The sequence below is a fragment of the Eisenbergiella tayi genome (genome assembly GCF_001881565.1).
GTDB classification, from domain to species: domain Bacteria; phylum Bacillota; class Clostridia; order Lachnospirales; family Lachnospiraceae; genus Eisenbergiella; species Eisenbergiella tayi.
This window is the reverse complement of sequence record NZ_MPDJ01000001.1, coordinates 984,500-1,042,170: the sequence shown is the minus strand read 5'-3', so window position 1 is coordinate 1,042,170 and position 57,671 is coordinate 984,500. Positions and strand designations below refer to the sequence as shown.

52 protein-coding genes and 1 tRNA gene (2 of these 53 running past the window's edge) are annotated in these 57,671 nt (G+C 48.1%); 48 read left to right on the top strand and 5 right to left on the bottom strand.

Annotated features, from left to right (window positions below):
- From BLA28_RS04295 to BLA28_RS04250, 10 genes are all read left to right on the top strand, one after another.
- Positions 1-116, top strand: partial view of a tRNA threonylcarbamoyladenosine dehydratase gene (locus BLA28_RS04295; RefSeq protein WP_069156120.1) — the end only. It extends 610 nt beyond the left edge of the window; 116 of the gene's 726 nt are visible here — the last part of the coding sequence; the start codon falls outside the window, past its left edge; it ends in the stop codon at positions 114-116.
- 89 nt (positions 117-205) lie between these two features.
- The gene (locus BLA28_RS04290; RefSeq protein WP_069156119.1) at positions 206-1,618 is read left to right on the top strand and encodes an MBOAT family O-acyltransferase; all 1,413 of its coding nucleotides are present in this window, start codon (positions 206-208) and stop codon (positions 1,616-1,618) included.
- Positions 1,619-1,701: 83 nt separating this feature from the next.
- A complete protein-coding gene (locus BLA28_RS04285) occupies positions 1,702-2,802 on the top strand; it encodes an alginate O-acetyltransferase AlgX-related protein (protein WP_069156118.1) in 1,101 nt (366 codons plus the stop codon).
- A 25-nt stretch (positions 2,803-2,827) separates the two neighbouring features.
- Positions 2,828-4,459, top strand: coding sequence for a putative polysaccharide biosynthesis protein (locus BLA28_RS04280; protein ID WP_069156117.1), 1,632 nt, complete (start codon positions 2,828-2,830; stop codon positions 4,457-4,459).
- A gap of 169 nt (positions 4,460-4,628) precedes the next feature.
- On the top strand, positions 4,629-5,822 hold the full coding sequence (locus BLA28_RS04275; protein WP_081365576.1) for a DUF3048 domain-containing protein: 1,194 nt from the start codon (positions 4,629-4,631) through the stop codon (positions 5,820-5,822).
- 60 nt (positions 5,823-5,882) lie between these two features.
- A complete protein-coding gene (locus BLA28_RS04270; protein WP_069151705.1) occupies positions 5,883-6,665 on the top strand; it encodes an adenosylcobinamide-GDP ribazoletransferase in 783 nt (260 codons plus the stop codon).
- A gap of 604 nt (positions 6,666-7,269) precedes the next feature.
- Positions 7,270-8,466, top strand: a complete 1,197-nt coding sequence (locus tag BLA28_RS04265; protein WP_069156116.1) for a pyridoxal phosphate-dependent aminotransferase — start codon at positions 7,270-7,272, stop codon at positions 8,464-8,466.
- Positions 8,450-9,346 carry a patatin-like phospholipase family protein gene (locus BLA28_RS04260; RefSeq protein WP_242878328.1) on the top strand — a complete coding sequence of 299 codons (897 nt, stop codon included), beginning with the start codon at positions 8,450-8,452 and terminating at the stop codon, positions 9,344-9,346. Before BLA28_RS04265 ends, BLA28_RS04260 begins: the two co-directional genes overlap by 17 nt.
- Positions 9,347-9,375: 29 nt before the next feature.
- A complete protein-coding gene (locus BLA28_RS04255; protein ID WP_171902325.1) occupies positions 9,376-10,209 on the top strand; it encodes an undecaprenyl-diphosphate phosphatase in 834 nt (277 codons plus the stop codon).
- 29 nt (positions 10,210-10,238) lie between these two features.
- On the top strand, positions 10,239-10,640 hold the full coding sequence (locus tag BLA28_RS04250) for a hypothetical protein (RefSeq protein ID WP_009251489.1): 402 nt from the start codon (positions 10,239-10,241) through the stop codon (positions 10,638-10,640).
- 76 nt (positions 10,641-10,716) lie between these two features.
- Here the strand turns inward: BLA28_RS04250 and BLA28_RS04245 are convergent, their stop codons facing one another.
- The 3 genes from BLA28_RS04245 to BLA28_RS04235 all read right to left on the bottom strand — a co-directional run bounded on the left by BLA28_RS04245 (position 10,717) and on the right by BLA28_RS04235 (position 12,331).
- Complete coding sequence (locus BLA28_RS04245; RefSeq protein ID WP_081329834.1) at positions 10,717-11,388, bottom strand: flavin reductase family protein; 672 nt, start codon at positions 11,386-11,388, stop codon at positions 10,717-10,719.
- Positions 11,389-11,474: 86 nt separating this feature from the next.
- A complete protein-coding gene (locus BLA28_RS04240; protein ID WP_069156115.1) occupies positions 11,475-11,888 on the bottom strand; it encodes a hypothetical protein in 414 nt (137 codons plus the stop codon).
- Positions 11,885-12,331, bottom strand: a complete 447-nt coding sequence (locus BLA28_RS04235) for a LytTR family DNA-binding domain-containing protein (protein ID WP_069156114.1) — start codon at positions 12,329-12,331, stop codon at positions 11,885-11,887. The genes BLA28_RS04240 and BLA28_RS04235 overlap by 4 nt, the downstream gene beginning before the upstream one ends.
- 466 nt (positions 12,332-12,797) lie before the next feature.
- On the opposite strand from BLA28_RS04235, the gene BLA28_RS04230 reads away from it, so the two are divergent.
- From BLA28_RS04230 to dnaJ, 8 genes are all read left to right on the top strand, one after another.
- Positions 12,798-14,489, top strand: coding sequence for a Na/Pi cotransporter family protein (locus BLA28_RS04230; RefSeq protein ID WP_044964187.1), 1,692 nt, complete (start codon positions 12,798-12,800; stop codon positions 14,487-14,489).
- 338 nt (positions 14,490-14,827) lie between these two features.
- On the top strand, positions 14,828-15,544 hold the full coding sequence (locus BLA28_RS04225) for a response regulator transcription factor (RefSeq protein WP_009251484.1): 717 nt from the start codon (positions 14,828-14,830) through the stop codon (positions 15,542-15,544).
- Between the two features lie 2 nt (positions 15,545-15,546).
- Complete coding sequence (locus tag BLA28_RS04220; protein ID WP_009251483.1) at positions 15,547-16,959, top strand: sensor histidine kinase; 1,413 nt, start codon at positions 15,547-15,549, stop codon at positions 16,957-16,959.
- A gap of 103 nt (positions 16,960-17,062) precedes the next feature.
- Positions 17,063-17,641, top strand: a complete 579-nt coding sequence (locus BLA28_RS04215) for a DUF6465 family protein (protein WP_141702870.1) — start codon at positions 17,063-17,065, stop codon at positions 17,639-17,641.
- A 328-nt stretch (positions 17,642-17,969) separates the two neighbouring features.
- Positions 17,970-19,004 carry a heat-inducible transcriptional repressor HrcA gene (gene hrcA / locus BLA28_RS04210; protein ID WP_069156113.1) on the top strand — a complete coding sequence of 345 codons (1,035 nt, stop codon included), beginning with the start codon at positions 17,970-17,972 and terminating at the stop codon, positions 19,002-19,004.
- Between the two features lie 36 nt (positions 19,005-19,040).
- Positions 19,041-19,763, top strand: coding sequence for a nucleotide exchange factor GrpE (grpE, locus tag BLA28_RS04205; protein ID WP_044964192.1), 723 nt, complete (start codon positions 19,041-19,043; stop codon positions 19,761-19,763).
- A 59-nt stretch (positions 19,764-19,822) separates the two neighbouring features.
- Positions 19,823-21,697, top strand: coding sequence for a molecular chaperone DnaK (gene dnaK / locus BLA28_RS04200; RefSeq protein WP_009251479.1), 1,875 nt, complete (start codon positions 19,823-19,825; stop codon positions 21,695-21,697).
- Positions 21,698-21,797: 100 nt separating this feature from the next.
- Positions 21,798-22,970: a molecular chaperone DnaJ gene (gene dnaJ / locus BLA28_RS04195; RefSeq protein ID WP_009251478.1), complete on the top strand. Its 1,173-nt coding sequence runs from the start codon at positions 21,798-21,800 to the stop codon at positions 22,968-22,970.
- Positions 22,971-23,114: 144 nt separating this feature from the next.
- On the opposite strand, the gene BLA28_RS04190 is transcribed toward dnaJ, so the two are convergent.
- A complete protein-coding gene (locus BLA28_RS04190; protein ID WP_069156112.1) occupies positions 23,115-24,284 on the bottom strand; it encodes an MFS transporter in 1,170 nt (389 codons plus the stop codon).
- Positions 24,285-24,547: 263 nt separating this feature from the next.
- Between BLA28_RS04190 and BLA28_RS04185 the strand changes: the two genes are divergently transcribed.
- From BLA28_RS04185 to thiI, 5 genes are all read left to right on the top strand, one after another.
- Positions 24,548-25,195: an NUDIX domain-containing protein gene (locus tag BLA28_RS04185; protein ID WP_069156111.1), complete on the top strand. Its 648-nt coding sequence runs from the start codon at positions 24,548-24,550 to the stop codon at positions 25,193-25,195.
- A gap of 164 nt (positions 25,196-25,359) precedes the next feature.
- On the top strand, positions 25,360-26,349 hold the full coding sequence (prmA, locus tag BLA28_RS04180; protein ID WP_069156110.1) for a 50S ribosomal protein L11 methyltransferase: 990 nt from the start codon (positions 25,360-25,362) through the stop codon (positions 26,347-26,349).
- Positions 26,350-26,368: 19 nt separating this feature from the next.
- Positions 26,369-27,148 carry a 16S rRNA (uracil(1498)-N(3))-methyltransferase gene (locus BLA28_RS04175; protein WP_044964198.1) on the top strand — a complete coding sequence of 260 codons (780 nt, stop codon included), beginning with the start codon at positions 26,369-26,371 and terminating at the stop codon, positions 27,146-27,148.
- A 77-nt stretch (positions 27,149-27,225) separates the two neighbouring features.
- Positions 27,226-28,386 carry a cysteine desulfurase family protein gene (locus tag BLA28_RS04170; protein WP_009251473.1) on the top strand — a complete coding sequence of 387 codons (1,161 nt, stop codon included), beginning with the start codon at positions 27,226-27,228 and terminating at the stop codon, positions 28,384-28,386.
- A 91-nt stretch (positions 28,387-28,477) separates the two neighbouring features.
- The gene (gene thiI, locus BLA28_RS04165; protein WP_069156109.1) at positions 28,478-29,671 is read left to right on the top strand and encodes a tRNA uracil 4-sulfurtransferase ThiI; all 1,194 of its coding nucleotides are present in this window, start codon (positions 28,478-28,480) and stop codon (positions 29,669-29,671) included.
- A 362-nt stretch (positions 29,672-30,033) separates the two neighbouring features.
- Here the strand turns inward: thiI and BLA28_RS04160 are convergent, their stop codons facing one another.
- Entirely contained in the window at positions 30,034-30,264 is a 231-nt protein-coding gene (locus tag BLA28_RS04160) for an HPr family phosphocarrier protein (protein WP_009251471.1), read from the bottom strand.
- 136 nt (positions 30,265-30,400) lie between these two features.
- Between BLA28_RS04160 and mtaB the strand changes: the two genes are divergently transcribed.
- The 25 genes from mtaB to uvrB form a co-directional block, all read left to right on the top strand.
- Positions 30,401-31,837 (top strand): tRNA (N(6)-L-threonylcarbamoyladenosine(37)-C(2))-methylthiotransferase MtaB, encoded by a 1,437-nt coding sequence (gene mtaB, locus BLA28_RS04155; protein ID WP_069156600.1) that lies wholly within the window; start codon positions 30,401-30,403, stop codon positions 31,835-31,837.
- A gap of 124 nt (positions 31,838-31,961) precedes the next feature.
- Positions 31,962-32,237: an IreB family regulatory phosphoprotein gene (locus BLA28_RS04150; protein ID WP_009251469.1), complete on the top strand. Its 276-nt coding sequence runs from the start codon at positions 31,962-31,964 to the stop codon at positions 32,235-32,237.
- Between the two features lie 73 nt (positions 32,238-32,310).
- Positions 32,311-32,805, top strand: a complete 495-nt coding sequence (ruvX, locus tag BLA28_RS04145) for a Holliday junction resolvase RuvX (RefSeq protein ID WP_009251468.1) — start codon at positions 32,311-32,313, stop codon at positions 32,803-32,805.
- 48 nt (positions 32,806-32,853) lie between these two features.
- Positions 32,854-33,114: a DUF1292 domain-containing protein gene (locus tag BLA28_RS04140; RefSeq protein WP_009251467.1), complete on the top strand. Its 261-nt coding sequence runs from the start codon at positions 32,854-32,856 to the stop codon at positions 33,112-33,114.
- Positions 33,115-33,196: 82 nt separating this feature from the next.
- Positions 33,197-33,673, top strand: coding sequence for a Fur family transcriptional regulator (locus tag BLA28_RS04135; protein WP_009251466.1), 477 nt, complete (start codon positions 33,197-33,199; stop codon positions 33,671-33,673).
- Positions 33,648-35,327 carry a ribonuclease J gene (locus BLA28_RS04130; RefSeq protein WP_009251465.1) on the top strand — a complete coding sequence of 560 codons (1,680 nt, stop codon included), beginning with the start codon at positions 33,648-33,650 and terminating at the stop codon, positions 35,325-35,327. Before BLA28_RS04135 ends, BLA28_RS04130 begins: the two co-directional genes overlap by 26 nt.
- A gap of 19 nt (positions 35,328-35,346) precedes the next feature.
- Complete coding sequence (locus BLA28_RS04125) at positions 35,347-35,673, top strand: YlbF family regulator (RefSeq protein ID WP_009251464.1); 327 nt, start codon at positions 35,347-35,349, stop codon at positions 35,671-35,673.
- 18 nt (positions 35,674-35,691) lie between these two features.
- The gene (locus tag BLA28_RS04120; RefSeq protein WP_069156108.1) at positions 35,692-36,087 is read left to right on the top strand and encodes an endolytic transglycosylase MltG; all 396 of its coding nucleotides are present in this window, start codon (positions 35,692-35,694) and stop codon (positions 36,085-36,087) included.
- Positions 36,074-36,769 (top strand): O-methyltransferase, encoded by a 696-nt coding sequence (locus BLA28_RS04115; protein ID WP_069156599.1) that lies wholly within the window; start codon positions 36,074-36,076, stop codon positions 36,767-36,769. Before BLA28_RS04120 ends, BLA28_RS04115 begins: the two co-directional genes overlap by 14 nt.
- A gap of 7 nt (positions 36,770-36,776) precedes the next feature.
- On the top strand, positions 36,777-38,015 hold the full coding sequence (locus BLA28_RS04110) for a peptidase U32 family protein (RefSeq protein ID WP_069156598.1): 1,239 nt from the start codon (positions 36,777-36,779) through the stop codon (positions 38,013-38,015).
- Positions 38,016-38,720: 705 nt separating this feature from the next.
- On the top strand, positions 38,721-40,832 hold the full coding sequence (locus BLA28_RS04100; RefSeq protein ID WP_009251460.1) for a glutamine synthetase III family protein: 2,112 nt from the start codon (positions 38,721-38,723) through the stop codon (positions 40,830-40,832).
- A 197-nt stretch (positions 40,833-41,029) separates the two neighbouring features.
- Positions 41,030-41,101, top strand: a tRNA-Gln gene (locus tag BLA28_RS04095).
- Between the two features lie 242 nt (positions 41,102-41,343).
- On the top strand, positions 41,344-41,673 hold the full coding sequence (locus BLA28_RS04090; protein ID WP_069156106.1) for a nucleotidyltransferase domain-containing protein: 330 nt from the start codon (positions 41,344-41,346) through the stop codon (positions 41,671-41,673).
- Positions 41,663-42,073 (top strand): HEPN domain-containing protein, encoded by a 411-nt coding sequence (locus BLA28_RS04085; protein WP_009251457.1) that lies wholly within the window; start codon positions 41,663-41,665, stop codon positions 42,071-42,073. Before BLA28_RS04090 ends, BLA28_RS04085 begins: the two co-directional genes overlap by 11 nt.
- A gap of 240 nt (positions 42,074-42,313) precedes the next feature.
- Complete coding sequence (locus BLA28_RS04080; protein WP_044964214.1) at positions 42,314-43,027, top strand: acyl-[acyl-carrier-protein] thioesterase; 714 nt, start codon at positions 42,314-42,316, stop codon at positions 43,025-43,027.
- Between the two features lie 2 nt (positions 43,028-43,029).
- On the top strand, positions 43,030-43,875 hold the full coding sequence (locus BLA28_RS04075; protein ID WP_069156105.1) for a CvfB family protein: 846 nt from the start codon (positions 43,030-43,032) through the stop codon (positions 43,873-43,875).
- Positions 43,876-43,884: 9 nt separating this feature from the next.
- Positions 43,885-44,805: a CPBP family intramembrane glutamic endopeptidase gene (locus BLA28_RS04070; RefSeq protein WP_044964220.1), complete on the top strand. Its 921-nt coding sequence runs from the start codon at positions 43,885-43,887 to the stop codon at positions 44,803-44,805.
- A 163-nt stretch (positions 44,806-44,968) separates the two neighbouring features.
- Entirely contained in the window at positions 44,969-45,649 is a 681-nt protein-coding gene (locus tag BLA28_RS04065) for a hypothetical protein (RefSeq protein ID WP_009251453.1), read from the top strand.
- A 204-nt stretch (positions 45,650-45,853) separates the two neighbouring features.
- On the top strand, positions 45,854-46,942 hold the full coding sequence (locus BLA28_RS04060) for a PucR family transcriptional regulator (protein WP_009251452.1): 1,089 nt from the start codon (positions 45,854-45,856) through the stop codon (positions 46,940-46,942).
- Positions 46,943-46,980: 38 nt separating this feature from the next.
- Positions 46,981-47,721 carry a cell division ATP-binding protein FtsE gene (gene ftsE / locus BLA28_RS04055; protein WP_009251451.1) on the top strand — a complete coding sequence of 247 codons (741 nt, stop codon included), beginning with the start codon at positions 46,981-46,983 and terminating at the stop codon, positions 47,719-47,721.
- Positions 47,711-48,610, top strand: a complete 900-nt coding sequence (gene ftsX / locus BLA28_RS04050) for a permease-like cell division protein FtsX (RefSeq protein WP_044964223.1) — start codon at positions 47,711-47,713, stop codon at positions 48,608-48,610. The genes ftsE and ftsX overlap by 11 nt, the downstream gene beginning before the upstream one ends.
- Before the next feature lie 40 nt (positions 48,611-48,650).
- Complete coding sequence (locus tag BLA28_RS04045; RefSeq protein ID WP_071698889.1) at positions 48,651-49,877, top strand: murein hydrolase activator EnvC family protein; 1,227 nt, start codon at positions 48,651-48,653, stop codon at positions 49,875-49,877.
- 120 nt (positions 49,878-49,997) lie between these two features.
- Positions 49,998-51,245, top strand: a complete 1,248-nt coding sequence (locus tag BLA28_RS04040) for a S41 family peptidase (RefSeq protein WP_069151723.1) — start codon at positions 49,998-50,000, stop codon at positions 51,243-51,245.
- A gap of 125 nt (positions 51,246-51,370) precedes the next feature.
- Entirely contained in the window at positions 51,371-55,636 is a 4,266-nt protein-coding gene (locus BLA28_RS04035; protein ID WP_069156103.1) for a PAS domain-containing protein, read from the top strand.
- A gap of 261 nt (positions 55,637-55,897) precedes the next feature.
- Positions 55,898-57,671 carry the 5' portion of an excinuclease ABC subunit UvrB gene (gene uvrB / locus BLA28_RS04030; RefSeq protein ID WP_069156102.1) on the top strand. 212 nt of this gene lie beyond the right edge of the window, so the window shows 1,774 of its 1,986 coding nt (coding positions 1-1,774); the start codon lies at positions 55,898-55,900; the stop codon falls past the right edge of the window.

The following is a 57,671-nucleotide window of genomic DNA, read 5'->3' as shown; positions in this document are numbered from 1 at the left end:
AAGAGGATTCCACATCCCGCAGACGTTCCGTTCCCGGGAGCGTTTCCTTTGTCCCCAGCGTGGCCGGACTGATTGCGGCCGGGGAGGTCATTCGTGATCTCATAAAAAAGGTTTGAAAAATGTCGTCTACCGTTTATAATAAGTAGAAGGCGAATGGCTGTAAACGGATATTTCGGGAAGCACAAAAGAAGACGGAGAAAAAAGAATGGTATTCAGCTCGATGATATTTTTGTGGGCTTTTCTGCCCATAGTATTTATATTGGATAAAATTGCGGGAAAGAGCAGGAAGCTTCAGAATATCCTGCTGCTGGCTGCCAGTCTGCTGTTTTATGCATGGGGCGAACCCAGATATATGTGGCTGCTTCTGGTTTCCATACTGGCTAATTATGCGTTGGGGCTTTTTATGGACGGAATACAGGGCCAGGGGAGAAGGAAATTCATTCTTATCGCCGGAATCCTGGTAAATCTGGGAATCCTGGGCTATTATAAATATTTCAATTTCTTCATTAATACATTAAACAAGATATTCGGCAGGGAGCTATTGTCAATGAAGGACATTGCCCTGCCTTTAGGTGTGTCCTTTTTTACCTTCCAGGCTATGACCTATCTGATAGATCTGTATAAGAAAAAATATCCGGCCCAGAAAAATGTCCTGAATATGGCGCTTTATTTTTCCTTTTTCCCGAAAATAACACAGGGCCCCATTGAAAAATACAGGGACTTTGAAAAACAGCTGACACAGCGGCAGCAGAGTCTGACGCTTATGGGCGAAGGAATCCGTCGTTTTGTATATGGACTGGCGAAAAAGGTCATTATTGCGGATACGCTGGGAGCCTGCGTGGATCGGATATATGGGCTGGATTTGGGAAACATAAATGGTGTGCTTGCCTGGGTTGCCATTATTTTTTATTCCCTGCAGCTGTATTATGATTTTTCAGGCTATTCCGACATGGCGGTGGGGCTGGGAAAAATGTTTGGCTTCCATCTGACGGAAAACTTCAATTATCCTTATATTGCCTCTACCATAACCGATTTCTGGCGCAGGTGGCATATTTCCCTGACCTCCTGGTTCCGTGAATATCTGTATTTCCCCCTGGGAGGAAACCGGAAGGGCAAGGTAAGGACCTATATTAATATATCCATTATTTTTATTGCCACCGGCCTGTGGCACGGCGCCAGCTGGGATTTTATCTGCTGGGGGATTTTCCATGGATTTTTTATGGTCCTGGAACGTCTGGGGCTGGGGAAAATACTGGAAAAAACAAAAGTGGTGAAGCATGTTTATACCATCCTGGTGCTGTGCGTGGGCTGGACCTTCTTCCGGGTAGGGGATGTGGGGCTGACTCTTCAATATCTGAAGCGGATGTTCCTCCCCTGGATGTATACCGCATCCGGCTACGCCGTACAGGAGCTTGTGACCAACAGAGCCTTTTTTATGGCGGCCTGCGGTATTCTGGGCTGCGGCCTGCTGCAGAAAGCGGCAGTTAAGATCATGCCCCGGACAGAAAAATTCAAAAACAGCACCGCGGAACTGGTTTTCTGCATGCTGCTTCTTGTCTACAGCGTAATGCTTATGGTAAGCAGTACCTACAGTGCGTTTATTTACATGAACTTTTAAGTATGTGCAGCTGTCGGGTACCATCACGGCTGCAAGCGTGATTTTTTCTTAAGATAGGGAACGAGATACGAAAGGAGCGGCACATGACGAAAAAGAAGGCGGCGGCGTGGATCATTGTATTTGCCCTGCTGGTTATAGGGCCGGGAATCATATATCATTTTGCAGAACCTTATATAAATACGGAAAATACGGAAAACAGGCAGCTGGCGGAGAAACCGGTTCTCTCCCGGGATAACCTGCAGACCTTTGCCTCCGAATATAGCAGCTATTATAACGATCACCTGGCCTTCAGAAGCCAGATGATAGAAGCGAACAGCATTCTGAGTATGAATGTTTTCCGGGATTCCTCATCCTCCAGCGTGGTGCTGGGAAAAAATAACTGGTTGTTTTTTACGGATGAGGGAAGTATTGAAGATTATAAGGGAACCAATCTGTATACCCGGGATCAGCTGGAGCTGATAAAGGATAATATTCTGAGCACCAAAGCCTATCTGGAAGCCAGAGGGATTGAATTTATCCTCATGATTCCTTCTAATAAAGAAGAAATCTATTCGGACAATCTTCCTGACTATATCAGGAAAAGAGGAGAACAGACCCGGGCGGAGCAGGTTATTTCTTATCTGCGCGAAGAGACGGGAATCCGTATTGTATACCCGAAAGAAGAACTGATGGCCTACAAGGATCAATATGATCTGTATTGGCACTACGATACCCACTGGAACTATCTGGGAGCTTATATCGGAGCCAAAGCCCTTCTGCAGGAACTGGGCATTCAGGTCCCTCAGGTGGAAGAACTGACGATTACCCCCAATGACTTCTCAGGATATGATCTGGCGAATATGATGAATCTGAGAGACTATTATAAAAAGAACAAGCCGGCTGAGGTCAGCTATGATGTGACCGGATACCCCACCAACAATCTGGCGGTTATCCAGGCTATTGATGCCACAGAACTGATATACCAGTCGGACTCACCGGACAGAAGACGGCTTTTCCTTGTAAGGGATTCCTTTGCAGGCGGAATGGCCCCTGTGCTTGCCTCCAATTTCGCATATACCTATATGCCGCATTGGAACGGATGTTTTGAACAGTCGATGATCGATGAACAGCAGCCGGATATTTTTGTTTATGAGGTTGTGGAAAGAAGGCTGGATGCCCTGCTTTCCTTCCGCCTTTCTGAGTAAGCATTTTTTAACAGGTGGTTAATATATGGGGAAAAAGAAAAACAGCAATAACTTTGTCATGCAGGCAGGGATCCTTGCAGCCGCGGGAATTATCTGCCGGATTATAGGAATTTTATACAGAAGCCCGCTGGCCGCCGTTATCGGGGATGAAGGTAACGGATATTATTCTTCCGCCTACGAGATCTATACGATCATACTTCTTGTTTCTTCCTATAGTATTCCTTCTGCGATCTCCAAGGTCATCGCCCAGAGACTGGCGCTGAAGGAATACCGGAACGCCCAGAAAATATTCCGCTGCGCCATCGGCTATGTAGTGGTGGTAGGCGGCTTGGCGAGCCTTTTTACCTTCTTCGGCGCGGGCCTGCTGGTGGGAGGCAATTCCATTCCGGTACTGCGCATTTTTGCCCCAACCATTTTCTTCTCCGGGCTTCTGGGGGTCCTGAGAGGATATTTCCAGGCACACGGAACCATGGTGCCCACCTCATTTTCCCAGATAGTGGAGCAGATACTCAATGCGGTAGTCAGTATCCTGGCGGCATTTCTTCTGATAAAGGCCGTATCAGATTCCGACACAACTACCCAGGCCGTATATGGCGCGTCGGGAAGTGCTATCGGCACCGGATCCGGCGTAATAATAGCCCTGCTTTTCATGCTGGGCGTGTTCTTGCTGAATAAGGAATATATCAACCGTAAGGTGAAGAGAGATAATTCTTCCCAGGTTTTATCCACCGGTGAGGTTTACAAAATCATCATTACCATGGTGACACCGGTCATCCTGAGCACCTTTATCTATAACTTTAATACTTCTCTCAACCTTACTATATATACGAGGATTATGGAGCATGTAAAAGGCTTCACTGAAGCCGAGGCTTACACACAGTACGGCCTGTTCAGCGGCAAGGCCAAGCAGATATCCAATATCCCCATCGCCATTGCTTCCGCCATGTCCTCTGCCATGATCCCCGGAATTTCGGGTAGCTTCGCACAGGGAGACATCGCGGGAACCAACAGAAGAATCGGAACGGCAATCAAAACAACCATGTTTCTCTCCATTCCCTCCGCCGTAGGCCTGACGGTACTGGCCAAGCCGGTCACCCTGCTTTTATATCCCCAGAAGGCGTCGGTGGATACCGTATCCTACCTGCTTGCGGCCATGAGCATAAGCATTATTTTCTACGCTCTTTCCACAATCAGCAACGCGGTTCTGCAGGGAATCGGCAAAGTGAACCTGCCCGTAGTCAATGCTGCGGTAGCCCTGGTCATCCAGACCGTGGTACTGGTTCCTCTGCTGCTGACCACTGATTTAGGGCTTTATACCCTGGTTATTGCCACAGTGCTATACTCCTTCCTTATGTGCATTTTGAACGGTATCTCTGTAAAGAAGGAACTGAAATACAAGCAGGAAATCATTAAAACCTTCCTGCTCCCCGGATGGGCCGCCATTCTCATGGGCGTCGCTGCCTTTGGCGTTTACCATGGCCTGTACCTGCTCATCCATATGAATGTAGTATGCCTGGCCGCCGCGATCCTTGTTGCGGTCCCCATATACTTTGTCCTCACCATCAAAATGGGAGCCGTCGGAAGAAAAGATCTCCTGGCACTGCCCAAGGGAACTTTGTTTGTCAGAGTCGCAGAAAAATGCCGTTTAATTCATTAAGAATTTCATAAATTACTGGACTTTCATTGATCTGCGCAGTACAATATCATAGAATTTATGGACTTTATGTCGAAAAATGCAAAACCGAATAACCGCTAACAGGAAAATCACAGAAACCGGGCGAATGGGAAGAAACCTTCGCCGGGAATCGTTTTTTTAGGAGAAACACATGAAAAAAATCCAGATAGTAAAAGGGATGAAATACCGGGCAACCGCTTTTTTAGCCGTGTTACTGTTGGGAGCAGCGCTTCTTGCGGGCTGCGGGAAAAAACAGGAACAGCCTGCCGAAACAGAAACCCCCGGACAGTCTTCCTCCGTCAGCGCCAGCGAACAGGCGGAAGCCAATGAAACCGGATCGCTCACCCATGAGGAAGAGTCCCTGAAGGTACAGAATGACGGCCAGCACAGCTTCCTCACCGGAGAAAAAATGGATCCCGGCGAAGTAAACAGGCGTCCCCTTGCCGTAATGCTCAATAACATCATTGAAGGAACCCCCCAGACAGGCATTTCCCAGGCCTCCATCATATACGAAGCCCCAGTGGAGGGCCGTATTACCAGATTAATGGGTATTTTTGAAAATTACCAGGACATGGACCAAATTGGATATATAAGAAGCAGCCGTGACTACTTTGTCTACTGCGCCCTGGAATTCGATGCCATTTACGCCCACTTCGGACAGGCAACCCCCTATGTGGGAGAGCTGCTTAACAGTGATCGCGTGGACAACATCAGCGGCGCCGTTGCAGGCATAGACCATCCTGCCGCAAGCACCTTCCTGCGCACCTCCAAAAGGAAGGCCCCCCATAACGTTTACGTAGATATCAAAGGCCTTCAGAAGGATATTGATAAATTCGGCTACAGCCAGACCTACCATGATACCCATAAACCCAAATTTGCCTTTGCCCCGGACGGACAGAAGCCCAACAACAGCAGCGGACAAAAGGCCCTTCTCCTCTATCCCGGAGGAAAAGAGAAAGACCTGCCCAACGGCTTCAGCAAGGTACAGGCTTACTTTGAATACAACGAGAAAGACGGAAAATACTACCGCTTCCAATACGGCGGCCCCCACATTGACGAAAGCACCGGAGAACAGCTGTCCTACGACAACGTCATATTCCAATACTGCTACGGAGAAGTGAGGGATGCAAACGACTACCTCGCCTTCGGCTGCCACGGTGACAATAACATGAAAGTACAGGTTTTCACCCAGGGAAAAATGACCGAAGGCACCTGGTCCCGCTATGCAGACACCGATCCCGCATACTATGTGGATAAAAACGGCGATCCCATCCAGCTCAGCCAGGGCAAAACCTGGATATGCCTGATATGGGACGAATATGCCGATGATGTGGTTATAGAATAAATACCAGTAACTGTGAAGGTACTGAACAGCTACAAATACCAAAGAGACAGGAGCAGCAGCATGAAACAGATTTGGAACAGTTTTCGTTTAGCTTTTTCCATGTATTCCATAATACCTGCCCGCCAGATTGACAAAACAAAAGAAAATACCAAATACATCCTTTGCTTTGTCCCCTGGGTCGGAGCTGTTATTGCTTTTTTAATTACCGAATGGAGGATAGTCCATCCCTACCTGCTCGACTATGAATTCCTCCGTTCCGTAGTCTGCGTAATGATCCCCCTCCTCCTCTCCAGCGGAGCCTTCATGGACGGATTTTTCCGCACGGTTGACGCTCTGTCCTCCCATCAGCCCAGAAAAGGCAAACTGGAAATCCTGCAGGACTCCCACAGCGGCTACTTTGCCATCATCACCTGCGTCAGCTACTTCCTTATTATAGTAGGACTCTGGAGTGAAATGCCCATAGACGGATGGCCAGTAGTAGCCCTCGGCTTCATCCTCTCCAGAACCCTCTACGGCCTCTCCATCATCTTCCTCCGCCATTCCCAGACCAGCAAATGCTCCCTCTACGTCCCGGAAGGCAAAGCCAAGACAGCAGTGGCCGCCATCCTCATCCTCTACACCGCCGCCTGCGCCTTCTTCATGCTCCGCATGAACCTAACCGTAGGCCTCGCCTGCCTCGCAGGCGCCGCCATCGCATTCCTCTACTACTGCTGGGTAGCCTACAAACACTTCGGCGGCATCACCGAAGACATAGCCAGCTTCTTCGTCCAGGTCTGCGAAATCCTAATCCCCCTCATGGCCCTCTTAGTCTACCGCATGCCCACAGACTTCACCAGCCTCTAAAGCATTGCACCAGCCTAAGCCCAAACACCAACACCGACATCAACAAAAATAAACTCACTACTATTTGAAATTATTCTAATTTACATAAAAAACTTAATCATCCAACATCCAAAAGACTGGCCCCCCGATACCCCATCGGCCCTCCAGTCTTTTTTCCCCTCCCCCAGCCAATCTACTCCAGCACGGAGGCGCTTTTCCTCCACGGCCCCGCGAATTATGTCCCCGGCGGGTGGGATTGGTGGAGCTGGGTGCATATGAGAAAATGGAGATATTACTTACTGCTCTGTGTGCCCCATATACTGTCCGCCCCTAGCGGCGCTGTCTGACGAACGCGAACGACTGAAAGTCGGCGCGTGAGGAGTTCAAGCCGCGCCGACAGCATATGGGGCACACAGAACAGTTAGTAATATCCCATTTCCTCAACTGCACCCAGCACCACCAATCCCACCCGCCGGGGACATAATTCGCCAGGGCCGTGGAGGAAAAGCGCCTCCGTGCGCCCTTCCGAGAGGCTACAAGGTTACTATTGTAACCCCCTCCCCCCTGTGATACAATAATCGGGATAAAAAACACATCAGCGCCGAAAGGCAGTTTGGAGGGAAATATGGTATCAGAGCAATACAAAGCTATGCTGAGCGGGAAATCAGTCATCCGTACCTTGTCTGAATTCGCCGCCAAGCGTGGAGAAGAAATCGGTTATGAGAACGTATTTGACTACAGTCTGGGAAACCCTTCCGTACCCGTACCGCAGGAATTTACAGACTGCATGATAGAAATGCTTCAGAATGACAATCCCATGGAACTGCATGGATACAGTCCGAGTCTGGGAATCCCTTCTGTAAGGGCCAAAATTGCACAGTCTCTGAATGAAAGATTCGGAATGAATTACGGACCGGAGCATATCTTCATGGCATCCGGGGCGGCGGGAGCTTTGGCTCATGCCTATCGGGCGGTCACACAGCCCGGGGATGAGATCCTCACCTTTGCGCCGTATTTCCCGGAATACAATCCTTATGTAAACCTTACCGGAGCTGTCCTGAAAATCGTCCCTGCGGATACAGACAGCTTCCAGATTAATTTTGTAGCATTTGAAGAGATGCTCAATGAAAAAGTGATGGCGGTGCTGATTAATTCGCCCAATAATCCTTCCGGCGTGGTTTATTCCGAAGAAACCATTGAGCATCTTGCCGGTATCCTCCGGGAAAAGGAAAAAGAGTACGGGCACGACATTTTTATCATATCGGATGAACCCTACCGGGAAATTGCATTTGCAGGAGTAAAGGTTCCTTATGTATCCGGTTATTATGACAACACCATTTCCTGTTATTCCTATTCCAAGTCCCTGTCCCTTCCGGGAGAAAGAATAGGCTATGTGGCAGTGAACCCTGCCTGCAGGGATGCGGAAACCATTGTAAATATGTGCGGCCAGATTTCCAGGGGGATCGGGCATAACTGCCCGCCTTCCATAATCCAGCTGGCGGTTTCCAGGGTCCTGGATAAGACGGCGGATCTGTCTGTATATGAAACCAACAGGAACCTGCTGTATGATTGCCTGACAGAGCTGGGCTTTACCTGTGTGAAACCCGGCGGAACCTTTTACATATTCCCCAAGGCGCTGGAGGAGGATGCCGGAATTTTCTGTCAGAAGGCTCTGAAATATGATTTGATTCTGGTACCCGGCGATACCTTCGGATGCCCCGGGTATTTCAGGATGGCTTATTGTATTGACACGGAAAAGGTGGAGCGCTCATTGCCGGCGCTGCGGAAATTTGTAAAAGAGGAGTATGGTAACAGAGGTTGACGAACGACAAGCGGAGGTGGACAGTATGTATCAGGCAGGATTAGTTTTAGAAGGCGGAGGAATGAAAGGAGTTTATACTTCAGGGGTATTGGATTTTTTTCTTGATAAGGATATAGAATTTTCCAATTGCTATGGAGTGTCGGCAGGAGCATGTAATCTGTGCAGCTATCTGTCACGTCAGAGAGGCCGGGCTTATGCAGTCAGTGTGGATTATCTGGATGATAAACATTACTGCAGTGCATATAATGTATTGACAACGGGGGATTTGTTCGGGGTAAAAATGTGCTATGACGATATTCCCAACCGGCTGAATCCCTATGATTATGAAGCCTTTAACGCTTACAAAGGAAAAGCCTATGCGGTAGTTACCAATATAGAAACAGGACAGCCCGAATATCTCAGGCTGAAGGAAATGAACAGGGATATCATAGCAGTGAGGGCCTCCGCATCCCTTCCGCTGGTTTCCCGAAATGTAAAGATCGGGGATAAGCTTTACCTGGACGGCGGCCTGTCCGACAGTGTCCCCATCATGCATTCCATTGTGGACGGCAACCGGAAAAATGTGGTGGTGCTTACCAAGGAAGTGGGATACCGAAGACAGCCTGCCTCCCATCTCGGCATAATGAAGCTGCGTTATGCCAGATATCCCAAAATCTATGAGCTGATGGCCAACAGGCATATTGCCTATAACAATATGCTGGATTACCTGGATGCCCAGGTGGCTAACGGCCAGGCTTTCGTAATACGCCCGAAGAAGGCAAGCGGCATCGGCAGGATTGAAAAAGATAAAGAAAAGCTTCGTATGCTATACGAAGAAGGCTATCAGGATGCCAGGGACTGCTATGATGACCTGATGCATTACCTGGAAAACGGAGCGTAAAGCTAATATGGAAATAATGGAGAATATTTATGATTGAAATTTTAAAGTCTGTTTTGTTCGGCATTGTGGAAGGAATCACGGAATGGCTGCCCATCAGCAGTACGGGGCATATGATCCTGCTCAATGAATTCGTGACACTGGATGTATCCCCTGAATTCTGGGAAATGTTCCTCGTTGTCATACAGCTGGGCGCCATCATGGCGGTGGTAGTACTGTTCTGGAATAAAATTTTCCCCTTTGACCTGGGAAGAAAACGGAAAAAGAGCATTATCAAAACAGATATTTTTGTGATGTGGTTTAAGATTCTCATAGCCTGTATACCGGCCATGATTTACGGAATTTTTCTGGATGACATAATAGAACCTTATTTGTATAATGCGACTACGGTGGCAATTATGCTGATTCTGTTCGGTGCTGCCTTTATCATCATTGAAAACTGGAATAAAGGGAAAACACCCAAGGTCAACAGCCTGGCGGCCCTTACCTGTAAGGATGCCCTGATTATCGGCCTGTTCCAGCTGATTGCGGCAATTTTTCCCGGAACCTCCCGTTCCGGCGCCACAATTGTAGGAGCGCTGCTGATAGGGGTCAGCAGAGTGATAGCCGCTGAATTCACTTTCTTTCTTGCTATTCCGGTCATGTTCGGGGCCAGCCTTCTGAAGCTGGTGAAGTTTGGCTTCCACTTTACCATGACGGAGGCCTCCCTGCTGATAGTCGGCATGGTGGTGGCTTTTGCCGTGTCCATGGGGGTTATTTCCTTCCTGATGGGCTATATTAAAAAGCATGATTTCAAGGTGTTCGGCTGGTACCGGATTGTGCTGGGAATTGTTGTCCTTGTTTATTTCTATCTGATTGCCGCATAAATATCAGGGCGGCGGAATGGAGACTACTTATGAAAAAAGATCGGTTCGGCATCAGTATTACTTTTTATGCAGTATTGGGATTTGTATTCGCTATTTTAGGGCAGACGCTTCTGGGAGGTCTTTTGCTGGGATTTTCCATAGTTGCGGTACAGGATGAATGGCTTACCAGACAGACCCTGCAGGCATTTTTCCTTTCCCTGATATCGGGATTTGTATCCGTTATCATCGGCGCTGTTTCCTGGAGCTACCGGATTCCCTTCCTGGGTACGGTATTATCCGGAATTTTTGGAATCATAACAGCTCTTGTTACTTTGGTGATTCTGATTCTCGCGCTCATTGGCCTGCTAAATGTAATCAGGGGAGAGGATGCGAATGTACCTTTCTGCAGAGGCCTTGCGGATAAAGTATTCGGGCCGGAAAATAAATTCTGAAGCATGGATATAAAATATACAGAAATCCCGGAGAGGGCAAAGGCATTCGCTGCTTTTGCCCTCTCCGGGATTATGCTCATTCCGTAATCCAGGGAACAGGCTTGCCCTGCTCCACTATTCCGGGGCCGAAGGGTGTTGTTTCTCCTGTTTCCGGATTCGTCGGCTGGTCAATCTGAAATAAAAAACCGTTCTTTCCGTATCTGCCAAGCCTGCGTTGGTCGTAGCGTTCGCTGTCCATGCAGATATTGACCGCTTTTAATGCAACCGCCGCTTCCCGGCTTCCCTCAAAAAGCTCATGCTCCCATAAAAATTCACATTCGATATTCAAAAAACACTCTTTGATCCGCGGCGCATTAACTTTTAAGGCAGCTTCCGCCGTTAAACCTGAGGCGGTGATTTCATCCGTTTCAAACTGGTTATTGCCAATTGTTTTAATACAGCGGTCATAAATATCGTTTGAAGGGAAATTTAACACGCACGCCTTCGTTTCTTTCAGAGACTGATACATATGCCCGTCTTTATTGACTTTTCCCAGGATACAGATAAAGTTGTCGGCCCCGCTTCCCGCAAAGGAAGACCAGGAATGCAGGCAGGCATTTTCCTTACCGTTCGATTTCCAGCCTGTGACCACGAATACCAGCGACGGCATGGCCGTTACAAAATCATACCATGACATATTCCCGAAGGCTGCCAGATATTGCTCCGTAAATATCTCCGGCCTTTCAGTAACAGCAATTTCTTTTTTCATAAAATATGCCCCCTTTTTATTTCCATACTAACATGACAAACATGTCAGCTATATGTCATGTCAGTCATATCTTTTAAAAAATGAAATCATACCGCATCCTTCTTATTAAGAAGTCTGTTGATTTCATCCGCCCGCATTTCCTGACGTTTCCTGAAATAAGAAAAGATGAAAATATCAACAAATGCAAAAACGACAGTATACATGATCAGCTGCCTTACGGTAAAGGAATGCCAGTAAAAGACGCGGCAGAAAACCAACGTGGCCAGATAAAGGATGAGGGATTCCGTGATGCAGTAATGGATCCATTTTTTGAAATCAATCCTGCAAATGGCGGCATCAATTAACTGGCAGAGGACAAGCCAGACGAAAATAAGCAGGATAGAAATAGCGTACATATCCGTTCCTCCGCTATGCAGAAGATTTAATGCGGAGTTGGCGACAGTTACAAGGGTAAAACAAATGCATATGGAGGGAATGCGGATTGAGATGATATCTTTCATAAATTTGCTCCTTTCAGCTTTTCTTTCAGCGGTTCAATATAGTTTCGGGTGATAATCAGTTTTTCTCCATTCTGCAGTACGGCTTCCAGACGATGGTTATACAGCGGGCGTACACTCTTAAGGAAGCTGGTATTGACGAGGCAGCTTTTGCTGATTCGGGTGAAGGAGGTGCGGGACAGCCGTTCTTCCAGGCTGGTCAGGGTATCCCGGCAGGTATAGACCTCCTTCTCCAGGTACAAAAAGGTTTTGCCGTCCACGGTATCAATGAAAAAAATCTGATCCAGCGGCAGCTGATATTCCTTATCCTCCTGATAGCCGGTCAGGGAAAAGGCGTATTGGCGTATTTGGTTTATTAAACGTTCCAGCCGGGAATCCATGCAGGCGCATCGTATGGTAATTTCCGTTTCGGGAATCTGTAAATCCTGATTGACAATCAGTTTCATGGGAACTCCTTTCCTGGATAAACAGGTGTCATTTATTTCCGCGGGCAGCGGGACAGAGCCGGGCAAACCTTTGGTTCGCGCCCGTCCGCCCTGACGGCTGCCGCGGAGGTCAACAGTACAGGTACCTTCTGTGTTGATGATGTCATTATAATGGGCAGAAAAGAGAAACTCAATATGACGGGGTATAAAATACCCTGACAGCGGGTAAAATGCCCTCTATCGGTGAGGAGCGTCCTGAAATTAACATTTCTCATCATATTTTACATAGATTTTACATAACCTAAGCGTGTACTTTACATACACCTGATAAAATAAAGGTGGACAATGAGAAAGTATGGTTATTTTTTCTCAATTGTAAAACCAATGAAAAAATAAATACCGCCCCGAAGCGGAATGAGGGAGACGTCAGGATTTCGATTGAGTGGAAGACAGCGATATCCGTTGATGAGGGCAGAGGAGAGTTGGAATGTCTATTAATGATGTAGGAATGTTATTTTCATTCATCGGAGGTCTCGGCATGTTCCTTTATGGAATGAATATCATGGCCGACGGCCTTCAGAAATCTGCCGGTGGAAGAATGCAGAAGCTGATGAGCTTTCTGACAAAAAACAGGCTGATGGCTATTCTCGTAGGAGCGGGGATAACTGCCATTATACAGAGCTCTTCCGCCACAACAGTCATGGTAGTAGGCTTTGTTAATGCCGGAATGCTGGAACTGACCCAGGCCGTGGGCGTTATTATGGGGGCAAATATCGGTACCACCATAACCGCATGGATCGTATCCATGAGCGAGTGGGGCAGCGTTATGAAGCCCGAATTTTTTGCCCCTCTTTTGCTGGGCATCGGTGCATTTCTTGTCCTTTTTACAAAAAGTGAGAAAAAGAAGAAAATCGGGGAAATCCTGGTTGGCTTCAGTATTCTGTTTATCGGCCTTTCTTTTATGTCTGATGCAATCAAACCCTATCGTGAAGCCCCTGTTTTTGCGAAGGCATTCGCGGTACTCGGTAAAAATCCCGTGCTGGCTATCCTGGCAGGAACCGTGGTTACTGCCATCATTCAAAGCTCTTCCGCTTCGGTAGGCATACTTCAGACACTGGCCCTCAATGGTGTGGTGAACTGGCAGTCAGCCGTATTTATTACGCTGGGCCAGAATATAGGAACCTGCGTAACCGCCCTTCTTTCCAGCGCGGGAGCAGGAAAAAATGCAAAAAGGGCCTCTTGTATCCACCTTCTCTTCAACGTAATAGGAGCGGTGGTCTTCGGAATTATCATGTTTATCCTGTTCAGCTTTAATAAGGCCTGGGGAGCGTCCACCATAAACAGTGTGGAAATCTCAATTTTCCATACCATATTCAATGTTCTCAATACACTTATGCTCATTCCCTTTGCAGATAAGCTGGTACGGCTTTCTACCTATATAATAAGAGATAACAAAGAGGACGAACAGCCGGAAATCAGTGCCGCGGGAGAAATGCGCAGACATCTGGATGAACGTATTCTGGGAAATCCTGCTTTCGCCATGGACGCCGTTCTCGGTGAAGTCAACGTAATGGGACAATTTACCCTGGAAAACCTGAAAAAAGCCCTGGAGGGTATTGAAACAGGAAATAAAGATACCATACGTTCCGTATTTCAGAACGAAAAAACCATCAATGATATGGAAAAGATAATGACGGCCTTTCTGGTACAAGTGGACAATCTGTCACTTACCGAGGAACAGCATCAGGTGATCAAGAACCTTTTCTATACGGTCAGCGACTTGGAAAGAGTGGGAGATCATGCGGAAAATATCGCCGAGCTGGCAGATAACATGCGTAAAGACGAGGTGACCTTCTCCAAGAAGGGCTTCAAGGATATGAAGCTGATTGCCGAGGAAACCATACTCGCCCTGGAAAGCGCCCTGAAAGCGAGAGAATTCTCCAGCGCAAGCGAAGCCATGCAGGAAGCGGATTATGAAAGAAACGTGGATAAGCTGGAGGATGAGCTTCGTGAAAAGCACATCCAGCGTCTGTCAAAAGGAAAATGCGTGCCCGAAAGCGGCGTGGTATTCCTTGACTTGATCAGTAACCTGGAAAGGATAGCCGACCATGCCACCAATATAGCCGGTTACGTGGTGAGCGAAGCCGGTAAGGGACTTCCTGCATTGGATGAAGAGTGATATACTGATAACGGAATCTTGGGTTTAACAGTAATGACTCCGCCCTCCCACATCCGGCCTGTGTTCCCCGTTTCCTGCCCGGCGTGCGCCAGTCCCTTCCGGGCGCGGGCAAAGAGGTCCTTAGAGGGCACACTTTCGTTCGGATAAACACGCAGCGGTACTAACGCTGCAAAAGACGCAGCGTAAGGACCGGCGTGTTTATGACGGCCCTCACAGGATCCTCTTTGCCCGCACCCGGAAGGGACTGAGGCACGCCGGGCAGGAAATGGGGAACACTGGCCGGATGTGGGAGGGCGGAGTCATTACGTTTAACAGCAGAGCAGAATGGAGAGAAAATCATGCAGAAAATATTTGTTATTGAGGACGATGAGAATATCCGGAATCTTGTGAAAATTGCGCTGGAGGGCTATGGCTATCAGGTCCTGGCTTTTGAAACGGCGGAGGAGGCTTTGGAGCTGGTGGGGAAAGAACAGCCGGATCTTGCCGTTTTCGATTTGATGCTTCCGGGTATGGACGGGCTCTCTGCTATCCGGCTTATCAGGAACAGGGATGATGAGATAAAAAATATCCCTATCATTGTGCTGACTGCCAAAGATAAGGAATACGATAAGGTGGTGGGCCTTGACGGGGGAGCCGATGATTATGTAACGAAGCCCTTCGGAGTGCTGGAGCTTGCGGCGAGAATCCGTTCCCTTCTCCGGCGTTCGGCGGAGCAGCAGCCTGTACATGGGACCGGCAAGATAAAAATGGGCGGCCTTGCGGTGGATACGGCGGCCAGAGAAGTGGTTATGAACGGGGAGACGGTTTCCCTGACCTATAAAGAATATGAACTGCTTATGTATTTGATTGACAACCGGACAAGGGTGGTTGAGAGGGATGAGCTTCTCAATAAGCTCTGGGATTATTCGGCGGATATTGAAACAAGGACGCTGGATATTCATATCAGGACCCTGCGCCAGAAACTGGGTGAGGAAGGAAGCAAGTACATAAAGACTATCCGCAGTGTGGGATACCGTTTTGTGATCCCCCAGGAAAATGATAATAAGGAAAATTAAAGATGAAGCGTGCAATCTTACTCCGGTTCGTGGCGATACTCATGCTGGCCCTTGCGGTCAGCAGTGTTTTTTCCTATTACTTTATCGGGAAAAATATGCTGAAGAATAACAGGCAGTCCATGATCAATACTGCGCATGTGGTGGATTATGCTTTGGATTACGAGGGTGATCTGCAGGAACAGCTGCTCCGGCTGCATGAAGCGACTATGGATGAGCAGTCCCGGATTACCATCATAACTGAGGATGGTACGGTGGTGGCCGATAACGAAATCGAACAGCCGAAAAGTCTGGAAAACCATCTGGAACGGGAAGAAGTGAAGGAAGCATTGAAGACCGGTACCGGTTTTTCATCCCGCTATTCGGCGAGCCTGGGCAGAAGTATGCTGTATGTGGCCATTTGTTCCGGAAAAGGCCCCTATGTGATCCGTATGTCCGTACCTTATACCAATATGCTGGATTACATGATACTGATATTTCCGCTTCTGCTTCTCGGCACGGGGATCGCTTTTGTAATAAGCGTAATAATAGCCGTACGGTTTACCAACACCATCACCACCCCTCTGAATGAAATCTCCAGGGAAATGGTAAAGGTGCGGGGGGAAAACCCCAGTTTTACCTTCCGGCAGTATAAATACAAGGAATTAAACGTGATTTCGCAGACTACCATGAAGATGGCGGCAGAAATCAGGGAACATATGGATCGTCTGGAGAAGGAAAAAAGGATACGGCAGGAATTTTTCAGCAACGCGTCCCATGAACTGAAAACACCCATCACCTCCATTAAAGGCTATGCGGAACTGCTGGATCAGGGATTTGTGAAGGATGAAGCCACCAAAAAGGACTTTATTGCCCGGATACTGAAGGAAACGGACAATATGACCAACCTTATCAACGATATCCTCATGATATCCCGCCTGGAGGCCAAAGAGGCGGAGGTTACCTATTCCATGGTGCGCATCGCGCCTTTGCTTACGGAAATTTTTGAATCGGCGGAGCCCATTGCCGCGGAATATCAGGTGACACTGCATAAGGAATGTGAGCCTCTCACCATAGAGGCCAGCGCCAAACAGCTCCGGGAGCTGATCATGAACCTGGTAAGCAACGGCATTAAATACAACCACCCGGGAGGAAACGTATGGGTGGAGATTTCATCAGAAGGCCCTGATATGTGTATCCGGGTAAGGGATGACGGCTGCGGTATCAGCAAAGAGGAGCAGGAAAGGGTATTTGAACGGTTTTACCGGGTGGATAAGGGCCGGAGCAAAAAGATGGGCGGAACCGGTCTGGGATTATCCATTGTGAAGCATATCGTGGAGTTCTACGGAGGACATATTGAACTCACAAGCACCCCTGGAAAGGGGAGCTGCTTTACGGTAACAATTCCCTTTTCTGCCCAAAACAAGGCGAAAAGTTGACAACTGCCCGTCTTTGCGGTAAACTGGTTCCTGTATTCAGGTATATTACTGCTTTGTGTGTTGTGCTTGGACGAAGTACCTGGGTCTAAAGGAGGAGAAAATTATGGCAGAAATGAAGAAAACCGCAGCAAAGGAAACTGCAGAACCTGTTGAAAAAATTACTGCGAAAGCTGATGCACTGAAAATCGACACCAAAGAGCCTGAAAAGACACCGGCAGTAAAGACAGCTGTAAAAGAGCCCGCAGAAAAGAAGGCACCCGCAAAGAAGGCGCCTGTCAAAAAAGAAACCGTGAAAAAAGAGACGGTAAAGAAGGAAACAGTTAAGAAGGAACCCGTGAAGAAAGAAGCTGTTAAGAAGGCACCTGTCAAGAAGACGGCTGCAAAGCCTGCTGCAGAAAAAACCGCAGCTGAAAAGCCCGCTTCCGCTGCTAAGCCTGCAGCAAAGAAAGCGCCTGCAAAGACCGCAGCTGCAAAGGCAGAGGCAAAGGAAATCGTAACCGTACAGTTTGCCGGAAAATCTTATTCCACAGAGGATCTTGTGAAGATCGCAAAGGATGTGTGGAAATATGATCTGGGAAAGAACGAAGCGGATTTCAAGGATGTGGAGCTTTATGTGAAGCCCGAAGAAAGCAGTGTTTACTACGTGATCAACGGGGATGTAACAGGAAGCTTTGCTATTTAAAAAACAGCCGGGACTTTATTAGGAATACATAAAAATACAATTTCACGTCATTATGCGCCATATCCCCTGAAGGGCGGATTTCGAATCCGTTATGCACCGTTCTTCAGCCTGCAGGGGATGTGGCGTTTCTTTTGCCGGGCACAGAGCCGCCGTGCAGGGCGTATCAGCCTCTGTTTTTCATTCGAATTCCTTAAGATTCTTCACACTTTTTTCATTAATTTATTTCAAAAAACGAGTTGACAACGTATAGGAGAAGTGATAATGTATGTTCAGAAGGTGTTAGCACTCCTGAAGGTTGAGTGCTAACAACCCGAAATGAGGTGAGGTAATGCAGCACGAACTGGATGAACGCAAAATGAAAATTCTGCAGGCAATCATCCGTAACTATCTGGAGACAGGAGAACCGGTAGGAAGCAGGACGATTTCCAAATATACGGATTTGAACTTAAGTTCAGCCACTATTCGCAATGAAATGGCAGATCTGGAAGAATTAGGATATATCCTCCAGCCCCACACCTCTGCAGGCCGGATTCCTTCCGACAAAGGCTACCGGCTGTATGTTGACAGCATGCTGGAAGAGAAGGATCGGGAAGTGGCCGATTTAAAGGAGCTTCTCGTGGAGAAGGAAGATAAGATGGATCATCTTCTCCGGCAGGTTGCCAGGGTTCTTGCAGTGAACACCAACTATGCGGCAATGATATCATCGCCGCTTTATCATGGAAATAAGCTTAAGTTCATTCAGCTTTCCAAGGTGGATGAACACCAGGTACTGGCGGTTATAGTGGTGGAAGGCAATATGATTAAGAACACCATGCTTCATGTTGAAGAAGCGCCCGACCAGGAAACCATATTGAAGCTGAATATCCTGCTGAATACCCATTTGAACGGGAAGTCCCTGGACGAAATCAATCTGGGAATGATAGCCAATCTGAAACAGCAGGCAGGAATCCACAGCGATATGGTAGGAGAAATCATCGATGCGGTGGCGGAAGCCATACAGGCGGATGAGGACCTGGAGATTTATACGAGCGGCACGAACAACATCCTGAAATATCCGGAACTTGCGGATAAGGAGCTGGCCGGACAGCTTATTACCACTTTTGAAGAAAAACAGGCATTAAATCAGATCGTTCAGGAAACACTGGCAGATGAGAGCAGTACGGGAATCCAGGTATATATCGGAAATGAGACGCCGGTGAAAACAATGAAGGACTGCAGTATAGTGACGGCTACTTACGAGCTGGGCGAGGGAATGAAGGGAACGATAGGAATTATCGGGCCCAAGCGGATGGATTATGACAAGGTAGTGGGAATCCTGAAGAATCTTATGACTCAGCTGGATACGCTTTATAAGAAAAAATAGAAAGTGTCATATACACAGAATGGAGTGGAGCAGAAGATGGAAAATAAAGACAACCGGAACATGGAGGAAGAAATGGACACTGCTTCTGAGGCGAAAGCCGGAGAAGATGCAGCCTGTGAGGACTCCCGGGAAGCCGAAATGAATCCGGATAAGGAAACAGAAGCTGCGGACAGCGGCGGGGATTCCGGAGAAGGCTGTAAGGCCTGTGGCTTTGAAGAAGATAACAGTGAGAATTCAGCGGAATGCGATGCTTCGCAGGATGATGATTCGGCCGGAGAGAAGGAAGGCTTCTTCAAGAAAAAGAAAAAAGATAAAAAAGAAGAGGCGTTTAAAGCCAAAATTGACGAACTGGAAGACAGGGTAAAGCGTCAGATGGCAGAGTTTGAAAATTTCAGAAAACGTACGGATAAAGAAAAGTCAGCAATGTTCGAAACCGGAGCCAAAAGCGTGATTGAAAAGATTCTCCCGGTGGTTGACAACTTTGAAAGAGGTTTGGCAACCGTTCCTGAAGAAGAAAAAGGATCTGCTTTTGTGGAAGGCATGAACAAGGTATATAAGCAGCTGATGACCGAACTGGATAACATGGGAGTTGCGCCCATCGAAGCCGTCGGCCAGGAATTCGACCCCAATTTCCATAATGCGGTAATGCATGTGGAGGATGAAGAATACGATGAAAACATCGTGGTGGAGGAATTCCAGAAGGGTTACACATATCATGATACTGTGGTAAGACACAGTATGGTTAAAGTGGCAAATTAAGTATTTCAGGCTTTGCCTGATGAAATAGCCGCGAAAAAGCGGTAGAATGGAGGAGACTTATGAGTAAAATAATTGGTATCGACTTAGGTACAACAAATAGCTGTGTTGCAGTTATGGAAGGTGGCAAACCCACCGTTATCGCTAATGCGGAAGGTGCAAGAACAACCCCCAGTGTGGTGGCATTCACAAAGACCGGCGAGAGGCTGGTAGGCGAGCCTGCGAAACGTCAGGCAGTGACCAATGCGGACAGAACCATTGCTTCCATCAAGAGACATATGGGAAGCGATTACAAGTCAGACATTGACGGAAAGAAATATTCCCCTCAGGAAATTTCCGCTATGATTCTTCAGAAGCTGAAAGCGGATGCAGAGAACTACCTCGGTGAAAAAGTAAATGAAGCGGTTATTACCGTACCTGCTTATTTCAACGATGCTCAGCGTCAGGCTACCAAGGATGCAGGCAAGATTGCAGGCCTGGATGTAAAGCGTATTATCAATGAGCCTACGGCAGCAGCGCTTGCTTATGGACTTGATAATGAAAAAGAACAGAAAATCATGGTATATGACCTTGGCGGCGGTACCTTCGATGTTTCCATCATCGAAATCGGCGACGGCGTAATCGAGGTTCTTGCTACAAACGGCGATACCCGTCTTGGCGGCGATGATTTTGACAATAAAGTGATTGACTGGATGGTCAGCGAATTCAAGAGACAGGAAGGCATTGACCTGTCCGGCGATAAGATGGCAATGCAGAGACTGAAGGAAGCGGCAGAGAAAGCGAAAAAAGAGCTTTCCAGCGCAACTACCACCAACATCAACCTTCCTTTCATCACAGCTACTGCAGACGGCCCGAAGCACTTTGATATGGATCTGACAAGAGCCAAATTTGATGAACTGACACATGACCTGGTGGAAAGAACCGCGGTTCCCGTTCAGAACGCTCTGAAGGATGCGGGAGTATCTGCATCTGAACTGGGCAAGGTACTGCTTGTAGGCGGTTCCACACGTATTCCTGCTGTACAGGATAAGGTAAAATTAATGACAGGCCATGAGCCCAGCAAGACACTGAACCCGGATGAATGTGTAGCCATCGGTGCTTCCGTTCAGGGCGGAAAGCTGGCCGGCGATGCAGGCGCAGGCGATATCCTTCTTCTGGATGTTACTCCTCTGTCTCTGTCCATTGAAACCATGGGCGGCGTTGCTACAAGGCTGATTGAAAGAAATACCACTATCCCTACCAAGAAGAGCCAGATTTTCTCCACAGCAGCTGATAACCAGACTGCAGTTGACATCAATGTTCTTCAGGGTGAAAGACAGTTTGCAAAAGATAATAAATCTTTGGGCCAGTTCAGACTGGATGGTATCCCGCCGGCAAGACGCGGTGTGCCTCAGATTGAGGTTACCTTTGATATCGATGCCAATGGTATCGTAAATGTATCTGCCAAGGATCTGGGTACAGGAAAAGAACAGCATATCACTATTACAGCAGGCTCCAATATGTCTGAGGATGATATCAGCAAGGCAGTGAAGGAAGCGGCTGAATACGAAGCACAGGATAAGAAGAGAAAAGAAGCAATTGATACCAGAAATGAAGCAGATTCCTTTGTATTCCAGACAGAAAAAGCTCTGGAAGATGTGGGAGATAAGATTCCTGAGGCTGATAAGGCAAGCGTACAGGCAGATTTAACTGCTTTGAAGACACTGCTGGATCAGACCAAGGATCAGGAAATGACAGAATCCCAGGTTGCAGATATGAAGGCGGCTCAGGAAAAACTCATGCAGAGTGCACAGACCCTGTTCTCCAAGGTTTATGAGCAGGCTCAGGCTGCAGGCGGTGCAGGCCCGGATATGGGCGGTGCGGCAGGTGCAGGTGCAGCTGATGCAGGTTCCGCACCGGAAGATGATGTAATCGACGGTGATTTCAGAGAGGTCTAAGCTTAATAATACAACGCTAGGGGGCACTGCAGTGTCCCTTAGCGTTGCGTTCAGATAATAGTGATTCTGCTCAGTTGAGGCAGAACCAAGGGAGGCAATTATGGCGGAACAAAAGAGAGATTATTATGAAGTCTTAGGCGTTGAAAAAAATGCTGATGACGCAGCGATTAAGAAGGCATACAGAGTCCTCGCCAAAAAATACCATCCTGATATGAATCCGGGAGATGCGGAGGCTGAAAAGAAATTTAAAGAAGCATCAGAGGCATATGCCATACTGAGTGATCCGGAAAAAAGGAGACAGTATGACCAGTTCGGCCATGCAGCCTTTGACGGAGGAGCCGGCGGCGGCTTTGGCGGCTTTGATTTTAACAGTGCAGACTTTGGCGATATTTTCGGTGATATCTTTGGCGATTTCTTTGGCGGCGGTTCACGCAGAAGCGGCAGAGCCAGCAATGCACCCATGAAAGGTGCAAATTTACGTACCAGTGTCCATATAACCTTTGAAGAGGCGGTGTTCGGCACCTCCAAGACCATAGAGCTGAATGTAAAGGAAGAATGTAAGACCTGTCATGGAACAGGGGCAAAGCCGGGTACACAGCCTATTACCTGTCCTAAATGCGGCGGTAAGGGCCAGGTGGTATTCACCCAGCAGTCTTTCTTCGGTACGGTGCGTAATGTCCAGACCTGTCCGGACTGTAACGGTACCGGCAAGGTAATAAAAGAAAAATGTGCGGATTGTCATGGAAGCGGTTATGTGCCCATGAAGAAACGCTTTGAAGTGGATATACCCGCAGGAATTGACAACGGCCAGTGCAAGCGTCTGGCCGGTATGGGAGAACCGGGTGTCAACGGCGGTCCCCGCGGTGATGTGCTTGTGGAAGTGATTGTAGGCCGTCATCCTATCTTCCAGCGTCAGGACTACAATATTTATTCCACGGTTCCCGTATCCTTTGCGGTAGCTGCCCTGGGCGGCGAGGTAATTATCGATACGGTGGACGGCAAGGTTATATATGACGTGAAGCCCGCAACCCAGACGGATACGAAAATCCGGCTGAAAGGAAAGGGTGTTCCCAACCTGCGCAACAAAGAGGTAAGGGGCGATCATTACGTAACCCTGGTAGTGCAGGTGCCTGATAAGCTTTCCGGTGAGGCAAAGGAATTGCTGAAGAAATTCGATGAAGCATCCGGTGACAGCCTGAATGCAGCGAAAAAGATGGGTGATAACGGAGCTCCGGAGGGTAAGGAAAAGAAGAAAAAAGGATTCTGGAAATAAAGTGCAGAACAGCAAGAGACTGAGATAAAGACCGGAAACAAAGGATACATCCCGAATTTCAGGCGGCCGGCATGGCTGCGTTCCTTAAGGGGAACTGCAGACGATGCCGGCCGTCTTTTTTGTTCGTATAAAAAGGCCATATTTTTATGAGACTTCTGATTTAATTTTAAGCTTTTCCGCTGTTATAACCATGAGTATGACAAAGAGAAGAAGGAAACAGGGGAACAGCCTGATATTTACATATTGGGCGATGAGGCCGAATAAAGGGGGCATAAAGGTGCTTCCCACGTAGGCGCAGGCCATCTGGATTCCCATGATAGCCTGGGAATATTCACGGCCGAAATTCGCGGGCGTGGCATGGAGAAGGCTGGGATAGATGGGAGCGCAGCCCAGGCCGATAAGGAAATATCCGCCGCAGATAGAAAGGGGACCGAAGGGGAGGCAGAGTACAAGAATGCCAATAAGCGCCACGGCCTGCCCCAGTCGTACCATGTTTTTATCGGAAACCTTCATGGAAAGGAAACCGCTGATAAAACGGCCGAAGGTGATCCCGAAATAAAACAATGAGGTCCATTGTGCGGCCTTTTCTGCGGGTATTCCTTTGGCGAGCACAAAATAGCTGCTTCCCCACAGTCCGGCAGAGGCTTCCAGGGCACAATAGCCAAAGAAGCAGAGCAGGGCTGGTTTGGCCCCGGGAAGCTGCAGCACCCGGGAAAAGGAGAGAGAAGTATTCTGTACTCCGTTTTCCTCTGTAGCCGTGCCGGCCTGCTGTTTTTTCCACAGAGGAAGAGAAAGGAAAAGAAACACGGTGAGAATGATCTGAATCAGGGCAATGGTCATATAGCCGCTGTGCCAGCTTTTTCCCGTATTCAGGCACAGGGACATGATAAATGGCCCGGCGGTTGCGCCGATTCCCCAAAAGCAGTGAAGCCAGCTCATGTGGTGCGCTTTATAATGCAGTGCCACGAAGTTATTCAGGGCGGCGTCCACGCTTCCCGCTCCGAGACCGTAGGGAACAGCAAGGATACAGAGAAGCCAGGCGGAATGAGACAGGGAGAAGCCAAGCAGAGCGGCGGCGGTCATGAATACACTTATGGCGGTAACCGGGCCGGTTCCCAGACGGCGTATGATCTTTTCACTGAAAAAGCTGGAAATAATGGTGCCTCCGGCAATAATCATGGAGATGATGCCGGCAAAAGAGACGGGAACCTGAAGCTCCCCGTACATAACAGGCCAGGCGGATCCCAGCAGGGAATCGGGCAGCCCCAGGCTGATAAAGGATATGTAGATAATAATCAGGAGTAAAGTCATCATAGCGTGTTTCCTTTCGCTGCAGTCCAAACTTAATAAATATACTTAATAAAGATTCGTCTCTTGATTATAGAAGAGAAGGTTACTGGTGTCAAGAGCAGCCCTGTGATAAAATATAGGGAAGGCAAACCGGCCGGCGCAAGGCACGAGGCACGGAGCGCGGCTGAACGGTAACCGGGGAAGGGAAAAAGGACGACAGCTCACGCCTGCCCCGTAATGGAAAAAGGAGAGCCGGCGGCAAAGGCGTCGGAGAATGGAGGTTTTATATGGAATTGGTGGATAAGAACGGCCTTACGGAAGAGGAGTTTCTTAAGAATTACCGGCCCGGGGATTATGAACGGCCGTCCGTGACCGTGGATATGCTGATATTCGCTGTGGATAACAGGGAGGAAAGTATAAGGCTGCTGTTGATAAAAAGGAAAAATCATCCCTTCCTGGGCTGCTGGGCGCTGCCGGGAGGATTTGTGGAAATAACGGAATCCCTGAGGGATGCGGCGGCCCGTGAACTGGAGGAGGAAACCGGCGTGAAGGGGATGTACCTGGAACAGCTCTATACCTTCGGGGAGACGGGACGGGATCCCCGCAGCCGGATTATTTCTGTGGCCTATATGGCCGTCATAGACGGAAGCGGCCTTAAGGTACAGGCCGGGGATGATGCCGCCGAGGCGGAGTGGTTCCGGGTCCGCAGGGAAACGGCAGGAGATGAGGAACGGATCTGTCTGTGGTCCGAGAACGCAGGAGTCAGCTTTTCCTACAGGGTGGCGGCTGAAGAGGACTGTGAATACAGGTGCAGACCTTTGTTTGATGTAAAGGAAGAGAGAGGGCTGGCCTTTGATCATATAGAAACGGTGCGGATGGGATTGGATAAATACTTTTTGATGAAGCCGAAGGGGAATGGGGCAGACTTGTCTTAACTGCTGTGCCAGAGGGATGGGTATGTCCATTAAATCCGCCAAAATCCTTGTGGTCAGAGGTTCTTTATGATAAGATAATTAACTGGTATGTAGTTTGCGAGCCCCTTGCAGGGGCAGGAAAAGCCCCGGAAAACGGGGAACCGTTGTAAGGAGCGGATGATAAAATGAAGTGGAAAAAATTTAAGATCAAGACGGTGACCGAAGCGGAAGATATTATTATAAGCACCCTTTATGATATTGGCCTGGAGGGGGCGCAGATAGAGGACAAGGTGCCGCTCACAGCGGCGGAGAAGGAGCAGATGTTCGTGGATATCCTTCCGGACGGGCCGGAGGATGACGGCATCGCCTGGCTCAGTTTTTTTGTGGAGGAAACAGAGGACGGCCGGCTGCAGGTAAACGGAGAGGATACGGACGAAAAGGCGGTAATGGCGAGTGTACGGAAGGAGCTGGAAGAACTTCGTGCGTTCTGTGATATCGGCGAAGGAAGCATCGAGGTGGAGGAGACGGAGGATATTGACTGGATTAATAACTGGAAACAGTACTTTCACCAGTTTTATATTGACGATCTGCTCGTGATCCCTTCCTGGGAAACGGTAGAGGAGGAGGATCAGGGGAAAATGGTCCTTCATATCGATCCGGGAACAGCCTTCGGGACGGGAATGCATGAAACCACCCAGCTCTGCATCAGGCAGCTGAAAAAATATGTGACTCCTGATACCGTACTTCTTGATGTGGGTACGGGAAGCGGGATTCTGGGAATCCTGGCTCTGATGTTCGGCGCTCAGAGAGTGGTGGGTACGGATTTGGATATCTGCGCGGTGGAGGCGGTACGGGAAAATCTGGAATCCAACCATATCGATCCGGAAAACTTTGAGATGATGATAGGGAATATCATCACAGAAAAGGAAATTCAGGACAGGGTGGGTTATGGCTGTTATGATATTGTGGCGGCCAACATTCTGGCGGATGTGCTTGTGGCGCTTTCTCCTGTGATAGTAAACCAGATGAAGCCGGGAGGGATTTATATTACCTCAGGCATTATTGACGATAAGGAAGCTGTGGTTGTGGAAGCTGTGAAAGCGGCGGGACTGGAGGTTGTTGAGGTGGCTCATCAGGGCGAATGGGTGGGAGTGACTGCCAGGAAGCCTGTTTGATGGGAGAAACGGATAAGGGATGTATCAGTTTTTTGTGGAACCCGGACAGATTCAGGGAAAAAGAGTCACAATTACCGGGAGTGACGTAAATCATATAAAAAATGTACTGCGCATGAGGATCGGGGAAGAAATCGCTGTGAGCAACGGGATGGACGGACTGGAGTACCGCTGCGGAATCGAAGAATTCCTGGAGGATGAAGTGGTCTGTACGCTGCGTTTTGTGAAGGAAGACGGACTGGAGCTCCCGTCCAGGATTTACCTGTTTCAGGCTCTGCCCAAGGGAGATAAAATGGAGCTGGTTATCCAGAAGGCGGTGGAGCTGGGAGCTTTCGCCGTGATACCTGTGGCAGCCAAACGCTGTGTGGTAAAGCTGGATGCCAAAAAGGAAAAGAACAAGCTGGCCAGATGGCAGGGAATATCGGAGGCTGCGGCCAAACAGAGCAAGCGCCGGATCATACCGGAGGTTATGCCTGTGATGTCCATGGGGGAAGCACTGAGGTTTGCTTCGGAAATGGATGTGAAGCTGTTTCCCTATGAACTGGCGGAGGGAATGGGAAAAACGAAGGAGCTTATCGGGAAGATACGTCCCGGCCAGTCTGTGGCGGTCTTTATCGGGCCGGAAGGCGGCTTTGAGGACGGAGAGGTGGAAGAAGCTTCTGCCTGCGGATTTGTACCCGTAACGCTGGGAAGGCGTATTCTGCGTACGGAAACTGCCGGATTTACGGTGCTTTCCTGGATCATGTACCAACTGGAAGGGGATGGGCCTGAGAGTTCCCAATTAGGGCAGCCAGGCATATAATATGTTAGGCGGATTCCGATAGAGGAGTCCGCGCTTCTTTACCGGCAAAAAATAAATACAGAAAGTTGGGAAAAAATATGGAATGCTATCTGGATAATTCGGCTACCACACAGTGTTTTGACAGCGTGGCGGCTATCATGACCCGGGTTATGTGTCAGGACTATGGCAATCCATCCAGTATGCACGTAAAAGGAGTGCAGGCAGAGCAGTATCTGCGCTATGCCAAAGATGTGATTGCAAGAACTCTGAAGGTAAATGAAAAGGAGATCTTTTTCACCTCGGGAGGTACGGAGTCGGATAATCTTGCCCTCATCGGATGTGCATTTGCGAACTGCCGGGCAGGAAAGCACTTGATTACCACAGCTATTGAACACCCTGCCATCCTGCAGACAATGCAGTACCTGGAGGGGCAGGGTTTTGAAGTGACTTATCTGCCGGTGGATCGCTATGGACGGATTCGGCTGGAGGATTTACAGTGTGCGATGCGGCCGGATACGATTCTGGTATCGATTATGCATACCAATAATGAGATCGGTTCTCTGCAGCCAGTTGCGGAAGCAGGGATGCTGATTAAGCGGATGAATCCCGGAACCTTATTCCATGTGGATGCGGTGCAGGGATTCGGTAAGTTCAGGATTCTGCCGAAAAAGATGGGAATTGACCTGCTGTCGGTGAGCGGTCATAAAATTCATGGGCCCAAGGGCGTCGGTTTCCTTTATATCAATGAAAAAGTGAAGATCCAGTCGATTATTTTCGGGGGCGGCCAGCAGAGAGGCATGCGCTCGGGTACAGAAAATGTACCGGGGATTGCCGGACTTGCGAAAGCCTGTGAGGAGATGTATCTCAATCTGGAAGGTGACGTAAACAGGCTGTATGCGCTGAAGGAGATGTTTATCGAAGGCGTGATGCAGCTGGACGGAGTGCAGGTGAACGGGCTGACCGGACGGGACAGCGCGCCGCATGTGATCAGTGTTTCCTTCCGCGGAGTGCGCAGCGAGGTTCTGCTGCATGCATTGGAGGAGCGGGGGATTTATGTATCCTCGGGAAGCGCATGCTCTTCTAATAAGCCGGGAACGGCGGCGTCGGCAACACTGCGTGCTATCGGGCTGGATAAAGAGCTTATGGGTTCCACTCTTCGTTTCAGCATGTCGGTGTTTACTACAGAAGAGGAAATCAGGTACACGTTGAATGCGTTGTATGAGATTGTACCCATGCTGCGCAGGTTTACCAGGAGGTAGGACCTTAAGTCCGGCCTTAAGGGCCGGACGGAAGGTTTTTTGGGATAATGGAAGGCCGGGAAGGAACGGCTGCGGAAACGGAGGATGAGAAATGGTTTTTAAGGCATTTTTGATTAAATATGCGGAAATCGGTGTGAAGGGGAAGAACAGGGGGATTTTTGAGGATGCTCTTGTGAGGCAGATTCGGTATGCGCTGAAGCGGTGCGAGGGGCAGTTTGCGGTTCATCGTACCAGGGGAAGAATTTATGTGGATGTGCTGTCTGAGGAGTATGATTATGATGAGACGGTGGAACATCTGAAGAAGGTGTTTGGCATTGCGGATATCTGTCCCATGGTGCAGGTGGAGGATGAAGGGTTTGATAAGCTGTGCGGTACTCTTGTGCAGTATATGGATGAGGTTTATGAGGACAAGCATCTGACCTTTAAAGTGAATGCAAGAAGAGCAAGAAAAAATTATCCGCTGGATTCCATGACGATCAATGGGGAAGTGGGAGGCGTGCTGCTGAATGCGTTTCCGGAGATGAAGGTGGATGTGCATAAGCCGGATGTGATGCTGCATATTGAAATCAGGGAGAAGATTTATATTTATTCGATTGAAATCCCTGGGCCGGGTGGAATGCCGGTTGGGACGAACGGGAAGGGGATGCTGCTGTTATCGGGTGGGATTGATTCACCGGTGGCAGGGTATATGATCGCTAAGAGAGGGGTTAAGATAGACGCGGTTTATTTTCATGCGCCGCCGTATACGAGTGAGAGGGCGAAGCAGAAGGTGGTGGATCTGGCGAAGCAGGTTGCTAAGTACAGCGGGCCGATCTATCTGCATGTGGTGAATTTTACGGATATTCAGCTGCATATTTATGAGAAGTGCCCTCATGATGAGCTGACGATTATTATGAGGCGGTATATGATGCGGATCGCGGAGAGGATCGCGGCGGATACGGAGTGTCTGGGGCTGATTACGGGGGAGAGTATCGGGCAGGTGGCTTCTCAGACGATGCAGTCGCTGGCGGCTACGAATGAGGTTTGCACGATGCCGGTGTATCGGCCGCTGATAGGGATGGATAAGCAGGAAATTATTGATATTTCGGAGAAGATTGGGACTTATGAGACTTCTATATTGCCGTTTGAGGATTGCTGTACGATCTTTGTGGCGAAGCATCCGGTGACGAAGCCTAATGTGAATGTGATCCGGAAGCATGAGAGGTTTTTGGGTGAGGAGATCGAGGGGCTGGTGGAGGCGGCTTTGGCGACGAAGGAGATGGTGATTGTGGGGGGAGAGGAGTAGGAGTTGGAGGCTCGGGCTGGCGCCCATCGCTTTTGGGAGGGAGAGGGTAGGCTTGGGGGGCGCTGCGCTGCCCCATCGCTTTTGGGAGGAGAGGGGTAGGGTGCGGTAGTCCGCCGGGCAGGTTTCAGACTCCCCTCCGGGGAATCTGAAACTTTGCGGCTGTCGCCGCATGCAAAGGAAAAAATAAAAACTGCCCGGAATGCAGATAATGTGGGGCGATTATCTGTATTCCGGTCAGCTTTCATTTTTTCCTTTGCGCCCGGCTCGTAGGGGCAAAAAAAAGACAAGTCTCCCTCCTGCACAACAACGAGGGTTCTTGCCCTTTTTTCCATGATAATTTACCGGGAAGTGGTGGAAGGTAATTAAACCATGTAGGGCTTAAGTACTTCCAGAACTTCGTCAGAGTTATCCTCAGCATGGATGTTCAGATCGATCGGCTTGGATAAGTCGAGACTGAAGATGCCCATGATTGATTTTGCATCGATTACGTATCTTCCGGATACTAAATCAAAGTCATAATCAAATTTGGTAATATCATTCACAAATGACTTTACCTTATCGATGGAATTTAATGAAATCTTAACGGTTTTCATTTTGTTTTACCTCCTTATTTGTTGAACAACTATATCCGGTAGAACGGTTATGTTGTCTTATACCTTCTGCTTACATATTAAAGGGAAGGGGGGTAAAAGTCAAGCATCAAACATGACAAAAAAAGCGGGGAATAATATGAAAAGTGTAGCATTGCATAATTTGGGCTGTAAAGTTAATGCCTATGAAATAGAGGTAATCGGACAAAAGTTACAAGAAAGCGGATATATGATTGTACCATTTGATGATAAAGCAGATATATATATCGTAAATACGTGTACTGTGACTAATATTGCGGATCGGAAGAGCAGGCAGATGCTGCATCGGGCGAAGAAGCGGAACCCGGATGCGGTGGTGGTTGCTGTGGGGTGTTATGTGCAGACGGGGAAGGAAGAGGCTCTGTTGGACGGGAGTATTGACCTGGCTGTGGGGAATAACCGGAAGAAGGATCTTCTGCCGATTCTGGAGGCTTTTCTTGAGGAGCGTGAGCGGAATAGGGCTGAGGCGGACAGGGATGCTGCTGTGGATGTGAAGACGCTTCATCATACGTCTGTGGTGGATATTTCCCGGGAGGAGGCTTATGAGGAAATGTCGCTTTCGGGGTGGAATAAGGAGGATGGGGGAGCGTCCCAGCGTACCAGGGCGTATATCAAAATCCAGGACGGCTGTAATCAGTTCTGTTCCTATTGTATCATTCCTTATGCCAGGGGGCGGGTGCGCAGCCGGAAGCAGGAGGATATCCTGAAGGAGGTCAGGGGGCTTGCCCGGGAGGGGTATAAGGAGATTGTGTTTACGGGGATTCATATCAGTTCCTATGGTATGGATTTTATTGATAAGTCGGATGGTGATTATCTGGAAAATGGAAAGGATCTGCGCGGGACGGCTATGGAGAGGGCTTATCTGCTGAATCTGGTGCGTGAAATTGCTGAGGTGGACGGGATTGAGAGGATCCGTCTGGGGTCGCTGGAGCCCAGGATTATTACGGAGAAATTTGTGAATGGCCTGGCGGCGGTTCCCAAGGTGTGTCCTCATTTTCATCTTTCCCTGCAGAGCGGCTGTGATGAAACTTTAAAAAGAATGAATAGACATTATACCACTGAGGAATACTATGACAAGGTGAAGCTTCTGCGTCAGGTTTTTGGGAATCCGGCAATTACGACGGATGTAATTACGGGCTTTCCGGGAGAAACGGAAGAGGAATTTGCCGTTACCAGGCGTTTTCTGGAAAAAGTGGATTTTTTTGAAATGCATGTTTTCAAATATTCCAGGCGTCAGGGCACTGTGGCTGCCTCCATGGAGAATCAGGTGCCGGAGGCGGTGAAGGCTGTGAGGAGCGGGGAGCTGCTGGAGCTGGAAAAGAGACAGTCCGCTGCCTACCGGAAAGGCTACATAGGGAAAGAAATTACGATTTTAACGGAAGAAGCCAGGGAAATCAACGGGGAAAGGTACCGTATCGGTCATACGGATACGTATGTGAAGGCAGCCGTGCCGGATGAGAAGGCAGAGGGAAATATGCTGGTGGCAGGGAAGGCTGTGAAGCTTCTGACAGAGGAAATTCTCCTGCTGGAGAGCTGAGCGAATACGTAAGCTGTGGCGTCACGGACAGGGGCGTACATGAAATACATTGAAATTTTTTGCAAAGTAGAGTAAGATAATATAGAACAGGTATTTTTGACAGTTTGACGGAATGGAGTTTAAGATGCAGGACCAGGATTTTGGCAGCACACAGTATTTTAAAGTGGAAAAAGAACCGGAGAATGGCGTGAAGGTCATTCTGGCTGCGGTTTATGAAGCGCTTACAGAGAAGGGCTATAACCCGGTTGATCAGATAGTTGGATATATTATGTCCGGAGATCCCACCTATATCACCAGCCATAAAAATGCCCGCGGCATGATCATGCGGGCGGAGCGGGATGAACTGGTGGAGGAGATGCTCAAGGAATATATAAAGAATAATAACTGGGACAGGCAGTAAACCGGGGTGCCGGACACTTAGAGTGCCCGGTGCCGCGGTATTATGTACCGTGTCGGAAAAGGACGGGAAATGTATGCGTATTATGGGACTGGATTTTGGGTCAAAGACGGTGGGTGTTGCCATCAGTGACCCTTTATTGATTACTGCTCAGGGAATAGAAATTGTCCGCAGAAAAGAAGAAAATAAACTTCGCCAGACGCTGGCCAGGATAGAAGAACTGATTACAGAGTATGAGGTAAAGGAAATTGTGCTGGGCTATCCCAAGCATATGAATGATTCCGAAGGGGACCGTGTGGCGCTCACCAAGGAATTTGCGGAGAAGCTGATGCGCCGTACCGCCCTCCCAATCACGTTCTGGGATGAGCGGCTGACCACTGTGGCTGCCGACCGTACCATGATAGAGGCGGGAATCCGCAGGGAAAACAGGAAAGAGCATGTGGATCGAATCGCTGCGGTTCTTATTCTGCAGGGATATCTGGATTACAGAAGGAACAGAGAGGACGGCGTGCTGGAACAGGCCGTGTCCAAAGAGGAAAGAAGCGGGATTCCCATGGAACCAGGCCTTTAGGTTCTGCAGGCCCCGGCTTACAGAAGCAGAAGAAAGCAGGAAAGAAATTTGGATAAAATCGAATTTAGCCTGGAAAATGGCGAAAAGACTGAATTTTATGTATTAGAGCAGACAAGACTGGGCGGCTGTGATTATATTCTTGTCACCGATACGGTGGATGAGGAAGAGGGGGAAGCCCTGATTCTGAAGGATATTTCCGCTCCTGAAGATAAAGATGCCATCTATGAAATCGTGGATGACGAACGCGAACTGGATGCGGTGGCAGAAATTTTTTCCGATATGCTGGATGATATCGACCTGGAAAAGTAATCCGGGTGTTTGTGCAGTCAGGAGATTTTACATCGGGGAAGCTTTCCTGCCGGCCGCAATTTTTCGGTAGGAGGTAGCATACATGACTCTTGATGAAGAAAAGATAAGAGGAATACTGAAGGAAAAAGGACTGAAGGTAACACGTCAGCGTCTTCTTGTATTAGATACGCTGGCATCCAGACCGGGATCCCATCTGACTGCGGAAGAAATATTTGATTTGGTAAAAGGAGACAGTCCCGAAATAGGGCTGGCTACTGTTTATAGAACAATACAGTTATTTATGGAATTACATCTTATAGACCGGATAAACCTGGATGATGGATTTGTGAGATATGAGATTGGCGATATGGGGACGAAAAAAAACAGCCATCACCATCATCACCTGATTTGTCTCTCCTGCGGCAGGGTCATGAGCGTGGAGGATGACCTGCTGGAGGAGCTCGAGGCGGAAATTGCCAGGACAACAGGCTTTAAGGTTACCGATCATGAGGTGAAGCTCTACGGGTACTGTAAGGAATGTGGAGGTAATTTGATTGAAAAAAACAAAACAAGTGAATAATGACGGCTCCAGGCTGAAAGTAATCCCTTTGGGAGGATTGGAGCAGATTGGACTTAACATTACTGCCTTCGAGTATGAGGACAGTATTGTTGTGGTGGACTGCGGTCTTTCTTTCCCGGATGATGACATGCTGGGAATAGATATGGTAATTCCGGATATCACCTATTTGAAGGATAATGCAGATAAAGTAAAGGGCTTTGTGATCACCCACGGACACGAAGACCATATCGGAGCACTCCCCTATGTGCTGAAGCAGCTGAATGTCCCCGTTTATGCTACCAGACTGACTATGGGAATTATTGAAAATAAACTGAAAGAGCATAATCTTCTGAATCATACCAAAAGAAAGGTTATTAAATTCGGACAATCCATCAATCTCGGACAGTTCAGGATTGAGTTTATTAAAACAAACCACAGTATTGTGGATGCAGCTGCCCTGGCTATTTATTCGCCGGCGGGAACTGTGGTTCATACAGGAGACTTTAAGGTGGATTATACACCGGTATTCGGTGATGCCATCGATCTGCAGCGTTTTGCGGAAATCGGCAAAAAAGGGGTTCTGGCGCTGATGTGTGACAGTACCAATGCTGAACGGCACGGCTTTACTCCTTCGGAGAGAACCTTGAGCCGCATTTTCGATACGATATTCCACGAGCATCCCAACCAGAGAATCCTGATTGCAACCTTCGCCTCCAATGTGGACAGGGTGCAGCAGATCATTAATTCCGCATATAAATACAACAGGAAGGTGGTTGTGGAAGGCAGGAGCATGGTGAATATCATTGATACCGCCATGAATCTGGGCTGTCTGAATATACCGGAAAACACGCTGATTACTGTGGATCAGCTTAAAAATTACCCGGATGAGCGGACCGCCATCATCACAACGGGAAGCCAGGGAGAGAGTATGGCGGCTTTAAGCCGTATGGCAGGAAGCGCCCACAGGAAGATTTCCATCACTCCTAATGATGTTATCATTTTCTCTTCCCATCCGATTCCCGGTAATGAGAAAGCGGTGACCAAAGTCATCAATGAGCTTTCCATGAAGGGCGCGGAGGTTATTTTCCAGGATGTCCATGTATCGGGACATGCCTGCCAGGAAGAAATCAAACTGATTTATACGCTGGTCCACCCTAAATATGCGATTCCCGTCCATGGGGAATTCAAACACCGTAAGGCGCAGGCGGGGCTGGCAGCTGATTTGGGAATACCCAAGGAAAATATTTTCATGATCAATTCCGGGGATGTGCTTGAGCTGGGCGGTGAAAATGCCCAGGTTACAGGAAAGGTTCCTGTAGGCACGATACTGGTGGACGGCCTTGGTGTAGGAGATGTGGGAAATGTGGTGCTCAGGGATCGCCAGCATCTCGCAGAGGACGGAATAATGATTGTTGTACTCGGACTGGATTCCGGAAGCGGACAGCTTGTGAGCGGTCCGGATCTGGTGTCCCGCGGATTTGTGTATGTAAAGGAATCCGATGCCCTGATGGATGAGGCCAGAATATTAATGACGGATGTGCTGGATAATTGTATTGGCCGCGGCTGCAGCGACTGGGGTAAGATCAAGTCTGCGGTAAAAGATTCCCTGGGCGATTTTATCTGGAAAAAAACAAAACGCCGTCCCATGATACTTCCCATTATTATGGAAGTTTAGAATTGGAAAGGTCGTGTAAATGATGGAAGTACAAGAGGCTCTGGAACAGCTGGCCCAGGCTGTAAAGGAATCTGAGGTTTACCGGGAATACCGCAGACAGAGCGAGCGGGTCGACAATGCCGGTGATATGAGAGAAAAGATAGACGAATACCGGGTTCGTAACTTTGAATTGCAGAATTCTGTCCAAACAGAAGATTTACTTGACAAGCTGGATGATTTTGAGAGAGAATATGAGAAATTCAGGGAAGACCCGTTAGTGGAAGAGTTCCTTGATGCCGAACTCGCTTTTTGCCGTATGATGCAGGAGATTGACGTGAAGCTGGCAGAAGCAATGGATTTTGAGTAGGAAGGAAAGGAAACGGCAATGAAGAAAAAAGAGGCAGCAGGGGTTGCTGTATATTCCGTGGTAAAAATTGTTGTAATTATCCTCGTGATAATGGTTGTTTACCGTCTTGGAAGCATGGCTTATTCCTATGGCGAGAGAATCTTCGGAGAGCCTCCCATGGAGAGCGCTCCAGGAACCGATATCGTGATAACGGTGGGCAGCGAGGACAGTGTGAGGGATATTGCTGATAATCTGAAAGCGGCGGGCCTGATCCGCGATGCAGGGCTTTTCGTCCTGCAGGAAAGGCTGGCAGGCTATAAGGAAGGTGTTAAAGCAGGAACCTACACGCTCAATACATCAATGACTCCGGAGGAACTGATACAGACCATGGCTGCTTCTTCTGATGAAGGAGACGCAGATGATGATAACGGATGAGCGTCTGACGGCCTTCATCAATTCCCTGGATACCGGGAATCCGGCATATCTTAATGAACTGGAAAAGGAAGCAAGGGAAACCAATGTGCCGATTATCCGCACAGAAACCCAGAGCCTGCTGAGAACGCTGATAGCGGTTAACAGGCCGGAACGGATTCTGGAGGTGGGAACGGCAGTTGGTTTTTCTGCCCTTTGTATGAGTGAGTATGCGCCGGAGGGCTGTCAGATCACTACCATAGAAAAATATGAAAAAAGGATTCCCGTGGCGCTGGAGAATTTCAGGAGATGCGGGAAAAGCGGATGTATTCAGCTGCTTGCCGAAGATGCGGCCGTGGCGCTGAAGAAATTGAAGGGCAGCTATGATTTCATTTTCATGGATGCGGCTAAAGGACAGTATATGAATTTCCTGCCGGATGTCCTGCGTCTTCTTCGGACGGGAGGGCTGATGGTGTCGGATAACGTTCTGCAGGACGGGGATATCCTGGAATCCCGGTATGCGGTGACCAGAAGGGACAGAACCATACATGCGCGGATGCGGGAATATCTTTACGAGCTGAAGCACAATCCTCTTCTGGTGACCTCCGTGCTGCCGGTAGGGGACGGCGTGGCCGTCAGTGTGAAGGTCTCTCCGGACGGGGATGGTGCAGGAAAGCGGCCGGATCAGGAAGAAAACGGAAAGTAGGTCAGAAATGAAGGAAAGTAACAGAAAACCGGAACTGCTGATTCCGGCAAGCAATCTGGAAGTGCTGAAAACCGCGGTGGTTTTTGGCGCTGATGCGGTATATATCGGAGGAGAGGCTTTCGGGCTCCGGGCGAAGGCGAAAAATTTTTCCAAGGAGGATATGGCCGAGGGAATCAGATTTGCCCACAGCCATGGGAAAAAGGTCTATGTGACGGCGAACATACTGGCCCATAACCGGGATTTGGACGGAGCCAGGGCATATTTCAGGGAATTGAAGGAAATTGGCCCGGATGCGCTGATAATATCGGATCCGGGCATGTTTACGCTTGCCAGACAGGAATGGCCGGAGGTGGAAATCCATATTTCAACCCAGGCCAATAATACGAATTATATGACCTACCGTTTCTGGTGGGAACAGGGAGCGAAAAGAGTGGTTTCTGCCAGAGAGCTTTCTCTTGCGGAGATCCGGGAAATCCGGGAGAATATTCCTGAGGAAATGGAAATTGAAAGCTTTGTGCATGGGGCCATGTGCATTTCTTATTCCGGAAGATGCCTTCTCAGCAATTATTTCACCGGACGGGATGCCAATCAGGGGGAATGTACCCATCCCTGCCGCTGGAAATATGCGGTCATGGAAGAGAGCCGTCCGGGAGAATATCTTCCGGTCTATGAAAATGAGAGGGGCACTTTTATTTTCAACTCCAAGGATCTGTGTATGATAGATTACATTCCGGAGCTGGTGGAGGCGGGAATTGACAGCTTTAAGATAGAAGGAAGAATGAAAACGGCTCTGTACGTGGCCGCTGTGGCCCGTACATACAGGAAGGCCATTGATGATTATTTCCTTTCCGAGGAAGGATACCGCCAAAACCGTCAGTGGTATCAGGCTGAAATTTCCAAATGCACCTACCGTCAGTTTACGACAGGCTTTTATTTTGGAAAGCCTTCGGAGGAGGCGCAGATATATGACAATAATACGTATGTGAATGAATACATTTATCTGGGCATCGTCGGGGAGCTGAGAGAAGACGGCCTGGCAAGAATAGAGCAGAGAAACAAATTCTGTGCCGGTGACTCTATTGAAATTATGAAGCCTGACGGCAGAAATATAACGGCAGAGGTGCTGCGGATCGTGGATGAAGAAGGCACGGAAGTGGAAAGCGCGCCGCATCCCAAGCAGGTTTTGTACCTGGAGCTGACGGAGCAGCCGGAGAAGTATGATATTTTAAGAGTGAAGGCTTTATAACAGTTCGGTCCCTCTTTGTCTACTGGTCTTGCGTTTCCGGCCTGCGGTCTCCTTTCCTCCGCTGCCAGCCCCGGCCATGCAGAGGTCCTTATAGGGGACGCTCTCGCTCGGATAAACTCGCAGCGGTACTAAGGTTGCACAGAACGCAACCTAAGGACCGGCGAGTTTATACGCCCCTTACAGGATCCTCTGCATGGCCGGGGCTGGCCGCGGAGGAAAGGAGACCGCAGGCCGGAAACGCAAGACCAGCAGACGGAGAGGGGCCGAACTGTTATAAGGCATGAAAGGTTTTTTATTTTTTTGATGCAAGGGGAAAAAAGTTGTGGTAATATAAATTGAAAAATCAGGCTTCCTTCCCACTCATGATATGAAGAACCCTTATGGTTACTGTGCGCACCCGCGGGTGTGGACAGTAACCTCTTATGCGGAGCATGTAAAATTTTACATACAAAATTTTTTTATTTTTTACTTGCATTTTTTTGTGATTTAGGGTATCTTATAGAAAACGAAAGCGGTTTTCATATTGGCAGGTATCATGAACGAAGGTGTTCCAAAGGGGTTTTTGGGGCATTTTTTTTATGCAGAAAACTAAGGGAGGCTTCTCAGAGAGAAGCCGGCGGACTGAAAGAAGTGATTCCTGCGGGGCTGCAGACGTAAAAATTTGGAGAAAGTGCCGTACTTCGCGGCGGCGGAATGGAGGATAAAATGAGCGAAGTTCTGAATGTGGAAGCAATTTTCGGCGAAAATGTATTCAACCTGGGAACCATGAGAGAACGCCTTCCTAAGAATGTGTACAAAGAGGTGAAGAAGGTTATGGACCAGGGAGGGGAGCTTTCCCCTGCTACCGCAGATATTGTGGCTAAGGCCATGAAAGACTGGGCTGTTGAAAACGGCGCAACCCATTATACCCACTGGTTCCAGCCGCTGACCGGCATCACTGCGGAAAAGCATGATTCTTTTATAGGACACCCGGATGAAAACGGGAAGATGCTGATGGAATTTTCCGGCAAAGAGCTGATTAAGGGTGAGCCGGATGCCTCTTCTTTCCCGTCAGGCGGCCTGAGAGCTACATTTGAAGCCAGAGGCTATACCGCATGGGATATTACTTCCCCTGCATTTTTAAAGGAAGATGCCACAGGTGTGATTCTTTGTATCCCCACAGCCTTCTGTTCCTATACAGGTGAGGCGCTGGATAAGAAGACCCCCCTGCTTCGTTCCATGGAGGCCATAAGCGAGCAGGCACTCCGTCTGGTAAGGCTTTTCGGAAATACGAGGGCTACCAAGGTTACGGCTTCTGTCGGACCGGAACAGGAATATTTTCTGGTAGACCGTCAGAAATACTTAAAGAGACAGGATTTGATTTTTACGGGACGTACCCTGTTCGGGGCACCTGCTCCTAAGGGACAGGAGCTGGAAGATCATTACTTCGGCGTTATCAGAGAGCGTATCGGTGCTTTCATGAAGGATCTGAACGTAGAACTGTGGAAGCTGGGCGTAACGGCCAAGACACAGCATAACGAAGTGGCTCCCGCACAGCACGAGCTGGCTCCTATATATGAGACTGCAAATATCGCGGTGGATCATAACCAGATAATCATGGAAACCATGAAAAAGGTGGCGGAGCGTCACGGCTTGAGATGTCTTCTGAATGAAAAGCCCTTCGCCGGTGTAAATGGTTCCGGTAAACATAATAACTGGTCGATTACTACAGATGATGGAATGAACCTTCTGGACCCCGGTGAAACACCTAATGAAAATATCCAGTTCCTTCTGGTTCTGGCATGTATCCTGAAGGCTGTTGATATCCATGCGGACCTGCTCCGCCAGAGCGCTGCGGATGTGGGAAATGACCACAGACTGGGTGCAAACGAAGCACCTCCGGCTATTATTTCGGTATTTTTGGGCGAACAGCTGGAAGACGTGGTAAGACAGCTGATTGAAACCGGTGAAGCCAAATCCTGTCTTCTGGGCGGCAAGCTCATGACAGGTGTGTCCACACTTCCGGATCTGCCGAAGGATGCAACGGACAGAAACAGAACATCACCTTTCGCATTTACAGGAAATAAATTTGAATTCCGTATGGTAGGCTCTGCAGATTCCATCGCAAGCCCGAATACGACACTTAACGCAATTGTTGCAGAGGCCTTCTGCGAAGCCGCCGATGTTCTGGAAAAGGCGGATGACTTCGACATGGCCGTACATGATTTGATTAAAAAGTATATGACTGAACATCACAGAATCATTTTCAACGGAAATGGTTATTCTGATGAATGGGTGGAGGAAGCGGCAAAAAGAGGGCTTCCCAATATCAAGTCCATGATTGAATCCGCCAATACCCTGACAACGGAAAAAGCAGTACAGCTGTTTGAAAAATTCCATATATTTACGAGAGCTGAGCTGGAATCCCGCGAAGAAATCATATACGAGACTTATGCAAAGAGCATCAACATAGAGGCTCTTACCATGATTGATATGGCTTCAAAGCAGATTATTCCTGCGGTAGTGAAATACAGCCAGAAACTGGCAAAAACTGTCCTGGACGTAAAGGCGGCGGGCGTTGAGCCTGTTGTACAGTCTGAACTTCTTGCAAAGGTAAACAGCAAGCTTACAGAGATGAAGGAAGCTCTGTCCGTCCTGGAAAAAGAAGAAGCGGCAGCATCGGCCATGGAGGATGTGAAGGCACAGTCATTCCGCTATAAGGATGTGGTTATTCCTGCAATGGATGCCCTGAGGGCTCCTGCTGATGAACTGGAAATGATGGTGGATAAAGCAGACTGGCCGTTCCCTACCTACGGAGATCTGATGTTTGAAGTATAGAGGTTCCCCCAACCTTGAAGGCGGTCCTGCCGGTTATCCGGCGGCCGCCTTCAGAAAAAAGGCCGTAAAAGGGAGTTTTCCATCGTATTTTGCAGAAAAATAAAAAAATGGAAAATTATAAAAAAAGTACTTGCAAAAGTGGAGCGGATCATATATAATCTATTCTTGCAAGCGGCTAAAAAAGCTTGTCCCAATTTAGGGCTATCGCCAAACGGTAAGGCAACGGACTCTGACTCCGTCATTTCAAGGTTCGAATCCTTGTAGCCCTGTTCATAAAACCTCAGTGATTTATTTCGCTGGGGTTTTTTATTGCTTACAATCAGAGGTTTCCGGGAAAATATTTGATTTGGTGTTGTTATATAAAGTAAAATGAAGATATAATATAGATATACTAAGGAGGAAGGAATGTCCTCATGGAAGATGGGTATTAAAAGAGTATATCAAACTATCATTAAGTACATCGCCGACATATTCCTGAAAATGATTACCTGTTTGAAAGGAAGTGATTGATATGGATAAGAAGCTGGTTTTACGTCGTTTTGCGGATGATGTGATAAATTTATTAGGAACTTCTTTGGTTAAGATCATTTTATATGGTTCTTATGCCAGAGGTGACTTTCATGAAAATTCAGATATGGATGTGATGATTCTGACCTCTCTAGATGACGACGGAATCAGGAAAATTGAAAATTCAGTTTATGATATTGCTTCAGATTACGAGCTTTTAGAGAATGTACACATTAGTGTGAGCATAAAGAATATTGATCACTTTAATTATTGGCTGGGAGCATTGCCATATTATGACAACGTTGAAAAGGAGGGGATTGTTCTTGTCGGATGAAAGAAAAAAAGCGTTATGTGAGTATCGGATGCAAAATGCGCAGGAAAGTTTTTCGGTAGCAGAAGATTGTTATATGAAGAATCATTTCAAGGATTCTATTAACCGATCTTATTATTCGGTATTTTATGCGGTAAAAGCAGTCCTTTCTTTAGAGGGAATAGACTTTAAACGACATAAAGATGTTATAGCGTATTTTAACCATACTTATGTTGCGACTGAAATAATACCAAGAAGTTTCGGGAGAAAAATAGGCCAGTTACAGCAACGCCGTGAAAAAAGTGATTATGATGACTTTTATATTGCCTCAAAAGAAGAAGCATTGGAGCAGCTTAATAATGCGAAAGCCATCATTGAGGTGATTAGGAAATATTTAGAAGAAAAGGGTGGGGAAACCCCATAATTTTATGATGCTGGCTCAAGCCAAGGTTCGGATTCCTGCAGCCCTGTTTTAAACCTCAGCAGAGAAATACGCTGAGGTTTTATTATGTCATAATAATAGAGCCTATCTTTTTGCAATTGCCTGTAACTTGAATTAGAATGCGGAAAACATTATAAAAGAACAAAAGTTGAAAGTCCCGGGAACCTGGGGTATAATAAGTTTTTAAGGCAACTTGGAGACAGGCAGGAGGAGGCATAAGAGATGTACACATTTCAAAGCAGGGTACGTTACAGCGAACTGGATCCGGAGCGAAAATTGAGCATAGCATCCATAGTGGATTATTTTCAGGACTGTTCCACCTTTCATTCGGAGCAGCTCGGGGTGGGGCTTGACTATCTGGAAGATAGGGACATGCTATGGGTGATGTCTTACTGGCAGATTGTGATAGACAGATATCCTAAATTATGTGACAATATAACAATCGGGACCTTTCCCTATGAATTTAAAGGATTCATGGGGTATCGTAACTTTTTTATAAAGGATGAGGCCGGAGAAGATATCATCCGGGCCAATTCCATATGGAGCCTGATAAATCTGAAGACAGGAAGGCCGGTAAGGCCTCCGGAGGAAATGCTGACGGCCTATCAGCTGGAGACTAAGCTGCCCATGGATTATGAGCCGCGCAAGATCGTCCTCCCTGACGGTGGGCGCAGAGAAGCCTCCCTTGTGGTGGGAAAACAGCATTTAGACAGTAATTATCATGTAAATAACGGGCAGTATATAAATATGGCGCAGGATTTTCTGCCGGAGGACTTTGCCATCGGGCAGATGCGGGCGGAATACAGAAAATCGGCCTTGCTCCATGATTGTATTGTACCGGAGGTATTTGAACAGGAAAACCTGGTAAGTGTATCTCTTTGCGATGAGGCAGGGCAGCCTTATGCGGTGGTGGAGTTCAGAAAAAAGAAGCAGTGAGGATGAATATGCATATTGAATTAGGGAAAATGCAGGAATTGATGGTGGTGAAAAAGGTGGATTTCGGAGTCTATCTTGCGCCGGAGGATAATCAGGAGGAGAAGGTGCTCCTTCCCGGGAAACAGGTGCCGGAAGGCTGTGAAACAGGTGATTTTGTGACGGTATTCATCTATCGGGATTCCAAGGACCGTCTCATAGCTACCAGGAAAGAGCCCAAACTGAGCCTGGGGGAGGTCGCCGTACTGACAGTGGCCCAGACCGGCAAATTCGGAGCCTTTCTTGACTGGGGACTGGAAAAGGATCTGTTTCTTCCTTTTAAGGAACAGACAGCCAGGGTGCAGGAGGGGGACAGCTTTCCCGTAGTGCTTTACGTGGATAAAAGCGGCCGCCTATGTGCGAGCATGAAAATATATCATTATCTGCAGACGGACAGCCCTTACAAAAAGGATGACCAGGTAAGCGGCCATCTGTATGAAATCAGCCGTCAGTTCGGAGCATTTGTGGCGGTGGATGACCGGTATTCCGCCCTGATACCGCCCCGTGAGATGTTCGGAGAGCTTCGTGTGGGAGAACTGATTCAGGCCAGAGTGATAGCGGTGCATGAGGACGGCAAGCTGGATCTGAGTATAAGGGATAAGTCCTACCGTATTATTGAAACAGATGCGGTGAAGGTTATGGAGCTCATTGAGAGCTTTGACGGAGTCCTGCCTTTTAACGACAAGGCATCGCCTGAAGTCATTAAAAGGGAAACGCAGATGAGCAAGAACGAGTTTAAGAGAGCGGTAGGCCATCTGCTGAAAAACGGACGGATTGAAATTACTGAAAAATCTATCAAAAAGATACAATAGGAGCGTCAGATGAATTACAGGAAAGTTAACTGGTGTTTTCTGGGGATGATAATGCTGCATCTCGGAGTGGTAGGGCTTCTGCTGGCGCTGCGTAATGTGTACAGTATGGGGATGGTGACCAATCTTCTGGTCAGCGAACTGATATTGGCGGTGCCTGCCTTTCTTGCGGTGCTCACCTCCAGGGAGAAACCCAACCGGGTGCTGGGTTTCCATAAATTGAAGGTATCGTCGGTATTTATGATCATACTGTATACCTTTCTCATGGGCCCCCTGACAACCCTTTTGAATGCCATAAGCATGCTTTTTGTGGATAATGCGGTGGTTTCCATAAGCGGCGAGGTTTTGAATCTCCCTTTTCTGCTGACCTTTTTCCTGATGGCCGTATTCGGGCCTGTCTGTGAAGAGCTTTGCTTCCGGGGAGTGGTGTACAGAGGCTATCTGAAAAGCGGAAATGTGGTGGGAGCGGTTCTTTTGTCCTCCCTGCTGTTTGGCCTGATGCATATGAATTTTAATCAGGCGCCCTATGCTTTTGCCATCGGCGTTTCCATGGCTGTGCTGGTGGAGGCTACAGGAAGCCTTTGGTCTTCCATACTGATGCATGTGGTCTTTAATGCCCAGTCGGTATTGGCCATGTATTTTTACCAGAGATTTTTCCCAAGGGTATGGCTGGAGCAGACACAGGCCGTGGCGACCAGCGAGGATATGATAGCCGCTATCAGTGTTTATCTGGTGATAGCCGTAATTTCCACAGCACTGGCTGTCTGTGTGCTTGTATGGCTGTGCAGGAACCAGGGACGGGAGGAATATGTCCTTTGGCTTCTTCGGGAAAGAAAATCGGGAAAGAAGAAGGGAAAGCTGATAAGCATTCCGTTAATTATAGCCATTGTCATCTGCCTGGGATATATGATATTGAATGTCGTGTGGCAGTAGCCCGGGGCGGCGGTTCCCTCCTGCCGTGTTTCCGGGAGTCCCTCCGGCGAAGGCCGCAGCGGTGTGTTACGTGGTACGTTGCGTAAGGGGGAATTTTCTGCTATAATAGCGGAAGGGAAAATGCAGGGGGGAGGTGCAGGCGTTATTCTGCCAGGATGAAAGTATGCAGAAATATACAATATTAGGAATTACTTTATATGATTACGGAGCGCGGGAGGCGCTGCGCAATACGGATAGCTTCCTGCACAACGGGGCGCTTAATACGATTGCGTATATTTCCAGTTCCAATCTGGCGCAGGCTTCCAAGGACGAGCAGCTGAAGGACTGTCTGGAAGCCATAGACATGACGGTATGTACGGAACCGGATGTCCTGGAGGCAGCAGGTATTGCCGGAAGGAACCGGATCCGCGAAATAGATGAAAAGGTGTATCTCAGAGAGCTGTTCAGGAAATTCGGAAGGAACAGAAACAGCGTTTATCTTCTTGCGGATACGCAGGACAATCTTGAAGTACTGCAGGAAATCGTTTCCGAATACCAGGACAATCTCCTGATTAAAGGCTGCGGCGTCTATGAGGATTTTGGGAGCCAGCCCGAACGGCTGGTAAATAATCTGAATGATTTGGCTCCTGAGGTGATTATATCCAGGATGCCATGGCCTACAGATGTTCAGCTGATGCATGCCTACGGACATTTTGTGAATGCGGAGCTGTGGGTTTCCCTTCCCTTCGGGGCGGTGGGCTGGGTCAGGAACCCCTCCCTGCTGGCGCGCTTAAAGCGCAAACTCGTCTATCAGGCTTTCACTCATAATGTAAATGAATATAATAAGAAAAAGACAGGAAACTGACTCCTGTCTTTTTTGTATAGGTTGACCAGCGTCTGAAAAATGGTTTGTAAGAAAAAAAAGCTTAAAAGTGCATAAATTTTTTGAGTTTCCTATAGATCTTTTTGTGGTTTTCAATTAAAATGGAAAAAGGGTGTTACATTAGACAATTTTCCGGAGGCTTTCATGTTTGTGGAAATTGCATAGGAGAAGGAGCGGGGTAAGATTATGATATCAAATCAGGTTTTGCAGACTACGATTGACGGACTGCGCAGCATTGCACGCGTCGAATTGTGTGTAGTGGATGTGGACGGCAAAATGATTGCCACAACATCTGAAGAAATGAGCAACTGTCTGGGAGCGGCACAGGATTTTTCCAGATCCCCTGCGGACAGTCAGGAGGTACAGGGATACCAGTTCTTTAAGATACTGGATGAAACACAGCTGGAATATATCCTTGTTATCGGAGGCGCCGGCGAAGATGTTTATATGATCGGCAAGATGGTCGCGTTCCAGATACAGAGTCTTTTGGTGGCATATAAGGAAAGGTTTGATAAGGACAATTTCATTAAAAACCTTCTTCTGGACAACCTGCTTCTGGTAGATATTTACAGCCGGGCGAAAAAGCTTCATATTCCCACGGATGTGGCCAGGGTGGCCCTGATCATTGAATCGGACAACAACCGGGATAATAATGTTCTGGAAATTATGCGGGGCGGTTTTGGAAATAACAATAAAGATTTCATAACTGCGGTCGATGAAAATAATGTAATCGTAGTTAAGGAGCTCGTGGAGCCGGATGCCGGCAGGGAAATTGACCGGGCGGCCAAGATCATCGACGAATTCCTGGAAAAAGAGGGGATTACAGGTATCCGTATTGCCTACGGAACGATTGTGAAGGAAATCAAAGAGGTGAGCCGTTCCTACAAGGAAGCCAAAATGGCTCTGGATGTGGGAAAAATTTTCTTTGACGAACGGAATATTATCGCATACAATGAATTGGGTATCGGAAGACTGATTTACCAGCTTCCCATCCCTCTTTGCAAGATGTTTATCAAGGAAATCTTCGGCGGAAAGAGCCCGGATGATTTTGATGAGGAAACATTGTCTACCATCAACAAGTTCTTTGAGAACAGCCTGAATGTGTCGGAGACAAGCCGTCAGCTGTTCATTCACAGAAACACGCTTGTATACCGCCTGGATAAGCTTCAGAAGAGTACCGGCCTGGATTTACGGGTATTTGAAGATGCCATTACCTTTAAAATAGCGCTGATGGTTGTAAAATACATGAAATATATGGAAACATTTGAATACTAGGCCGTTGTTTTTCCGGCCGGATAGTGAGGTGTATAGCTTTGGGACTTTTTGGTACAAAGAAGACAAAAAGGAGAATTAAGGAGGACGGCTCCCTCATAGTTCTTGATAAAGTGAGTAAGAGCTATTCTACAGGGGCACCTGCATTAAATGGTGTTAACTTAAGAATTAAAAAAGGCGAATTTGTCTTTATCGTTGGCGACAGCGGTTCCGGAAAGTCCACTCTTATCAAACTTCTGCTCAGGGAACTGACTCCTACTTCCGGCACGATTCTGGTTAACGGACAGAATGTGGCGGATCTGAGACCGCGCCAGATCCCGAGGTACCGGAGAAATCTGGGGATCGTTTTTCAGGATTTCCGTCTGCTGAAGGACAGGAATGTCTATGAAAACGTGGCCTTTGCGCAGAGGATCATACAGGTGCCCACAAAGGAAATCAAGAGAAATGTTCCGGCTATCCTGGCGACAGTAGGGCTGGCCGGAAAATATAAGGCAAAGCCCAAGCAGCTTTCCGGCGGAGAGCAGCAGAGAGTGGCGCTGGCCAGGGCGTTGATTAACAGACCGCCTATTTTGCTGGCAGATGAACCTACCGGTAATCTGGATCCCAAGAATTCATGGGAAATCATGAAGCTTCTGGAGAAAATCAATGAAGGAGGAACCACAATCCTGGTAGTAACCCATAACCGCGAAATTGTAAATGAAATGCGTAAGCGGGTTGTTACGATGAAGAAGGGCGTCATCGTGAGCGACGAAGAAAAAGGTGGTTATATAGATGAGAATTAGTACATTTTTTTATACCCTGAAGCAGGGCATTATCAATATTTTCCGTAATAAGTGGTTTTCGCTTGCTTCTGTGGCAACGATCAGCGCCTGTCTGTTTCTGTTCGGCCTGTTTTATGCGGTGATTACCAATTTTCAGAGTATTGTGAAATCAGCAGAGGAAGGCGTATCCGTAACTATATTTTTCCAGCCCGGCACTACCGAGGAACAGATCATGGATATCGGTTCCAAAATTGAAGCGAGGGATGAGGTTTCCAAAATAGAGTACACTTCCCCGGAGCAGGCATGGGAATATTATAAAGAAAACTGGATACCGGAAGAGTTTTCAGACGGATTCCCGGATAATCCTCTGGAGAATTCCGCTAGCTACGCTATCTATATGAAGGATATTTCACAGCAGACGGCATTGGTGGACTATCTGAACAGCATTCCGGAAATCAGGACCGTTAACCAGTCGGAGCTCGCCGCATCAACGCTGACGGGCGTGAATGCGCTGGTTGCCTATGTGTCGGCAGGCATTATCCTGATTCTGCTCCTGGTTTCGGTATTCCTCATAAGCAATACCGTAACCATAGGTATTTCCGTGCGTAAAGAAGAAATCAGCATTATGAAATATATCGGGGCAACCGATTTCTTTGTAAGGGCGCCGTTTGTAATTGAAGGTATCCTTATCGGTGTTTTCGGCTCTGCCCTTCCTTTGGGAACCATTTATGTATTGTACAATAAGGTAGTGGAATACATCGGGACCAAGTTTTCCGTATTGTCGGGACTGCTGAATTTCCTGCCGGTTAATACGGTATTTTCCACGCTGGCCCCTGTGGTAGTCGCTATTGGCGTAGGAATCGGTTTCCTGGGCAGTTTTATTACTGTCCGCAAGCATCTGCGTGTCTGACACGTCAGGTAGGCCAGATGATACGGTACGGTGGTGAATTATGAAGAAGAACAAAAGATGCATCAGCCTTATGCTGGGCTTCGTTCTGTTTGTTGTATGGATGTGGCCGGCAGTGAGAAGTGATGCGGCGACATCCAGTGAATTGGAACAGAGCATTAAGGAGAAGGAATCTGCCATATCTCAGGCGCAGGAAGAGAAAAAACAGCTGCAGTCCACCATGTCCAATATACAGGCTATGGTAGACAGCCTGGAAAGCTCTAAAAATGATCTGGAGGCATATGTGAAGCAGCTGGATGGGAACCTGGCTGAAATACAGTCCAAGATCGATGAGCTTAAAAAGATGATATCGGACAAGGAAGAAGAAATCGAAGAAACACAGCAAATGCTGGACGAAGCTGTGGAGCGGGAAAAAGAACAGTATGCCGCGATGAAGGTCCGTATACAGTATGCCTATGAAAAAGGAAACAGCAATTCCCTGGAAATGCTTTTATCTGCAAAAAGCTTCGGGGAACTTTTGAATAATGCCAATTATATGGAAGAAATGAATGCTTATGATCAAAGGCAGCTGGAGGAATACCAGAAGAACCGTGAACTGGTGGAGACCTGCAAGACTGCATTGGAAGAAGAGCAGGAGGTTCTGCAGCAGGCCAAGGCGGAAGTGGAAAAGGAAGAAGCCGGCCTGGAAACCCTGATATCGCAGAAGGAACAGCAGATTACCGCATTTCAGGGGGATATCAGCAATAAAGAGGCGGCGCTTAAGGAATACGAAGCGGATATCGCGGCCCAGAATTCCACAATAGCTGCACTGGAGGCGGCGGCTGCGGCAGAGCGAAAGCAGCTGGAGGAATTGAATAAACCGAAGGTTACCTATGACGGAGGGATGTTTCAGCTTCCCCTCACCTCTTATAAAAGAATATCCGATGAATATGGTTACCGCATGTATCCTACTCTGGGAGTGCAGAAATTCCATAACGGCGTGGATTTTGCCGCGCCCAGCGGGACGCCTATTCTGGCGGCCTACGGCGGGACGGTAGTGGGCGCGGCCTATAACAGTTCCATGGGCAATTATGTCATGATAAATCATGGGGACGGGCTGTATACCATTTATATGCATGCGTCTGCCCTCTATGTGTCACAGGGACAGACGGTGAGCAAAGGGGAACAGATTGCGGCTGTGGGTTCTACCGGCCGGTCAACCGGGCCACATCTGCATTTCAGTGTGAGAGTGAACGGTGAATATGTAAATCCATGGAATTATTTAAAATAATTTTCAATATATTAAAACAGGACGTAAATTTTTGAATGGCCTGACAGCTGGCTGAATAAAAGGTATTTTCAGTCTCTCCGGCAGGTACGCCCGTTAAAGCGGGCAGATGGGAGCAAGGCAATGAATCACAAAAAGAGCTTCTGGGGAGGGGTTATTACAGGTGTTCTGGCGGCGGCATTGATAGTGAGCGGTGTCTTTTTAGGGCAGTCCGTATGGAATTTATATCAGTCATCCAGAACGCAGGAAACCGCGGCACAGAATGAAGAGGATGGTGTGAGCAGCAACAGTGTGGCGAATGCGCAGACCATGAATAAGCTTCAGGTGCTGGAGGATACTATCGACAGGTATTATCTGGAGAGTGTGGATGAGCAGACACTGGAAAAAGGCGTGTATGACGGCCTGGTGGAAGCCTTGGGGGATCCCTATTCCACATATTATTCCTCAGAAGAACTGAAGGAACTGCAGGATAAAACAGAAGGGATTTATTATGGAATAGGCGCCTATGTGGGAATTGACGCTGATACCAGCCTTCCCAGGCTGACGGGCATTATAGAAGGGACGCCCGCTCAGGAAAGCGGCCTGAGGGCAGGAGATCTTCTGTATAAGGTCGACGGGGAAGAGGTCCAGGGACTGGAGCTGACCCAGGTGGTAAGCAAGATTAAGGGAGAAGAAGGAACTTCGGTTCATCTGACCATTATCAGGGAAGGCGCCACGGATTACCTGGAGGTGGACGTTGTCCGCAGAAAAGTGGAGAGTCCCACCGTAAACCAGAAAATGCTGGACGGCGGCATTGGCTATATACAGATAACGGAGTTCGATACGGTTACGCTGGATCAGTTTACGGAGGCACTGGCGGTCTGCAGAGGCTCCGGAATGAAGGGACTGATTCTGGATCTTCGGGGAAATCCGGGAGGCAACCTGAATACGGTGTGCGATATTGCCCGTGAAATTCTTCCCAAAGGACTTATCGTTTATACGGAGGATAAGGACGGCAAGCGTTCGGAATATACATGTGACGGGACAAAGGAAATGAAAGAGCCGCTTGTGGTTCTTGTGGACAGCGGAAGCGCCAGCGCATCGGAAATTCTGGCGGGAGCTGTGAAGGATTATGGAATCGGTACTCTGGTAGGAACGACAACTTTCGGGAAAGGGATTGTACAGCGGATTATTTCCCTCAGTGATGGTTCCGCGGTAAAACTGACTGTAAGTAATTATTATACCCCTAACGGCAACAATATCCATAAGATCGGCATTGAACCGGATATAGAAGAAAAGTTTGACAGTGAAGCTTATTATAATGACGGCGTGGATAACCAGCTGAATAAAGCTATTGAAATCATGAATGAGAAGCTGGGATCGGAGCAGTAATGTTTACTTATTATGCGGGGCTGTGATACAATCAGAAGTGTATCACGGCTCTGCATTTTTATTTTCTTCTGAATAAAAAGGGGAGCGGGGAAATTGTACTATGCAGGAGAAGGAGGGCAGAGTGGATGAGGGAAGATTTTAAGACGACGCTCAGCAGTATTCCGTGCGGATTATGCGTATACAGATTTGAAAGAGGGAAAATTTTCCCTGTTTATCATAATTCTGTCTTTTATGAAATTATGGGTTATACGGAGGACCATATCCGTCTGGTGGAAAAGGAAACCAATTTCCTGGGAGTTCATCCGGATGAACTGGGAGAGCTGCAGATGCATATACAGGAAGCGATACGCAGTAACGGTTCCATGCAGTTTACATACAGGCTGTGGAATGATACCAGGGGAGAGTACCGCTGGATTCATCTGGAAGGTTCTGTGAAGGAAACCGAAGAGGATGTGAAGCAGTTATATGGCGTTTACAGCGATGTAACCGGACAGATCCAAACGGAAAAAGAATTGAGCCGCGCCAATGAAAAAATGCAGGATATTATTAATGCGATCCCGGGAGGGGTGGCAATTTATAAGGTATCCGATACTTTTGATACGGTGTATTTTTCCGATGGAGTTCCGGAAATGTCCGGATACACCGTGGAGGAGTACCGGGAATTAATTAAGCTGGATGCTGCAGCGATGATCTACCGGGAAGATGTGGAAATGGTGACTGCCAGGGCGAGGGAGGTTATCCGGACGCATGAAATTGACAGTTTCGAATTCCGCTGCCGCCATAAGGATGCCAATATCGTATGGGTACGTGTTCAGGTCAAGTGGATTGGTGAAGAAGACGGGTATCCGATGCTTCACTGTGTATTTCATAACATTACCGATTTGAAGGAAACACAGCTGGAAATGAATCATCTGGTTAACTCCATACCCGGCGGAATAGCCAGCTACCGTGTGGAAGGGCAGAATTTTATTCCCACTTATTTTTCCGATGGCGTTACGGCGCTTTCCGGACATACCCGGGAAGAATATGAAAAAATGACAGGGAATAATGTCCTTGATATCATTTATGAGCAGGACCGGGAACGTGTGCGGGAAGCGGCTATGAATGCGCTGCAGAGCGGAGAGGTTCTGGATGTTTCCTATCGTATGCGCCATAAGAACGGACAGCTGATCTGGATACACCTCAACGGGCGCCGGATGGGGCCTTTGGCGGAAAATACCGGTTTTTATGCGGTTTTTACAGGAATGTCGGCGGATACGCGCCTGTTTCAAAGTATGGTAAATGAGACGGCAGACGGAATATATGTAATCGATAAAGAAAATTATGATTTGCTTTATGTGAATGAATCCAAGAATCTTTTTGCCGAGGGGAAGAATTGTGTGGGACAGAAATGTTATTCGGCCCTGCACGGTCAGGACGGCCCCTGTAAATTCTGTACTCTGAAGGATCATGAGCCGGATGGGGAAGAGCATGAGATGTCTGCCGACAGAAACGGCCGTTTTTACAGCACCCGTTTCCGGGAAACGGACTGGAATGGAATTCCGGCATACGTAAAGTATGTGAGGGATATTACGGAAACAGTCACCAACCGTAAGGAAAAAGAGCGGCTGGAACAATATTTCCAGACCGTTCTGAAAAATCTGCCGGGCGGGATTGCGGTAATGCGTTATGAAGAGCCGGGCAGGCTGATTCCTGAATTTTTATCAGACGGATTTGCGGCAATGGCAGGGATGAGCCTTGAGGAATCATGGGAGCTGTATCGGAATGATGCCATGGCGGGGGTCCATCCGGAAGATCGGGAATATGTGTATCAGCAGATGGACTCCTATGTTGCCGGGGGAGAACATCGCGAAATCGTATACAGGCTCCGAAGAGGGGACGGCAGTTATATATGGGTCAAAAACAATATTACCCTGATCAAATACGAGGATGGGGAAACGCGGATTTATTCGGTTTACCAGGATATGACCAAGGAGAGGGAAGCACAGGAGCGGATTCGCCAGCAGTATAAGGATCTGCTTTTGCAGCACTACCATACGCAGGATCCCAACGCATTGATCATAGGCCATTGCAATATTACCAAGAATCAGATACTGGAAATTATCGATCATACAAATTCAGATCTGCTTAAGACCTTCGGCTCGGCAAGAGAAGGATTTTTTACCGGTCTGGGCAGTCTTGTGGTTGACGAAGAGGAACGGCAGGAATTTTACGGAATGTATCTGAATAAGCCGGCTCTTGAGGCTTTCCGAAATGGGATACCTGAGAGACAGTATGAATGCTTTGTACAGATACCCCGGGAAACAAAAGGCAGATATGTACACATAAAAATGAATCTGGTGGAGGAACCTGACAGCGGGGATGTTACAGGCATCCTCACGGTAACGGATATCACAAAACAGACCATATCCGACCGTATTCTGCACAGACTTTCTTCTGCCGGATATGATTTTGTGTCAGACATTGATCTCACCTGTGACAGCTACACAGTACTGACCTGGAATGAGAATGCGGGCTGCATACCTCCCCAGCAGGGATACTATTCCCAGTGGGTGGAAAGGATGCTTGAAGACAACGTGGTTCCGAAGGATCGGGAACGGTATAAAGAAGTGATGGATCCCGGGACCTTGTTGGAGAGGCTGAAGAAATCGAGTCCCTTTACCTTCGCTTATTCCATGACGGATAACAGGGGAGATGTGAGGACCAAAAATGTAACTCTTTCCGTCGTGGAGCCAAGGCTGGGCAGAATCTGTCTTGCGAGGGCGGATATAACGGATTCCGTACGGGAACAGCAGGGACTTCTGCGTCTGATAGCATATACCTTTGAGCTTTCCGGCTTTATCAATATCGGAAGCGGAGGATTGACTTTGTATTCCAGGAATACCGTTCTGGAAAATCTGCCTCCTTATTTCAGCGAAAACTATGGGGAAGCCATTCCGCGGTTTGTGAACCGGTATATATCCGAAGATAACAGGGAGGAAGCAGCCTGTCAATTTGATTTGAAAACCATGATCAGGCGTCTGGAAGAGAAGCCCAATGGTTATGATTTCCTGGTTTCCTATCGGGATAAGAACGGTGAAAGATACAAACAGATTAATGTGATGTGGGGAGATGTGAACCACAGCACCATCTGCCTGGTGAGGGCGGATGTGACGGATGTCCTGGCTGCTGAGAGACAGACGAAAAAGGCGCTGGAGAATGCCCTGGAGCTTGCAGAGGAGGCAAACCGGGCTAAAAGTGACTTTTTATCCGCCATGAGTCATGATATCCGGACGCCGATGAATGCCATTATGGGTATGACGGCGCTGGCGGTTGCCCATATGGGCGAACCGGAGCGGGTGGCGGACTGCCTGAATAAAATTTCGGTTTCCTCCAGACATCTGCTCAGCCTGATTAATGATATTCTGGACATGAGCAAGATAGAATCTTCTCAAATCAAGCTGAATAATATGAAGATATATCTTCCGGACCTCTTAGACCAGCTGTCGGCAATTATGTCGCCTCAGGCGAGGGATGCGGGGCTGCAGCTTACTATCAGTACCGAAGGGATAATGCATAAGTATTTTTATGGGGATTCCCTGCGGAGCAATCAGATACTGATCAATATATTAAGCAATGCGGTAAAATATACGCCGGAGGGCGGAACCGTGGATTTTACGGTGGAGGAGATACCGGCCGTCAATGGGCCTGACAGGGTTCGTTACCGGTTTACGGTAAGCGATACGGGTGTGGGCATGTCGGAGGAATTTCTTTCCCGGATCTTCGAACCGTTTACGCGCAGCTCCGGAACCATGAGGGTAGAAGGCACCGGACTCGGCCTGAGCATTACCAAGGGGCTGGTCGAACTGATGGGAGGGACGATTTCCGTAAAAAGCCTGCCTCACCGGGGAAGCACCTTTTGTGTGGAGCTGGAAGGAGAATGTGCGGACGGAGAGCTGGAGAACCCCGGAGAAAGAGGCGGAGCTGAATCCCCGGATGCCGCAAACAGGAAGCTGTTTGCCGGCCGAAGGTTCCTGATCGCGGAGGATAATGCCATCAATGCAGAGATTCTCTGTGAGCTGCTGTCCATTTATGGGGCGGAAACAGCAGTCAAAACCGATGGGGCGCAGGCGCTGAAGGAATTCCGGGAGGCGGCCCCAGGAACCTATGATGCGGTTCTCATGGATATCCAGATGCCGGAAATGAACGGATATGAAGCCACCCGCCGGATACGGAGACTGGAGCGGCCGGATGCATGGGAAATCCCTGTTGTTGCCATGACTGCCAATGCCTTTGCGGAGGATGTGAGAGAGGCCATGGACGCGGGCATGACGGCTCATGTGGCAAAGCCGATTGATGTGGAGGTTCTGAGAGAAACATTAAAAAAGGTATTGATCGAAAAAAAAGAATAGAACAGCGGAAAACACAGTGCGGATTATTTTTATTTTGCCCTGTGTTTTTTATTGGTTTTCGGTATAATATAAAGATTAAGCGGGAACGATGCAGACGGGAAAAAGGCAAATCAGATTTCAGAACAAATGTTCTGGAATATGCTATACATTTCATATAGTCTATGATATAATTTTTGATGATATTGAAAATTGGACTATTGTCAGTAAACAGTTAAGGATTTTCGGGTATTTTTAAGGCTACTGCGGAGGTGAATATATAATATGGAGTTCAAATTACACTCAGAGTATCAGCCCACCGGCGATCAGCCGCAGGCTATTAAACAGCTTGTTGCCGGATTTAAGGAAGGCAACCAATTCCAGACCCTGCTGGGTGTCACAGGTTCCGGAAAGACATTTACCATGGCGAATATCATCCAGCAGATTCAGAAGCCTACCCTGATTATTGCTCATAATAAAACGCTTGCCGGACAGCTTTACGGTGAATTCAAGGAATTTTTCCCTGAGAATGCGGTGGAGTATTTCGTGAGCTATTACGATTATTATCAGCCGGAAGCCTATGTGCCGTCTTCGGATACCTATATTGCCAAGGATTCCTCCATCAATGATGAGATTGACAAACTGAGACTGTCCGCTACGGCATCTCTTGCGGAGCGCAAGGATGTTATTGTAGTGGCCAGTGTTTCCTGTATTTACGGCCTGGGCAGCCCGGATGAATATAAAGATATGATCGTATCCCTGCGGCCCGGTATGGTAAAGGAAAGGGACGAGGTTCTGCGGGAACTGATTAATATACAGTATGACAGGAATGACATGGATCTGAGCCGCGGCTGTTTCCGGGTGAGAGGGGACTGTGTGGAGATTTATCCTGCCCAGGGCGGAGACTATCTGATCCGTGTGGAATTTTTCGGAGACGAAATCGACAGGATTGCCGAGGTGGATCCCCTGACAGGGCAGCTGCATTCCATTCTGGAGCATATTGCCATTTTCCCGGCATCCCATTATGTGGTATCCCAGGGGAAGATCAATGCTGCCTGTGATAATATAGAGAGGGAGCTGGAGGAGAGGATCCGCTATTTTAAGGGGGAGGACAAGCTTCTGGAGGCCCAGAGGATTTCAGAAAGAACCAATTTTGACATTGAGATGCTGCGGGAGACCGGGTTTTGTTCCGGAATCGAAAATTACTCCAGGCATCTGAATGGCACCGCTCCGGGAGAACCGCCCATGACCCTTCTGGATTTCTTCAGGGATGATTTCCTGATTATGATCGATGAATCCCATATCACCGTTCCTCAGATAAGAGGAATGTACGCAGGGGATCGTTCCAGAAAGATGACGCTGGTGGATTATGGTTTCCGTCTGCCTTCGGCGCTGGATAACCGGCCGCTTAATTTTGAAGAGTTTGAAGCGCATATTGATCAGCTGCTTTTTGTATCCGCTACACCTTCGGCCTATGAGGAGGCTCATGAGCTGCTGAGGGCGGAACAGATTATCCGTCCTACCGGGCTGCTGGATCCGGAGATTATGGTACGGCCTGTGGAAGGGCAGATTGATGACCTTGTGGGAGAAATCAGGAAAGAAACAGATAAACATAATAAGGTGCTGGTGACAACCCTGACCAAACGGATGGCAGAGGATCTGACTGATTATATGAGGGATGTGGGCATCCGTGTGAAATACCTGCATTCGGATATTGATACGCTGGAACGGGCGGAAATTATCCGGGATATGCGTCTGGATGTGTTTGATGTCCTTGTGGGTATCAATCTTCTGAGAGAAGGTCTGGACATACCGGAGATTTCCCTGGTCGCCATACTGGATGCGGATAAGGAAGGCTTCCTGCGTTCAGAGACCTCACTGATACAGACTATCGGCCGTGCAGCCAGAAATTCGGACGGACATGTTATTATGTACGCTGATAATATGACGGATTCCATGAAGGCCGCCATTTCCGAAACGAACAGGCGCCGGGAAATCCAGCAGAAGTATAATGAGGAGCATGGAATTACGCCTCAGACCATCAAAAAGAGCGTAAGGG

Excerpts from the sequence above, each read along its gene's own strand:
- BLA28_RS04290 (WP_069156119.1), top strand. The coding sequence starts at position 206 with ATGGTATTCAGCTCGATGATATTTTTGTGGGCTTTTCTGCCCATAGTA.
- BLA28_RS04285 (WP_069156118.1), top strand. The coding sequence starts at position 1,702 with ATGACGAAAAAGAAGGCGGCGGCGTGGATCATTGTATTTGCCCTGCTG.
- BLA28_RS04280 (WP_069156117.1), top strand. The coding sequence starts at position 2,828 with ATGGGGAAAAAGAAAAACAGCAATAACTTTGTCATGCAGGCAGGGATC.
- BLA28_RS04275 (WP_081365576.1), top strand. The coding sequence starts at position 4,629 with ATGAAAAAAATCCAGATAGTAAAAGGGATGAAATACCGGGCAACCGCT.
- BLA28_RS04270 (WP_069151705.1), top strand. The coding sequence starts at position 5,883 with ATGAAACAGATTTGGAACAGTTTTCGTTTAGCTTTTTCCATGTATTCC.
- BLA28_RS04265 (WP_069156116.1), top strand. The coding sequence starts at position 7,270 with ATGGTATCAGAGCAATACAAAGCTATGCTGAGCGGGAAATCAGTCATC.
- BLA28_RS04260 (WP_242878328.1), top strand. The coding sequence starts at position 8,450 with ATGGTAACAGAGGTTGACGAACGACAAGCGGAGGTGGACAGTATGTAT.
- BLA28_RS04255 (WP_171902325.1), top strand. The coding sequence starts at position 9,376 with ATGATTGAAATTTTAAAGTCTGTTTTGTTCGGCATTGTGGAAGGAATC.
- BLA28_RS04250 (WP_009251489.1), top strand. The coding sequence starts at position 10,239 with ATGAAAAAAGATCGGTTCGGCATCAGTATTACTTTTTATGCAGTATTG.
- BLA28_RS04245 (WP_081329834.1), bottom strand. The coding sequence starts at position 11,388 with ATGAAAAAAGAAATTGCTGTTACTGAAAGGCCGGAGATATTTACGGAG.
- BLA28_RS04240 (WP_069156115.1), bottom strand. The coding sequence starts at position 11,888 with ATGAAAGATATCATCTCAATCCGCATTCCCTCCATATGCATTTGTTTT.
- BLA28_RS04235 (WP_069156114.1), bottom strand. The coding sequence starts at position 12,331 with ATGAAACTGATTGTCAATCAGGATTTACAGATTCCCGAAACGGAAATT.
- BLA28_RS04230 (WP_044964187.1), top strand. The coding sequence starts at position 12,798 with ATGTCTATTAATGATGTAGGAATGTTATTTTCATTCATCGGAGGTCTC.
- BLA28_RS04225 (WP_009251484.1), top strand. The coding sequence starts at position 14,828 with ATGCAGAAAATATTTGTTATTGAGGACGATGAGAATATCCGGAATCTT.
- BLA28_RS04220 (WP_009251483.1), top strand. The coding sequence starts at position 15,547 with ATGAAGCGTGCAATCTTACTCCGGTTCGTGGCGATACTCATGCTGGCC.
- BLA28_RS04215 (WP_141702870.1), top strand. The coding sequence starts at position 17,063 with ATGGCAGAAATGAAGAAAACCGCAGCAAAGGAAACTGCAGAACCTGTT.
- hrcA (WP_069156113.1), top strand. The coding sequence starts at position 17,970 with ATGCAGCACGAACTGGATGAACGCAAAATGAAAATTCTGCAGGCAATC.
- grpE (WP_044964192.1), top strand. The coding sequence starts at position 19,041 with ATGGAAAATAAAGACAACCGGAACATGGAGGAAGAAATGGACACTGCT.
- dnaK (WP_009251479.1), top strand. The coding sequence starts at position 19,823 with ATGAGTAAAATAATTGGTATCGACTTAGGTACAACAAATAGCTGTGTT.
- dnaJ (WP_009251478.1), top strand. The coding sequence starts at position 21,798 with ATGGCGGAACAAAAGAGAGATTATTATGAAGTCTTAGGCGTTGAAAAA.
- BLA28_RS04190 (WP_069156112.1), bottom strand. The coding sequence starts at position 24,284 with ATGATGACTTTACTCCTGATTATTATCTACATATCCTTTATCAGCCTG.
- BLA28_RS04185 (WP_069156111.1), top strand. The coding sequence starts at position 24,548 with ATGGAATTGGTGGATAAGAACGGCCTTACGGAAGAGGAGTTTCTTAAG.
- prmA (WP_069156110.1), top strand. The coding sequence starts at position 25,360 with ATGAAGTGGAAAAAATTTAAGATCAAGACGGTGACCGAAGCGGAAGAT.
- BLA28_RS04175 (WP_044964198.1), top strand. The coding sequence starts at position 26,369 with ATGTATCAGTTTTTTGTGGAACCCGGACAGATTCAGGGAAAAAGAGTC.
- BLA28_RS04170 (WP_009251473.1), top strand. The coding sequence starts at position 27,226 with ATGGAATGCTATCTGGATAATTCGGCTACCACACAGTGTTTTGACAGC.
- thiI (WP_069156109.1), top strand. The coding sequence starts at position 28,478 with ATGGTTTTTAAGGCATTTTTGATTAAATATGCGGAAATCGGTGTGAAG.
- BLA28_RS04160 (WP_009251471.1), bottom strand. The coding sequence starts at position 30,264 with ATGAAAACCGTTAAGATTTCATTAAATTCCATCGATAAGGTAAAGTCA.
- mtaB (WP_069156600.1), top strand. The coding sequence starts at position 30,401 with ATGAAAAGTGTAGCATTGCATAATTTGGGCTGTAAAGTTAATGCCTAT.
- BLA28_RS04150 (WP_009251469.1), top strand. The coding sequence starts at position 31,962 with ATGCAGGACCAGGATTTTGGCAGCACACAGTATTTTAAAGTGGAAAAA.
- ruvX (WP_009251468.1), top strand. The coding sequence starts at position 32,311 with ATGCGTATTATGGGACTGGATTTTGGGTCAAAGACGGTGGGTGTTGCC.
- BLA28_RS04135 (WP_009251466.1), top strand. The coding sequence starts at position 33,197 with ATGACTCTTGATGAAGAAAAGATAAGAGGAATACTGAAGGAAAAAGGA.
- BLA28_RS04125 (WP_009251464.1), top strand. The coding sequence starts at position 35,347 with ATGATGGAAGTACAAGAGGCTCTGGAACAGCTGGCCCAGGCTGTAAAG.
- BLA28_RS04120 (WP_069156108.1), top strand. The coding sequence starts at position 35,692 with ATGAAGAAAAAAGAGGCAGCAGGGGTTGCTGTATATTCCGTGGTAAAA.
- BLA28_RS04115 (WP_069156599.1), top strand. The coding sequence starts at position 36,074 with ATGATAACGGATGAGCGTCTGACGGCCTTCATCAATTCCCTGGATACC.
- BLA28_RS04110 (WP_069156598.1), top strand. The coding sequence starts at position 36,777 with ATGAAGGAAAGTAACAGAAAACCGGAACTGCTGATTCCGGCAAGCAAT.
- BLA28_RS04100 (WP_009251460.1), top strand. The coding sequence starts at position 38,721 with ATGAGCGAAGTTCTGAATGTGGAAGCAATTTTCGGCGAAAATGTATTC.
- BLA28_RS04090 (WP_069156106.1), top strand. The coding sequence starts at position 41,344 with ATGGATAAGAAGCTGGTTTTACGTCGTTTTGCGGATGATGTGATAAAT.
- BLA28_RS04080 (WP_044964214.1), top strand. The coding sequence starts at position 42,314 with ATGTACACATTTCAAAGCAGGGTACGTTACAGCGAACTGGATCCGGAG.
- BLA28_RS04075 (WP_069156105.1), top strand. The coding sequence starts at position 43,030 with ATGAATATGCATATTGAATTAGGGAAAATGCAGGAATTGATGGTGGTG.
- BLA28_RS04070 (WP_044964220.1), top strand. The coding sequence starts at position 43,885 with ATGAATTACAGGAAAGTTAACTGGTGTTTTCTGGGGATGATAATGCTG.
- BLA28_RS04065 (WP_009251453.1), top strand. The coding sequence starts at position 44,969 with ATGCAGAAATATACAATATTAGGAATTACTTTATATGATTACGGAGCG.
- BLA28_RS04060 (WP_009251452.1), top strand. The coding sequence starts at position 45,854 with ATGATATCAAATCAGGTTTTGCAGACTACGATTGACGGACTGCGCAGC.
- ftsX (WP_044964223.1), top strand. The coding sequence starts at position 47,711 with ATGAGAATTAGTACATTTTTTTATACCCTGAAGCAGGGCATTATCAAT.
- BLA28_RS04045 (WP_071698889.1), top strand. The coding sequence starts at position 48,651 with ATGAAGAAGAACAAAAGATGCATCAGCCTTATGCTGGGCTTCGTTCTG.
- BLA28_RS04040 (WP_069151723.1), top strand. The coding sequence starts at position 49,998 with ATGAATCACAAAAAGAGCTTCTGGGGAGGGGTTATTACAGGTGTTCTG.
- BLA28_RS04035 (WP_069156103.1), top strand. The coding sequence starts at position 51,371 with ATGAGGGAAGATTTTAAGACGACGCTCAGCAGTATTCCGTGCGGATTA.